General features: G+C 71.8%; 53 protein-coding genes and 1 pseudogene (2 of these 54 only partly in view). 38 read left to right on the top strand and 16 right to left on the bottom strand.

Annotated features, from left to right (window positions below):
• From LV457_RS05235 to LV457_RS05225, 3 genes are all read left to right on the top strand, one after another.
• Window positions 1-68, top strand: partial view of an amidohydrolase gene (locus LV457_RS05235; protein WP_232169491.1) — the end only. The gene continues 1,126 nt to the left of window position 1, outside the view; only the last 68 of its 1,194 coding nucleotides appear in the window; its start codon lies off the left edge, out of view; the stop codon is at window positions 66-68.
• Complete coding sequence (locus tag LV457_RS05230; protein ID WP_232169490.1) at window positions 65-1,225, top strand: M20 family metallopeptidase; 1,161 nt, start codon at window positions 65-67, stop codon at window positions 1,223-1,225. Before LV457_RS05235 ends, LV457_RS05230 begins: the two co-directional genes overlap by 4 nt.
• Window positions 1,226-1,423: 198 nt before the next feature.
• Complete coding sequence (locus LV457_RS05225; protein ID WP_232169489.1) at window positions 1,424-2,311, top strand: type IV toxin-antitoxin system AbiEi family antitoxin domain-containing protein; 888 nt, start codon at window positions 1,424-1,426, stop codon at window positions 2,309-2,311.
• 137 nt (window positions 2,312-2,448) lie between these two features.
• Here LV457_RS05225 and LV457_RS05220 read toward each other — a convergent pair whose 3' ends face one another.
• Window positions 2,449-2,916 (bottom strand): gamma-glutamylcyclotransferase, encoded by a 468-nt coding sequence (locus LV457_RS05220; RefSeq protein ID WP_232169488.1) that lies wholly within the window; start codon window positions 2,914-2,916, stop codon window positions 2,449-2,451.
• A 65-nt stretch (window positions 2,917-2,981) separates the two neighbouring features.
• Here LV457_RS05220 and LV457_RS05215 point away from each other — a divergent pair, with 65 nt between their 5' ends.
• Genes LV457_RS05215 through LV457_RS05205 form a run of 3 tightly spaced genes read left to right on the top strand, consistent with a single transcriptional unit; the run spans window position 2,982 to window position 7,050 of the window.
• A complete protein-coding gene (locus LV457_RS05215) occupies window positions 2,982-4,391 on the top strand; it encodes an NAD(P)H-quinone dehydrogenase (protein WP_232169487.1) in 1,410 nt (469 codons plus the stop codon).
• 50 nt (window positions 4,392-4,441) lie between these two features.
• Window positions 4,442-6,187 (top strand): glycerol-3-phosphate dehydrogenase/oxidase, encoded by a 1,746-nt coding sequence (locus LV457_RS05210; protein WP_232169486.1) that lies wholly within the window; start codon window positions 4,442-4,444, stop codon window positions 6,185-6,187.
• Window positions 6,184-7,050, top strand: a complete 867-nt coding sequence (locus LV457_RS05205) for a pseudouridine synthase (RefSeq protein WP_232169485.1) — start codon at window positions 6,184-6,186, stop codon at window positions 7,048-7,050. The genes LV457_RS05210 and LV457_RS05205 overlap by 4 nt, the downstream gene beginning before the upstream one ends.
• An 84-nt stretch (window positions 7,051-7,134) precedes the next feature.
• On the opposite strand, the gene nei2 is transcribed toward LV457_RS05205, so the two are convergent.
• From nei2 to LV457_RS05190, 3 genes and pseudogenes are all read right to left on the bottom strand, one after another.
• Complete coding sequence (gene nei2 / locus LV457_RS05200; RefSeq protein ID WP_232169483.1) at window positions 7,135-7,896, bottom strand: endonuclease VIII Nei2; 762 nt, start codon at window positions 7,894-7,896, stop codon at window positions 7,135-7,137.
• A gap of 53 nt (window positions 7,897-7,949) precedes the next feature.
• On the bottom strand, window positions 7,950-12,509 hold the full coding sequence (locus LV457_RS05195; RefSeq protein WP_232169482.1) for an ATP-dependent helicase: 4,560 nt from the start codon (window positions 12,507-12,509) through the stop codon (window positions 7,950-7,952).
• A 118-nt stretch (window positions 12,510-12,627) separates the two neighbouring features.
• Window positions 12,628-14,000, bottom strand: a pseudogene (locus LV457_RS05190) (FAD/NAD(P)-binding protein).
• A 269-nt stretch (window positions 14,001-14,269) separates the two neighbouring features.
• Between LV457_RS05190 and LV457_RS05185 the strand changes: the two are divergent.
• From LV457_RS05185 to LV457_RS05175, 3 genes are all read left to right on the top strand, one after another.
• Complete coding sequence (locus tag LV457_RS05185; RefSeq protein WP_232169481.1) at window positions 14,270-14,635, top strand: hypothetical protein; 366 nt, start codon at window positions 14,270-14,272, stop codon at window positions 14,633-14,635.
• Window positions 14,636-14,698: 63 nt separating this feature from the next.
• A complete protein-coding gene (locus LV457_RS05180) occupies window positions 14,699-15,325 on the top strand; it encodes a flavodoxin family protein (protein ID WP_232169480.1) in 627 nt (208 codons plus the stop codon).
• Window positions 15,326-15,347: 22 nt separating this feature from the next.
• The gene (locus tag LV457_RS05175) at window positions 15,348-15,641 is read left to right on the top strand and encodes a LapA family protein (RefSeq protein WP_232169479.1); all 294 of its coding nucleotides are present in this window, start codon (window positions 15,348-15,350) and stop codon (window positions 15,639-15,641) included.
• 59 nt (window positions 15,642-15,700) lie between these two features.
• Here the strand turns inward: LV457_RS05175 and LV457_RS05170 are convergent, their stop codons facing one another.
• From LV457_RS05170 to LV457_RS05160, 3 genes are all read right to left on the bottom strand, one after another.
• Complete coding sequence (locus LV457_RS05170; RefSeq protein ID WP_232169478.1) at window positions 15,701-15,937, bottom strand: CsbD family protein; 237 nt, start codon at window positions 15,935-15,937, stop codon at window positions 15,701-15,703.
• A gap of 140 nt (window positions 15,938-16,077) precedes the next feature.
• Window positions 16,078-16,923 carry an SDR family oxidoreductase gene (locus LV457_RS05165; protein ID WP_232169477.1) on the bottom strand — a complete coding sequence of 282 codons (846 nt, stop codon included), beginning with the start codon at window positions 16,921-16,923 and terminating at the stop codon, window positions 16,078-16,080.
• On the bottom strand, window positions 16,920-17,132 hold the full coding sequence (locus tag LV457_RS05160; protein WP_232169476.1) for a hypothetical protein: 213 nt from the start codon (window positions 17,130-17,132) through the stop codon (window positions 16,920-16,922). Before LV457_RS05160 ends, LV457_RS05165 begins: the two co-directional genes overlap by 4 nt.
• Window positions 17,133-17,283: 151 nt before the next feature.
• On the opposite strand from LV457_RS05160, the gene LV457_RS05155 reads away from it, so the two are divergent.
• The 10 genes from LV457_RS05155 to LV457_RS05110 all read left to right on the top strand — a co-directional run bounded on the left by LV457_RS05155 (window position 17,284) and on the right by LV457_RS05110 (window position 29,051).
• The gene (locus LV457_RS05155; RefSeq protein WP_232169475.1) at window positions 17,284-18,252 is read left to right on the top strand and encodes a glycosyltransferase; all 969 of its coding nucleotides are present in this window, start codon (window positions 17,284-17,286) and stop codon (window positions 18,250-18,252) included.
• Between the two features lie 47 nt (window positions 18,253-18,299).
• On the top strand, window positions 18,300-19,553 hold the full coding sequence (locus LV457_RS05150; RefSeq protein WP_232169966.1) for a glycosyltransferase: 1,254 nt from the start codon (window positions 18,300-18,302) through the stop codon (window positions 19,551-19,553).
• A gap of 307 nt (window positions 19,554-19,860) precedes the next feature.
• Window positions 19,861-21,501 (top strand): carbamoyltransferase C-terminal domain-containing protein, encoded by a 1,641-nt coding sequence (locus LV457_RS05145; RefSeq protein ID WP_232169474.1) that lies wholly within the window; start codon window positions 19,861-19,863, stop codon window positions 21,499-21,501.
• Window positions 21,502-21,532: 31 nt separating this feature from the next.
• A complete protein-coding gene (locus tag LV457_RS05140; RefSeq protein WP_232169472.1) occupies window positions 21,533-23,044 on the top strand; it encodes an HAD-IIIA family hydrolase in 1,512 nt (503 codons plus the stop codon).
• The gene (locus LV457_RS05135) at window positions 23,041-24,066 is read left to right on the top strand and encodes a glycosyltransferase family 9 protein (RefSeq protein ID WP_232169470.1); all 1,026 of its coding nucleotides are present in this window, start codon (window positions 23,041-23,043) and stop codon (window positions 24,064-24,066) included. The genes LV457_RS05140 and LV457_RS05135 overlap by 4 nt, the downstream gene beginning before the upstream one ends.
• The gene (locus LV457_RS05130) at window positions 24,063-24,650 is read left to right on the top strand and encodes an SIS domain-containing protein (RefSeq protein ID WP_232169469.1); all 588 of its coding nucleotides are present in this window, start codon (window positions 24,063-24,065) and stop codon (window positions 24,648-24,650) included. The genes LV457_RS05135 and LV457_RS05130 overlap by 4 nt, the downstream gene beginning before the upstream one ends.
• A complete protein-coding gene (locus tag LV457_RS05125) occupies window positions 24,647-26,032 on the top strand; it encodes a PfkB family carbohydrate kinase (RefSeq protein ID WP_232169468.1) in 1,386 nt (461 codons plus the stop codon). The genes LV457_RS05130 and LV457_RS05125 overlap by 4 nt, the downstream gene beginning before the upstream one ends.
• Before the next feature lie 34 nt (window positions 26,033-26,066).
• Window positions 26,067-26,792, top strand: coding sequence for an SDR family oxidoreductase (locus tag LV457_RS05120; protein WP_232169467.1), 726 nt, complete (start codon window positions 26,067-26,069; stop codon window positions 26,790-26,792).
• Window positions 26,783-27,733, top strand: coding sequence for a glycosyltransferase family 9 protein (locus LV457_RS05115; RefSeq protein ID WP_232169466.1), 951 nt, complete (start codon window positions 26,783-26,785; stop codon window positions 27,731-27,733). The genes LV457_RS05120 and LV457_RS05115 overlap by 10 nt, the downstream gene beginning before the upstream one ends.
• A gap of 16 nt (window positions 27,734-27,749) precedes the next feature.
• Window positions 27,750-29,051, top strand: coding sequence for a UDP-glucose/GDP-mannose dehydrogenase family protein (locus LV457_RS05110; RefSeq protein WP_232169465.1), 1,302 nt, complete (start codon window positions 27,750-27,752; stop codon window positions 29,049-29,051).
• A gap of 3 nt (window positions 29,052-29,054) precedes the next feature.
• On the opposite strand, the gene LV457_RS05105 is transcribed toward LV457_RS05110, so the two are convergent.
• Entirely contained in the window at window positions 29,055-30,074 is a 1,020-nt protein-coding gene (locus LV457_RS05105; RefSeq protein ID WP_232169464.1) for a DNA topoisomerase IB, read from the bottom strand.
• 251 nt (window positions 30,075-30,325) lie between these two features.
• On the opposite strand from LV457_RS05105, the gene LV457_RS05100 reads away from it, so the two are divergent.
• The 3 genes from LV457_RS05100 to LV457_RS05090 are packed head-to-tail and all read left to right on the top strand — an operon-like array spanning window position 30,326 to window position 32,099.
• A complete protein-coding gene (locus LV457_RS05100; RefSeq protein WP_232169463.1) occupies window positions 30,326-30,766 on the top strand; it encodes an anti-sigma factor in 441 nt (146 codons plus the stop codon).
• Window positions 30,763-31,539, top strand: coding sequence for an RNA polymerase sigma factor SigF (locus LV457_RS05095; RefSeq protein ID WP_232169462.1), 777 nt, complete (start codon window positions 30,763-30,765; stop codon window positions 31,537-31,539). The genes LV457_RS05100 and LV457_RS05095 overlap by 4 nt, the downstream gene beginning before the upstream one ends.
• Window positions 31,536-32,099 (top strand): NTP transferase domain-containing protein, encoded by a 564-nt coding sequence (locus LV457_RS05090; RefSeq protein ID WP_232169461.1) that lies wholly within the window; start codon window positions 31,536-31,538, stop codon window positions 32,097-32,099. The genes LV457_RS05095 and LV457_RS05090 overlap by 4 nt, the downstream gene beginning before the upstream one ends.
• Before the next feature lie 4 nt (window positions 32,100-32,103).
• Here the strand turns inward: LV457_RS05090 and LV457_RS05085 are convergent, their stop codons facing one another.
• The 8 genes from LV457_RS05085 to LV457_RS05050 form a co-directional block, all read right to left on the bottom strand.
• The gene (locus tag LV457_RS05085) at window positions 32,104-32,421 is read right to left on the bottom strand and encodes a hypothetical protein (RefSeq protein WP_232169459.1); all 318 of its coding nucleotides are present in this window, start codon (window positions 32,419-32,421) and stop codon (window positions 32,104-32,106) included.
• A 95-nt stretch (window positions 32,422-32,516) separates the two neighbouring features.
• The gene (locus LV457_RS05080; RefSeq protein WP_232169458.1) at window positions 32,517-34,316 is read right to left on the bottom strand and encodes an acetyl/propionyl/methylcrotonyl-CoA carboxylase subunit alpha; all 1,800 of its coding nucleotides are present in this window, start codon (window positions 34,314-34,316) and stop codon (window positions 32,517-32,519) included.
• A 132-nt stretch (window positions 34,317-34,448) separates the two neighbouring features.
• Window positions 34,449-34,865, bottom strand: coding sequence for a SufE family protein (locus LV457_RS05075; RefSeq protein ID WP_232169457.1), 417 nt, complete (start codon window positions 34,863-34,865; stop codon window positions 34,449-34,451).
• Window positions 34,862-35,755 carry a sulfurtransferase gene (locus LV457_RS05070; protein WP_232169456.1) on the bottom strand — a complete coding sequence of 298 codons (894 nt, stop codon included), beginning with the start codon at window positions 35,753-35,755 and terminating at the stop codon, window positions 34,862-34,864. Before LV457_RS05070 ends, LV457_RS05075 begins: the two co-directional genes overlap by 4 nt.
• A 39-nt stretch (window positions 35,756-35,794) precedes the next feature.
• Window positions 35,795-36,028 carry a hypothetical protein gene (locus LV457_RS05065; RefSeq protein ID WP_232169455.1) on the bottom strand — a complete coding sequence of 78 codons (234 nt, stop codon included), beginning with the start codon at window positions 36,026-36,028 and terminating at the stop codon, window positions 35,795-35,797.
• 130 nt (window positions 36,029-36,158) lie between these two features.
• Complete coding sequence (locus LV457_RS05060) at window positions 36,159-36,797, bottom strand: nucleoside triphosphate pyrophosphatase (RefSeq protein ID WP_232169454.1); 639 nt, start codon at window positions 36,795-36,797, stop codon at window positions 36,159-36,161.
• 15 nt (window positions 36,798-36,812) lie between these two features.
• The gene (locus tag LV457_RS05055) at window positions 36,813-37,070 is read right to left on the bottom strand and encodes an acyl-CoA carboxylase subunit epsilon (RefSeq protein ID WP_232169453.1); all 258 of its coding nucleotides are present in this window, start codon (window positions 37,068-37,070) and stop codon (window positions 36,813-36,815) included.
• A complete protein-coding gene (locus LV457_RS05050; RefSeq protein ID WP_232169452.1) occupies window positions 37,067-38,695 on the bottom strand; it encodes an acyl-CoA carboxylase subunit beta in 1,629 nt (542 codons plus the stop codon). The genes LV457_RS05055 and LV457_RS05050 overlap by 4 nt, the downstream gene beginning before the upstream one ends.
• A gap of 137 nt (window positions 38,696-38,832) precedes the next feature.
• Between LV457_RS05050 and LV457_RS05045 the strand changes: the two genes are divergently transcribed.
• The 16 genes from LV457_RS05045 to LV457_RS04970 form a co-directional block, all read left to right on the top strand.
• Window positions 38,833-39,435, top strand: coding sequence for a YdcF family protein (locus LV457_RS05045; protein WP_232169450.1), 603 nt, complete (start codon window positions 38,833-38,835; stop codon window positions 39,433-39,435).
• A 130-nt stretch (window positions 39,436-39,565) separates the two neighbouring features.
• Window positions 39,566-41,056 (top strand): endo-1,3-alpha-glucanase family glycosylhydrolase, encoded by a 1,491-nt coding sequence (locus LV457_RS05040; protein ID WP_232169448.1) that lies wholly within the window; start codon window positions 39,566-39,568, stop codon window positions 41,054-41,056.
• Between the two features lie 36 nt (window positions 41,057-41,092).
• The gene (locus LV457_RS05035) at window positions 41,093-41,482 is read left to right on the top strand and encodes a hypothetical protein (RefSeq protein ID WP_232169447.1); all 390 of its coding nucleotides are present in this window, start codon (window positions 41,093-41,095) and stop codon (window positions 41,480-41,482) included.
• Window positions 41,479-41,853 (top strand): hypothetical protein, encoded by a 375-nt coding sequence (locus tag LV457_RS05030; RefSeq protein ID WP_232169446.1) that lies wholly within the window; start codon window positions 41,479-41,481, stop codon window positions 41,851-41,853. Before LV457_RS05035 ends, LV457_RS05030 begins: the two co-directional genes overlap by 4 nt.
• A 614-nt stretch (window positions 41,854-42,467) precedes the next feature.
• The gene (locus tag LV457_RS05025; protein WP_232169445.1) at window positions 42,468-43,934 is read left to right on the top strand and encodes a sugar transferase; all 1,467 of its coding nucleotides are present in this window, start codon (window positions 42,468-42,470) and stop codon (window positions 43,932-43,934) included.
• Window positions 43,935-44,013: 79 nt separating this feature from the next.
• Window positions 44,014-45,036 carry a GDP-mannose 4,6-dehydratase gene (gene gmd / locus LV457_RS05020; RefSeq protein WP_232169965.1) on the top strand — a complete coding sequence of 341 codons (1,023 nt, stop codon included), beginning with the start codon at window positions 44,014-44,016 and terminating at the stop codon, window positions 45,034-45,036.
• 4 nt (window positions 45,037-45,040) lie between these two features.
• Window positions 45,041-46,012, top strand: coding sequence for a GDP-L-fucose synthase (locus LV457_RS05015; protein ID WP_308192163.1), 972 nt, complete (start codon window positions 45,041-45,043; stop codon window positions 46,010-46,012).
• Between the two features lie 13 nt (window positions 46,013-46,025).
• Window positions 46,026-47,279: a lipase family protein gene (locus LV457_RS05010; protein ID WP_232169444.1), complete on the top strand. Its 1,254-nt coding sequence runs from the start codon at window positions 46,026-46,028 to the stop codon at window positions 47,277-47,279.
• Between the two features lie 71 nt (window positions 47,280-47,350).
• A complete protein-coding gene (locus LV457_RS05005) occupies window positions 47,351-48,589 on the top strand; it encodes a WcaI family glycosyltransferase (protein ID WP_232169443.1) in 1,239 nt (412 codons plus the stop codon).
• Entirely contained in the window at window positions 48,586-49,860 is a 1,275-nt protein-coding gene (locus tag LV457_RS05000) for a hypothetical protein (RefSeq protein ID WP_232169442.1), read from the top strand. The genes LV457_RS05005 and LV457_RS05000 overlap by 4 nt, the downstream gene beginning before the upstream one ends.
• Window positions 49,857-51,017 carry a glycosyltransferase gene (locus tag LV457_RS04995; protein ID WP_232169441.1) on the top strand — a complete coding sequence of 387 codons (1,161 nt, stop codon included), beginning with the start codon at window positions 49,857-49,859 and terminating at the stop codon, window positions 51,015-51,017. Before LV457_RS05000 ends, LV457_RS04995 begins: the two co-directional genes overlap by 4 nt.
• Window positions 51,014-51,781: a hypothetical protein gene (locus LV457_RS04990; RefSeq protein WP_232169440.1), complete on the top strand. Its 768-nt coding sequence runs from the start codon at window positions 51,014-51,016 to the stop codon at window positions 51,779-51,781. Before LV457_RS04995 ends, LV457_RS04990 begins: the two co-directional genes overlap by 4 nt.
• Window positions 51,781-54,822 (top strand): hypothetical protein, encoded by a 3,042-nt coding sequence (locus tag LV457_RS04985; protein ID WP_232169439.1) that lies wholly within the window; start codon window positions 51,781-51,783, stop codon window positions 54,820-54,822. The genes LV457_RS04990 and LV457_RS04985 overlap by 1 nt, the downstream gene beginning before the upstream one ends.
• A gap of 36 nt (window positions 54,823-54,858) precedes the next feature.
• Window positions 54,859-55,683 carry an SGNH/GDSL hydrolase family protein gene (locus LV457_RS04980; protein WP_232169437.1) on the top strand — a complete coding sequence of 275 codons (825 nt, stop codon included), beginning with the start codon at window positions 54,859-54,861 and terminating at the stop codon, window positions 55,681-55,683.
• On the top strand, window positions 55,683-56,999 hold the full coding sequence (locus LV457_RS04975) for a Wzz/FepE/Etk N-terminal domain-containing protein (protein WP_232169436.1): 1,317 nt from the start codon (window positions 55,683-55,685) through the stop codon (window positions 56,997-56,999). The genes LV457_RS04980 and LV457_RS04975 overlap by 1 nt, the downstream gene beginning before the upstream one ends.
• A 43-nt stretch (window positions 57,000-57,042) precedes the next feature.
• Window positions 57,043-57,671: the 5' portion of a division plane positioning ATPase MipZ gene (locus tag LV457_RS04970; RefSeq protein ID WP_232169434.1), read on the top strand. It continues 658 nt past the right edge of the window; the window shows 629 of its 1,287 coding nt (coding positions 1-629); the start codon lies at window positions 57,043-57,045; the stop codon falls past the right edge of the window.

The following is a 57,671-nucleotide window of genomic DNA, read 5'->3' as shown; positions in this document are numbered from 1 at the left end:
AGGACGACGGGCAGCGGGAGCGGGTGTTGGCCCGCCAGACGGCTCGCGCCGAGGCGGGACGCCGATGAGCATCGCCGACCGGTGGCTGGCCGACCACCTCGACGACCTCGTCGGCTGGCGCCGCCACATCCACGCCCATCCCGAACTGGGCCGCCAAGAGTTCGCGACGACGCAGTTCGTCGCCTCGCGGCTGGCCGAAGCCGGGCTCAACCCGAAGGTGTTACCGGCGGGCACCGGCCTGACGTGCGACATCGGACCCGACGACGCGCCGCGGATCGCCCTGCGCGCCGACATGGACGCGCTGCCGATGCCCGACCACAGCGGGACGCCGTTCGCCTCCGAAGTGCCCGGCGTGGCGCACGCCTGCGGACACGACGCCCACACCGCGATGCTGCTGGGTGCGGGGCTGGCGCTGGCGTCGGCGCCGTCGCTGCCGGTGGGCGTGCGGCTGGTGTTCCAGCCCGCCGAGGAGCTGATGCCCGGCGGCGCGATCGACGCCATCGCGGCGGGGGTGCTCAACGGCGTCAGCCGCATCTTCGCGCTGCACTGCGATCCGCGTCTGGAGGTCGGCAAGACCGCCGTCATCCCCGGGCCGATCACGTCGGCGGCCGACCAGCTGGAGATCACGCTGCACTCGCCGGGCGGGCACACCTCGAGGCCGCACCTGACCGCCGACCTGGTGTATGGCATCGGCACCCTGATCACCGGCCTGCCCGGCGTGCTGTCGCGTCGCATCGATCCCCGCAACAGCACGGTGATGGTGTGGGGCGCCGTCAACGCCGGGGTCGCCGCCAACGCGATTCCGCAGGCCGGCACGCTGGCGGGCACCATCCGCACGTCGAGCCGCGAGACCTGGCTGACGCTGGAGACCCTGGTCCGCGAGATCGTCACCGCGCTGCTGGCGCCCCTGGGGATCGGGCATTCGCTGGCCTACCGGCAGGGCGTGCCGCCGGTGGTCAACGAAGAGGTGTCGACGCGCATCCTCAGCCACGCGATCGAGGCGCTCGGCCCCGGCGCGCTCGCCGACACCCGCCAGTCCGGCGGCGGCGAGGACTTCTCCTGGTACCTCGAACAGGTGCCCGGGGCGATGGCGCGCCTCGGCGTGTGGCCGGGCCACGGCCCGCAGCGCGACCTGCACCAGCCGACGTTCGACATCGACGAGCGCGCGCTGACCGTCGGCGTCCGCGTGCTGGCCAACATCGTCAAGCAAGCGGCCCTGGTGTAGCGCCCCGAGCGCGCGCGTTGCGTGCGTGGTGTGCGTTGCGTGGTTTGCGCGAGCGTGCGTGTCTGTACGTCGACGCGCCGCAGATCGCGTGCATTCCGCGCACCCTCGCGGTCCGCCGTTGTGCACAGCCGGCCGTTCATCCCCAAGCGGCCCGGTTGTCGACGGGCGAACGGTCCGCGGTCGCCGACGATCGACCGCATGGATCCCGCTGTCACACAGCTGTTCTGCGACCAGGGCGGCGTCGCGACGAGCGCGCAACTGCTCAGCCGGCTCAGCCGGCGCCGCTTCGCTGCCGCCGTCGAACGCGGCGAGATCGAACGGATCTGGACGGGCGTCTACTGCCTCGGCGAACCGGATGCCACGCTGCGGCTGCGGGGTCTGGACCTCGCCGCCGGCGTGCGCGTGCCCGTGTGCCTGGGCACCGCGGCCGCGCTGTACGGATTCGACACCGAGACCACCGACGACCTGCACGTGCTCAACCCGCCGCGGCGGCAGCTGCGCAACGCCGACGGCCTGGTGGTCCATCGCCGCGACGGCGCGCCGCTGCGGATGGTCGACGGCCGCCTCGCGACGACGCCGGCGTGGACCGCGGTGGAGGTCGCCCGCTCACTGCGCCGTGGCCGGGCGCTGGCCACGCTCGACGCCGCGCTCCGCAGCCAGACCTGCACGCGGCCGGAGCTGTGGCGGGCGGCCATCGAGCAGGCGGGCCGGCGCGGCATCGTGGCGGTGCGCGATCTCCTCCCGCTCGCCGACCCGCGTGCCGAATCGCCGATGGAGAGCGTGGTCCGCTGCGTCATGCACGACGGCGGGCTCGCGGTGCCGGAGCTGCAGTACGAGTTGGTCGACGGCGACGGCAGGCTGCGCAGGCTCGACTTCGCCTGGCCGGATCGGCGCGTGGCTGCGGAGTACGACGGCGAGGAGTGGCACGGCGGGGTCGACGCGATGCGCCGCGATCGCCGGCGGCAGTCGGCGCTGCTCGCTGTCGACTGGGTCGTGGTGTCCGTGGTCGCCGAGGACCTGCGCCGGCCGTGGGAGCTCGTCGGGCGCATCGAGACCGTGCTGCGGCGTCGCGCTGCCGCCGCCTGAGCGTGCGCTCCCGGCACACCTGGTGCGGCGTGTCGCCGTACAGACACGCACGCTCGCGGCGCAACCGAGCACGCTCGCGGCGCAACCGAGCACGCTCGCGGTGCAACCGAGCACGCTCGCGGCGCAACCGAGAGAAGCTACGGTCCGACGTTGCGCGACGGGCGGGTGCGTAGGTCCTGGACGTATTCGGGTGGGGCGCCGGCGATCTCGGCGGCGTCGGCCATCACGCCGATGTAGCGCGCGGACGGCAGCCCGCCCTCCCAGCCGTCGAGCACATACAGCCACGCCAGCACGGGGTCGGTGGTGGTGTCCGACGACAGCCGGTGCACGCGACATCGAATCTTCTTGTGCACGCCGAACTCCGCGCCTTCCCACCGGTCGAGGTTCTGCTCGTCGGCCGGGGTCATGTCGTAGAGCACCACGAACACCTTGGAGTCGGGGTCCTCGACGATGGTGGCCAGGGCGCCTTCCCAGTGCAGATCTTCGCCGCCGAACGTCAACCGCCAGCCGTGCAGCCAGCCGGTGCCCGCCATCGGCGAGTGCGGCGCCCGCTGCAGCATCTGCTCGGGATGCATGTTCGACCCGTAGGCGGCGTAGAGCGGCACGCGAAAAGAGTAGTGCGTCGCCGCCGAAACGGGCGGCCGAGTCCGCGGTTGGCTAGGTTGGGTGCGTGGCAACCCGCATCGTCATCATCGGCGGTGGGCCCGCCGGCTACGAAGCGGCGCTGGTCGCCGCGGCGCACCGGCCGGAGGTCGACGTCACGATCGTCGACGCCGACGGCATCGGCGGCGCGTGCGTGCTGTTCGACTGCGTGCCGTCCAAGACGTTCATCGCCTCCACCGGCGTGCGCACCGAGCTGCGGCGCGCCCCGGACCTGGGCTATGCGCTCGAGTTCTCCGACGCCGAGATCTCCCTGCCGCGCATCAACGAACGCGTCAAGAAGCTGGCCGCCGCGCAGTCGGCCGACATCGCCGAGCGGCTGGAAAGCGAGGGCGTCACGCTGGTCGCGGGCCGCGGCGAGCTGATCGACGACCTGCCCGGCATGGCGCAGCACCGGGTGAAGGTGACCTCGCGGGACGGCGAGGTGAGCGAGCTCACCGCCGACGTGGTGCTCATCGCCACCGGCGCCAGCCCGCGGGTGCTGCCGACGGCGGTGCCCGACGGCGAGCGGATCCTCAACTGGCGCCAGCTCTACGACCTCGACCGGCTGCCCGACCACCTCGTCGTCGTCGGCTCCGGCGTCACCGGCGCCGAATTCGTCAACGCCTACACCGAACTCGGCGTCACGGTGACCGTCGTCGCCAGCCGCGACCAGATCCTGCCCCACGAGGACAGCGACGCGGCCGCCGTGCTCGAGGAGGTGTTCTCCGAGCGCGGCGTGACGCTGGTCAAGAACGCCCGCGCCGACGCCGTCAAACGCACCGCACAGGGCATCGAGGTGCGGATGACCGACGGCCGCTGCGTCGAGGGCAGCCATGCGCTGATCACGGTCGGTTCGGTGCCCAACACCAGCGGCCTGGGATTGGAGCGGGTGGGCATCGACCTCGACCACGGCTACCTGCCCGTCGACCGGGTGTCGCGGACGTCCGCGCCGGGCATCTACGCCGCCGGTGACTGCACCGGCCTGCTTCCGCTGGCCTCGGTCGCCGCGATGCAGGGCCGCATCGCGATGTACCACGCGCTCGGTGAGGGGGTCAGCCCGATCCGGCTGCGCACCGTGGCGTCCGCGACGTTCACGCGACCCGAGATCGCGGCCGTCGGCGTGCCGCAGGCCAAGATCGACGACGGTTCGGTGCCGGCGCGCACGCTCATGCTGCCGCTGAACACCAACGCCCGGTCGAAGATGTCCAGCCTGCGCAAGGGCTTCGTCAAGATCTTCTGCCGGCCGGCGACGGGCGTGGTGATCGGCGGTGTCGTCGTGGCGCCCATCGCGTCGGAGCTGATCTTGCCGATCGCGCTCGCGGTGCAGAACCGCATCTCGGTGGACGACCTGGCGCTCACGCTGTCGGTCTACCCGTCGCTGTCGGGCTCGATCACCGAGGCAGCGCGGCAGCTGATGCAGCACGACGACCTCGACTGAACGACCCCGTAGCCTGGTGGTACCGACGAGTAACAAGAGGAGCGCGCCGCGTGAGCGAGCCGGTACCCGCCCCGGGCAGCGGGCAGACCTTCCTGGGCCCCCCGCAGCGGGCCGATGCGTGGCGGCGGCTGGGGTCCGAGCAGTTCGACGTCGTGGTGATCGGCGGCGGCGTCGTCGGCGCCGGGACCGCGCTCGACGCCGCGACCCGCGGCCTGCGGGTGGCACTGGTCGAGGCGCGGGACCTCGCGTCGGGCACCTCGAGCCGCAGCTCGAAGATGTTCCACGGCGGGCTGCGCTACCTCGAACAGCTGGAGTTCGGCCTGGTGCGCGAGGCGCTGCACGAGCGTGAGCTGTCGCTGACCACGCTGGCGCCCCATCTGGTCAAGCCGCTGCCGTTCCTCTTCCCGCTCACCAAGCGGTGGTGGGAGCGCCCGTACGTCGCCGCGGGCATCTTCCTCTACGACCGGTTGGGCGGCGCGAAGTCGGTGCCCGCACAGAAGCACCTGTTCAAGGCCGGTGCGCTGCGGCTGGCGCCGGGGCTCAAGCGCAGCTCGCTGATCGGCGGCATCCGGTACTACGACACCGTCGTCGACGACGCCCGGCACACCATGACGGTCGCCCGCACGGCCGCGCACTACGGCGCCGTGGTGCGCACGTCGACGCAGGTCGTCTCCCTGCTGCGGGAGGGCGACCGGGTGACCGGCGTGCGGGTGCGCGACTCCGAAGACGGCGCGGTCGCCGACGTCCACGCCCACGTTGTGGTGAACGCCACCGGAGTGTGGACCGACGAGATCCAGGCGTTGTCCAAGCAGCGCGGCCGCTTCCGGGTGCGGGCGTCGAAGGGCGTGCACGTGGTGGTCCCGCGCGACCGCATCGTCAGCGAGGTCGCGATCATCCTGCGCACCGAACGCTCGGTGCTGTTCGTCATTCCGTGGGGGACGCACTGGATCATCGGCACCACCGACACCCAGTGGAACCTCGACCTCGCCCACCCCGCCGCGACGAAGGCCGACATCGACTACATCCTCGACACCGTCAACACCGTGCTCGCCACGCCGCTGACGCACGACGACATCGACGGGGTCTACGCCGGGTTGCGCCCGTTGCTCGCCGGTGAGAGCGACGACACGTCGAAACTGTCGCGCGAACACGCCGTCGCCGTGCCGACGCCGGGGCTGGTGGCGATCGCCGGCGGCAAGTACACGACCTACCGGGTGATGGCCGCCGACGCCGTCGACGCGGCAGCCGAGTTCACGCCGGCCCGCGTGGCGCCGTCGATCACCGAGAAGGTGCCGCTGCTGGGGGCCGACGGCTACTTCGCGCTGATCAACCAGGCCGAGCGGGTCGGCGCCCAGCACGGCCTGCACCCGTACCGGGTGCGGCACCTGCTGGACCGCTACGGCTCGCTGATCGGCGAGGTGCTCTCGCTCGCCGACAAGGAGCCGGACCTGCTGACGCCGATTCCTGCGGCGCCGACCTACCTGAAGGTGGAAGCCGCCTACGCCGCCGCCGCCGAAGGCGCCCTGCACCTGGAGGACATCCTGGCGCGGCGGATGCGCATCTCGATCGAGTACCCGCACCGCGGCGTCGACTGCGCGCGCGAGGTCGCCGAGATCGTCGCGCCGATCCTGGGCTGGCGCGACGAGGACGTCGACCGGGAGGTCGACACATACGCCGCGCGGGTCGACGCCGAGGTGCGCTCCCAGCAGCAGCCCGACGACGCCTCGGCCGATGCCCTGCGTGCCGCCGCGCCGGAAGCGCGGGCGGAGATCCTCGAACCTGTGCCGCTGACATGAGGCGACCCGCGCCGCTGCCCGTGCGTGACGGGCTGGGGCCGGCGCGGGTGCGGTTGCGCGGTGGTGCGGTGCTGGTCGAGCTCGCTGACCGCTTCGGCGCGGCGGCGGCGGAGAAGGTGATCGCCGGCGAGGTGGTGGACGCCGACGGCACGGTGGTCACACCGGGGACGGTGCTTCCGCCCGGCGCACACGTCTTCCTGTACCGCGACCTGCCCGACGAGGTCCCGGTGCCATTCGACGTTCCGATCCTGCACCGCGACGACGACATCGTGGTCGTCGACAAACCGCATTTCCTCGCGACGATGCCGCGCGGCCGCCATGTCGCCCAGTGCGCGCTGGTGCGACTTCGGCGGTCCCTTTGCCTGCCCGAGCTGTCGCCCGCCCACCGGCTCGACCGGCTGACCGCCGGGGTGCTGCTGTTCACGACGCGCCGCGAGCTGCGCGGGCCGTATCAGACGATGTTCGCCCGCGGCGCCGTCGAGAAAACCTATCTCGCGGTGTCGCAAGGACATCCGCGGGTCGACCTGCCGGTGACGCGGCGCAGCCGGATCGTCAAACGCCGGGGTCGGCTGCAGGCCGTCGAGGAAGCCGGCGAACCGAACGCCGAGACCGTCATCGAGGCGCTGGGCGACGGTCGCTACCGGCTGACGCCGCGCACCGGGCGCACGCACCAGCTGCGGGTGCACATGACGGCCGTCGGGCTGCCCATCGTCGGCGATCCGCTGTACCCCGAGGTCGTCGACGTCGCGCCCGACGACTTCTCGACACCGCTGCGGCTGTTGGCGCGGCGGCTGGCGTTCGTCGACCCGATCAGCGGCGCGCGACGCGAGTTCGTGAGCCAACGAACCCTTTCCGTCGAGTGACCGACTCGCGGCGAGTCGCGCGCCGTCCGGGCATGTGGGTGTGGTTGTGGGGCATCGATATTCGCTGCAGGGCGTGGATTCGGCTCAGCGCTGACAGTGCGGACACCAGAAGGTGATGCGTTCACCGGCGGTGTCGGACTCGATGGCGGTGCCACAGCGCCGGCACGGCCGGCCGGCGCGGCCGTACACCCAGACCTGCCGGTCGCGGCGGGTGTCGCCGGTGATGGTCCGGTTCCAGGTGGTGCGGTTGAGCATCAGCATCTTGTGCGCCGTGGTGACGAGCCGGAGCGGGTCCCGCAGTTCCTTGACCGCCGTGGCGGGCCGCAGCCCGGTGACGAACGCCAGCTCGTTGGCGTAGACGTTGCCGACGCCGGCGAGGTTGCGCTGGTCGAGCAGGGCTTCGGCGAGCGGGCGGTTCGGGTCGGCGGTGATGTTCGCCGCCGCGAGTTCGGCGTCCCAGTCGTCGCCGAGCAGGTCCGGCCCCAGGTGCGCAACCGCCGCCAGGTCGCTGTCGCGCGGCAGGATCTCCAGGATGCCGAGGTCGATGCCGGCGGCGTGCATGCCACCCGCCTCCAGGATGATGCGGATGCGGTGGCCGGCGCGGCTGGGTCGGCTGACCGGGGAGACGAACCAGCTGCCGTCCATCATCAGGTGCGAGTGGATGCTGGCGTCGCCCACCCGGATGAACAGGTGCTTACCGCGGCTCCGCACCTCGTCGACCACGCGTCCGGTCAGGTCGACGGTCGCGAACTTCGGCACCCGCACGTCGCAGCGGGTGAGCGGGTGACCGGCCAGCGCGTCGCGCAGCTTTGCGGCGGTCTTGTAGACGGTGTCGCCCTCCGGCATCGGCTACCCGCCGCCCGTCGAACCCGACGCGACGCTACCGATCGGCGGCAGAGTCATCGCCGTAGCCGCAGGCCGCGCGGCGTGCGGGCGAAGCCGGCCTCGACGAGCGCGGCGGGCACCGGGCCGCCCGCCGCCGCCGGTTCGAGCACGGCCGTCCCGTCGACCTTCTCGACGAGCATCGACGGAATGCGGCCGTCGGCGACGAGCCCCGCGAGCGCGGCAGCCGCGGCGTGCTGCGCGTCGACGTCGTCGGTGAAGTTGAGCAGCGTGCGGCCGCCGCGCTCGAGGAACCAGGCGAGCTCGCCGTCGACGAGGACCACCAGCGCGCCCGCCTTGCGGCCGGGCCGCCGACCGCTCTCGCCGTCACCGGCGGCGGGCCAGGGCAGCGTGGCGCCGTAGGGGTTGGCGGGATCGGCCGCCGCCAGCACCGTCGCGGTGTAGTCGCGGCGTTCGCGGTCGACGCCGTCGAGATAGCTGCGCAGCCGGTCGACGGTGGCGGCCTGCGCGAATTGCGCGCCGCCGAGCGACTCGACGAAGTAGCCGCGCTGACAGCGGCCGGCGTCCTCGAACGCCGACAGCACTTTGTACAGCGTCGCGAAGCCGCCGGGCACCTGCTCGGCCATGACGGCGCCCTTGGTCAGCACGCCGTAGCGGTGCAGCAGCAGCTCGGCCGTGAAGTGTGCGCGCACCGTCGACGCCGGCTCGGCGGCCGGCAGCGCAGACCAGCGCCCAGCGACGGTCGGGTCGACGGTGCGGGCCTGCCCGCCGGCGACCCGGTAGCCGGACAGCCGGGGCGCGCGGCGGTGACGGTGAGCCGGCGTCGCGGGCCGCTTGGTGCCCGAGCGGCGGCCCCCGCTGATCAGCGCCCGCACCGGCGAGAAGGTGTCGCCGGTGACCCAACCGGCCCAGATCAGCTCCCACAGCGCCGCCTTGAACTCCTCGCTGCGGCTGCCCTCGCCGGCGAGCTGCCGGAAGAAATAGGCGCCGTGCCCTTCGCCGGGCCGGCCGAGCAGCTCGACGATCGCTTCGTGGACGTCGGTGAACTCCAGGTCGGCGGGCGGGGCCAGCGACAGCGGGGCGGTGTCGGCGGTATGAAAGGCGACCCAGCCGTCACCGCCGGCGAGCGGACCCGCGCCCGCCCAGATGATCTCGCCGGACGCCAGCAGTTCGTCGAGCATGGCCGGCTGATAGTCGCGGACCCGCTGCCGCAGCACGAACGGCTCCACCGCGGAGGCGGGGATCGGCACGCCGGCGAGCTGCTCGATCACCCCGGCGAGCCCGTCGACGCCGCTCACCCGGGAGCCGACCTGCTGCCATGCCGGCAAGAACCGCGCATAAGCGGTGGTGCTCACCGGTTCGATCTGCGCGCGCAGTGCCGCCAGCGATCGGCGGCGCAGGATGCGCAGCACCTCGGCGTCACACCACTGCTCGGCGCCCGCGGTGCGTTCGGCGGCCACCGCGACGAACTCGCCGCGCACCAGCCTGCCGTCGACGGCCATCCGGCCCAGCACATCGGCGGCGACCCGCAGGCCCAACCCGAAGCGGCCGGCCACGTCGGCGGTGGTGAACGGGCCGTGGGTGCGGGCGTAGCGGCCGAGCAGCTCGCCCAGCGGATCGGCGACCGTGTCGGTGAACGACGCCGGCACGCCGACGGGCACCGCGATGCCGACGCCGTCGCGCAGCCGGCCGATGTCCTCGACCGCCGCCCACCAGGTGTGCCCGGCATACGACACCGGCACGGCCCGCCGGTCGGCGCGCAGCCCGTCGAGCCAGCCGCCGACGTCGTCGGCCTCGCTGCGCTCGACGATCTCGGCCTCGGTCAGCGGCCCGAGCAGCCGCAGCAGGTCGGCCACGCCCTCGGCGTCGCGCGCCCGGCGGTCCTCGGCGAGATGCTGCAGCTGCCGGCCGGTGGCGACGATGACATCCGGGTCGAGCAGTTCGCGCAGCTCGACCCGGCCCAGCAGCTCGGCGAGCAGCGTGCTGTCGAGCGCCAGCGCGGCGGCGCGGCGTTCGGCGAGCGGGCTGTCGCCCTCGTACATGAAGGCGCCGACATAGCCGAACAGCTGCGACGCGGCGAACGGCGACGGGGTGACCGTCTCGACCTCCGCCACGCGGATGCGACGCTGCGCGATACCGCTCATCACCGCCGTCAGCGCCGGCACGTCGTAGACGTCCTGCAGACATTCGCGGACCGCTTCGAGCACGATCGGGAAGTCCGGGTACTTGCGGGCCACGTCGAGGAGCTGGGCGGCGCGCTGGCGCTGATGCCACAGTGGCGACCGCTTGCCGGGCTGGCGGCGGGGAAGCAGCAGCGCGCGGGCCGCACACTCGCGGAACCGCGACGCGAACAGCGCCGACCCGCCCACCTCGGCGGTGACGAGCGGCTCGATCTCGTCGGCGTCGAAGACGAACAGGTCGGCGCCGGGCGGAGTGTCCTCGGTATCCGGCAGCCGCACGATGACGCCGTCGTCGGAGGCGGTGGGTTTCTCGTCGATGCCGTACCGCTCGGCGAGCCGCCTGCCGACCGCCAGCGCCAGCGGCCCGTGCACGCGCAGCCCATACGGCGAGTGCAGGATGAGCCGCCAGTCGCCGAGCTCGTCGCGGAAGCGCTCGACGAGCAGCGTGGTGTCCGACGGGACGACGCCGGTGGCCTCGCGCTGCTCGTCGAGCAGCCGCCGCAAGTTCGCGGTGGCGTAGTCGTTGAACCCGATGCCGGCGCAGCGCGCGTCGAACTCTTCGCCGGCCAGGCGGGCGAGTTCGCCGGTGAACGCGCCGATCGCGGCGCCCAGTTCGGCGGGCCGGCCGACGCCGTCGCCGCGCCAGAACGGTAGCCGCGCGGGCTCGCCGGGCGCCGGGATGACGAGCACCCGGTCGTGGGTGATCTCGGTGATGCGCCAGCTCGTCGCGCCGAGCGAGATGACGTCGCCGGGCCGCGACTCGTACACCATCTCCTCGTCGAGCTCGCCGACCCGCGACGGCTTGTCGGTGTCGGCGTTGGTGGCGAGATAGACGGTGAACAGGCCGCGGTCGGGGATGGCGCCGCCGGAGGTGACGGCGAGCCGCTGCGCGCCGGGCCGCGCCGTGAGCGTGCCGGCGTCCCGGTCGTACACCAGCCGCGGCCGCAGCTCGGAGAAGTCCGTCGACGGGTACTTGCCGGACAGCAGGTCGAGCGTGGCTTCGAAGGCGCTGCGCGGCAGCGTCGCGAACGGCGCGCTGCGGCGGACCGCGTCGAACCACCGGTCGGCATCGACGGGCTCCAACGCGCACGTCGCGACGGTGTGCTGCGCCAGCACATCGAGCGGGTTCGCCGGCACCTTCAGCGTCTCGATCTCACCGGCGAGCATGCGCTGCACGCTGACCGCGCAGCCGATCAGGTCGGTGCGGTGCTTGGGAAACAGCACACCCTGCGAGATCTCGCCGACCTGGTGGCCGGCGCGCCCGATCCGCTGCAGGCCGCTCGCCACCGACGGCGGCGCCTCGATCTGGATGACGAGGTCGACGGCGCCCATGTCGATGCCGAGCTCCAGGCTGGAGGTGGCGACCACCGCCCGCAGCCGACCGGTCTTCAATTGGTCCTCGACCTCGGCGCGGGCCTCCTTGCTCACCGAGCCGTGGTGTGCGCGGGCCAGCAGCGGCTCGGCGCCGAAGGTCTGCCCGCTGCCCATGACGGCGGCGGGGGCGCCGCCCGCGACGCCGGGATTGCGTTGCCCGCCGAGGTCGATGCCGTTGCGTTCGGCGTGGATCTCGTTGATGCGGGCGGTGAGCCGTTCGGCGAGCCGCCGCGAGTTCGCGAACACGATGGACGACCGGTGCGCCTCGATGAGGTCGACCACCTGTTCCTCGACCTGCGGCCAGATGCTGCCGTCCTCGAGGTTCGCCATGTCCGGCACCGGAACCTGCACCGCGAGCTCGAAGGTCTTGGCCGCCGGCGGCGCGACGATGGTGGTGGGCGCCTGCCCGGACAGGAACCGCGCCACCTCCTCGGGCGGGCGCACGGTGGCCGACAGCCCGATGCGCTGCGCGGGCCGCTCGAGGAGCTCGTCGAGTCGCTCCAGTGACAGCGCCAGGTGGGCGCCGCGCTTGGTGGCCGCGACTGCGTGCACCTCGTCGACGATGACCGTCCGGACACCGGACAGCGTCTCGCGCGCGGCCGAGGTGAGCATCAAGAACAGCGACTCGGGGGTGGTGATGAGGATGTCCGGCGGCGAGCTGATGAGTTCGCGGCGCTTGCCGGCCGGGGTGTCACCGGAGCGGACGCCGACGGTGACCGCGGGCGGGGTGCGGCCGAGCCGCTCGGCGACGCGGGTGAGGCCGGTCAGCGGGGTGCGCAGGTTGCGCTCGACGTCGACGGCCAGCGCCTTGAGCGGTGACACGTACAGCACCCGGGTGCCGTCATGCTCGTCGCGCAAGCGCTCATGAGCGAGTTGGTCGATGGCCCACAGGAACGCCGCGAGGGTCTTGCCGGAACCGGTCGGCGCGACGACCAACGTGTTGTCGCCGTCGGCGATGGCGCTCCAGGCCTGGGCCTGCGCCGGGGTGGGCGCGGCGAAGGTGCCCGCGAACCACTCCCGGGTCAGCTCGCTGAACCGTGTGAGTGACTCGCCGGACGTCATCTGTCCATGGTGCCCAACGGCACCGACAAGGACGCGCTGAGGCCGCTCGGGCCGGCCGTAGACCGCCACCACCACGCCGCGATCGACGGGCTGGCGCAGCCGCCCCGCTGAGCCGGCGTCAGACCATGTACTCGAGCACCCGCTGCTGCTCCTCGTCGCGCCCGACGAGCTCGAGGACCGTGTCGGCGACCCGCCGGGCCTGCGACCGGATCTCCGGCACGGCGATGGTCTCCCACAGCGTTCCGCGCAGCAGCGGGCCGAGCGCCACCAGGTAGGGCGACAGGCCGCCCGCGGCGATCAGCGCGACGTGACGGCCATCGACGCGAACGCCCATGTCCGTGTCGTCGGGGGTGATCAGGCCGCGCCGCAGCAGGTTCTGTAGCAGCGGCGACCGGGTGCGGGTCAGCCGGTTGGCCGGACCCGTCGCGTTGATCACCAGATCGCCGGTGAAGCGGTCACCGCTTTCCAGTGCCACGGTGATGCGGTCGCCCGCCGGCGCCAGCGACTCCACAGCCGACGCGTGCACCTGCAGCTGGCCGCTGAACTGCGCATTGACCACCGCCGAGTGGATCTCCGGGGCGATGCGGTGCCGGTGCACGTTCCAGCGCGCGGCGTGGTCTCGCGCGAACGCCAGCCGGTCGTCGCGGCTCAGCCCCGCCCAGATGGGCTGGGTGTGGGGGCGCAGCCGGTCGACGATGATCGCGGGGTGGGCATTGCGGCGCTGCAGGACGGCGCAGTGCTGCTCGATCAACGCCACCAGCTCGTCGAGGTCGAGCGCTGTCAGGTCGACGTCGGGCGGTGGGAAGTCCGGATAGTCGACACCGCGGAAATGGGCGTGGGGAAACCATCCGTGCCGCGACACGGCGTGGATACGGCCGGCGAACCGCTGCGCCCGCAGCGCCACGATGGTGTCGACGGCGGACAGCCCGGTGCCGAGGATGACGACGACGCCGTGGTCGCCGGGCAGCCGGTGCTCCCACGGCTCCCACGGATCGGCGATCCAGCCGGGGTGGTCGGTCAGGTCGTCGGCGCCGGGCAGCGGTGCGGGCGGCTCGTTGCCCGTCGCCAGCACGACGCGGTCGGCCTCGACGGCGGATCCGTCCGCGAGCTGCACGGCGCACCGCGTGCCCCGCGGCTCGATGTCGACGGCCTCATCGGTCACCACGTCACAGCGGGCGGGCGCGGCGGCGGCCGCGTCGAGCAGGTGCCGCCGCGTCAGGTCTTCGAGATAGTCGCCGTAGATCCGGCGGGACACGAAGCTCTCGCGGTACTCCGCCTCCGGTCGGTCGGCGAACTCCGGCTGCGAGCGGAGCCACGCGACGAAGTGACCCGGGTCGTCGGCGAACGCCGACATGTTGCGGGCCGCCACGTTGAGCAGGAATTCGTCGCGCTGCGGCGCGTAGGCGACCCCGCGCCCAGGGAGCCTCGGCGGTCGAGCACCGTCAGCCGCAGCGGGCGCTCGCTGAGCCGGGCGATGTTCACCGCTGCCATGGCGCCGCTGAACCCGCCGCCGACCACGACGACGGAGGTCGGCTCGACGTCCTGCGGCGGAACGTTCACGGCAGGATGGTAGTCCACGGCTCAGCGGGCGGCCAGCCGTGCTGTCTCATGAGTTCAATTGTGGCGCAACGGTTTCGGCGGTAGCGTTCGACGCACGGTGAGCGGAAGCCTTGCGCGCCGCGTTTTGCGCGGTACCGCCGGGGTAACCGCGCGACCATGGCTTGCTGTGACCGTGGCCTCCGACCGCCCGGAGGTCCGCGATGACCGACCCGAAGACCGGCAGCCACGCCGGTGAGGGCCGCGCCTACGCCGCGGCCGTGCGGTTCGTCGCGGCGGTCGCCGTGGCAGCGCTCGCGGTGCTGGGTCTGGCGCTGTGGTGGCTGTCGACGTGCCGCACCGATTCGGCGACCGACCCGCTGGCGCACTGCAGTGCGGTACAGCGCAATCTGCTGGCGATCGGGCCGTCGCTGGTGCTGTTCGCGGGCGGCGTGGCCGGCTTCGTCCGGACCTACCGGCTGTGGCGTTCGGGCGCCGGCAATTGGTGGGTCTGGCAGGGCGCGGGCTGGTTCCTGCTGGTCCTGATGCTCGTCGTGCTCACGATGGCGGTGCCGCCGGCGCTGGGGTGACACGTCGGTGACCGCGACGCGGATCACCGTTTTGCGCCCAGACCGCTCGGGTACCTCGCGCACATGACGAGTCACGGGGCGCGGCCCCTGCGCGCCCTCGCGCTGGTGTGCAGCCTCAAGCCCAGCCCGGAACCTTCGAGCAGCGAACTCCTCGCGCGGCAGCTCCTGGATCAACTGGAAGCCCATGGCGTGCGATGCGAATCGCTGCGCTGCGTCGACCACTCGATCCTGCCCGGGACCGAGGGCGACATGGGCACCGGGGACGAGTGGCCACGCATCCGCAACGAGATCCGGCAGGCCGACATCCTGGTGATGGCGACGCCGACGTGGGTCGGTCACATGTCGAGCGTGGCGCAGCGCGTCCTGGAGCGGCTCGACGCCGAGATCGGCGAGACCGACGACGCCGGACGGCCGTCGATGCTGGGTAAGGTGGCCGTCGCGGTGGTGGTGGGCAACGAGGACGGCGCCCACAAGATCGTCGCGGACCTGTTCCAGGCGCTCAACGACATCGGCTTCTCCATCCCCGCCCAGGGCTGCACCTACTGGAACGGCGAAGCGATGCAGGGACCCGACTACAACGATCTCGACGAAGTTCCCGACGCCGTCGCGACCACCACCGCCAACGCCGCGCGCAACGCAGCGCATCTCGCACAACTGTTGCGCGACAACGGCTATCCGGCGTACAACTGACGACCGCAAAAGGAGCGACATCATGCCCGACACCTCGCAAGACCCGATCGACTACTCGCGCACCCACCGGCCCCGCATGGGGGAGTCGTTGAAGGACACCACGTTCATCCCCGGCTACGTGGGCGTCGCGGTCGCCGTGCTGTTGCTCGTCTGCGGGCTGGCCGCTGCCGCCGCCGCCAACGGCACGGTGGCGGTGTCGCTGTTCGCCGGCGCGGTACTGGTCGGCGGTGTTGCCGGCGGTTGGCTGTACCTGCATCGCCGGCGCAACGCCAAGCGCGCCGCGGCCGCGCTGTCGGATCGATCCGACGCTCCCTGACACCCCGAACGTGAAGTGGCCCGGTCCGACATCGGACCGGGCCACTTACGTGCTCGTGACTACTGCTCGGACTTCTGACGCTCCTCGGCGGCCTTCGCGCCACCGCGGGCGGCCTCGGCCTCGGCTTCCTTCTGCGCGGCGTCGCGCTGCGCCTCGGCCTTGTCCTGTTGGGCCTTGCCCTCGCGGGTCAGATCGTCGCGGCCGGCGACCGTGCCGATGGTCTCCTTGGCCTTGCCCTTGACGTCTTCGACGACGCCCTTGATGCCCTCGGCGGGGCCGCTGTTGTCGTCAGCCATGGAACTACCTCCTGGTCGGTGTATCCGGGATTGATGAGGAGCCGCCGTCCGGCACCGAAGTGCCCACCGGATCGGCCGCCCGTCGTCGACAGGTGTGCCCGTCTCGCCCGCACATGAAACGCGCCCGGGTGACGCGACCGTCAGCCGGGCAGTGTCTCGCCGCCGATCGGCGCGAGCACCTCGCCGCTGTAGTACGACGACATCCGCGCCGAGGCGAAGAACACGTACGAGGGCGCGATCTCGTCGGCTTCGGCGGGCCGGCCGTAGGGGACGCTTCGACCGAACTCGTCGCGGGTGGCGGCCGACATGGTCGCCGGGATGAGCGGTGTCCACACCGGGCCGGGCGCCACGCAGTTGACCCGGATTCCCCGTTCGAGCAGCGACTGCGCCAGCGAGTAGGTCAGCGCGAGCACCGCGCCCTTGGTGGCGGAGTAGTCGATCAACTTCTCGTTGCCGCGCAGCCCGTTGATCGAGGCGGTGTTGATGACGGCGCCGCCGCCCTCCAGGTGCGGCACGGCCGCCTTCGTGACGTAGAAGAAGCTGTCGATGTTCACCGCGAACGTCCGGCGCCACTGGTCGTCGGGGATCTCGGTGAAGTCGTCGACCGGGTTCTGGTAGGCGACGTTGTTCACCAGCACGTCGAGTCCGCCGAGCTCGGAGACGGTGCGCTCGACGATCGTGCGGCATTGCGCGGGATCGGCGAGGTCGCCCGGCAGCAGCAGCGCGCGCCGTCCGGCGTCGGTGATGAGCCGCTCGGTGTGCGCGGCGTCGTCGTGCTCGTCGAGGTAGGCGATCGCGACGTCCGCGCCCTCTTTGGCGAAGGCGACCGCCACCGCGCGGCCGATCCCGGAGTCGCCGCCGGTGATCAGCGCCCGCTTCCCGGCGAGCAGGCCGCGGCCCTCGTAGTCGCGCATCTCGTCGCGGGGCGCGTCGGCCATCTCGGCGGTGTGGCCGGGATAGGGGATGGCGTTCTTCCCGTCACTCATGCGTCCTCCGCCCCGGGGCGCTGCGCCCGGTCGTAGTCGTCGTCCTCGGGTCCGGCGTCGGCCACCTGCTCCTGCCAGTCGGCCGGGTCGCTCTCGGCCGGCGGTGGGGTGCCGTCGGCGCCCGGCGGCTCCTCGTCGAGGGCTTGGCGCTGCTCGAGCGCGTCGGCGATCGGGACTTCTTCGTCGAACGGTTCGGGGCCTGTTGTCACGGCCGTGCCGTACCCGGGCGGTTCCCGCGCGAAACGCCGCGCAGCCTGGCAGCGAGCACCCCGTCCGAGGCGGCAGACTGCAGGTACGCCGCGGTACCTGCCGCGGGTGGGCCAGGTTTGGCCCGAACGGGGGAAGGGAAGAACACCTCTCATGCGCGACTCGGCCGCGGGGCGAAGCGTTGTGCTGTGGCACGTCCACGGTTCGTGGACCGAGTCGTTCGTCCAGGGTCGCCACGACTACCTGATCCCACGCAACGCCGCAGGTGACGCCGACGGGCGAGGCCTGTGCGGGCGGCACTGGCCGAATGCGCGCGAGGTACCGGCCGATCGGCTCGCCGACGAACCGGTCGACCTGGTGATCCTGCAGCGGCCCGCCGAACTCGACCTGGCGCAACGATGGCTCGGTCGGCGGCCCGGCATCGACGTGCCGGCCGTCTTCGTCGAGCACAACGCGCCGCGGCCCTCGCCCACCGACAGCGTGCACCCGCTGGCCGAGCGGGCGGACATCCCCCTCGTCCACGTCACCGACTTCAACCGGCTGATGTGGGACAACGGCCGCGCGCCGACGCTGACCATCGACCACGGCATCATCGACCCCGGCGAGCGCTACACCGGCGAACTGCCGGCCGCCGCGGCGCTGATCAACGAACCGGTGCGCCGGGGGCGGGTGGTCGGCACGGACCTGCTGCCCCGCCTCGGCGCCGCCGTGCCCGTCGACGTGTGGGGCATGGGCACCGAAGAACTCGACGATCACGGCGGCACCGTGCGCGGGCACGGCGACCTCGCCCCGCCTGCCCTGCACGACGAGGTGAGTCGCCGCCGCGTGTACGTGCACACCGCCCGCTGGACGTCGCTGGGCCTGTCGCTGCTGGAGGCGATGCACCTGGGGATGCCCGTGGTCGCCGTGGCCTCCACCATGGCGCCGCTCGCGGTGCCCAGCGAGGCCGGCGTCGTCAGCGCCGATCCCGACACGCTGGCCCAAGCGCTCTCCCGCTACGTCGCCGACCCCGAACTGGCGCGAACTGCCGGAAAATCCGCCCGCGCGTTCGTGCTGGCGCATTACGGTTTAGCCCGGTTCCTCGCCGACTGGGATCGGCTGATCGAGGAGATGTGCCGGTGACGCCGCGCCAGCAGGCCCACGCGCGCGCCGGCGGGAAGGACATGCCGTTGAAGATCGCCATGGTGAGCGAGCACGCCAGCCCGCTCGCGGCGCTTGGGGGCGTCGATGCCGGTGGGCAGAACGTGCACGTCGCCGAGCTGTCGGCGGCGCTGGCGCGGCGGGGCCACCGGGTGACGGTCTACACCCGCCGGGACGATCCGGCGCTGCCCGACCAGGTGGACACCGGCGCGGGCTACAGCGTCGTCCACGTGCCGGCCGGACCGCCGACGGTGCTGCCCAAGGACGATCTGCTGGCACACATGCCGGCCTTCGGCGCACACCTCGACACGCTCTGGGCCGCCGAGCGCCCGGACGTCAGCCACGCGCACTTCTGGATGTCGGGCCTGGCGACGCAGTACGCCTCGCAGCGCCGCGGCATCCCGATGGTGCAGACCTTCCATGCCCTCGGCGTCGTGAAGAAGCGCCACCAGGGTGCGCAGGACACCAGCCCGTCCGACCGGCTGCGACTGGAGGCCGAGCTCGCCCGCACCGCGGACTGGGTGGCGGCCACCTGCACCGACGAGGTGTTCGAGCTGGTGCGGCTGGGACGCGCCCGCTCGAAGGTCTCGGTGGTGCCCTGCGGCGTCGACACCAACCGCTTCACCCCCGACGGTCCGCGGGCCGCCCGCTCGCACCGGCCCCGGATCGTCTCGGTCGGAAGGCTGGTGCCGCGCAAGGGTTTCGACATCCTCATCCGCGCCATGGCCACGGTGCCCGACGCCGAGCTGATGATCGTCGGCGGGCCGGCACCCCGGCAACTGTTCTCCGACTCCGAGGCGCGGCGGCTCTGCAAGCTCGCGGCGAATGTCGGTGTGGCCGACCGCGTGAAGCTCACCGGCTCGGTGTCGCGCGCCGACATGCCCGCCCTGCTGCGTTCGGCCGACCTGGTGGCGTGCACGCCCTGGTACGAACCGTTCGGCATCGTGCCGCTGGAGGCCATGGCGTGTGGGGTGCCGGTGCTGGCGGCGGCGGTCGGCGGGCTGCTCGACACCGTGGTCGACGGCGCCACCGGCGTGCTCGTGCCGCCCCGCGACCATCGCGCGGTGGCCAAGGCGGCCGCGTCACTGCTGGGCGACCCGGATCGGTTGGCGCAGTGGGGCGCTGCAGGCCGGCGCCGGGCGGTGTCGCGGTACACCTGGGACCGCATCGCCGCCGACACCCTGCGCGCCTACCAGCGGGTGCTCCCGCTGCGCGCGGACGGCGGGGCCGACGCGGACGCCGACCGGATCACCGGCGCCACCGACGACCGCCAGTCCGGTTGACGCGAATGGTCCGGCCCGACGTCACCGAATGGTCAGCGGTCGACGGGCGCGCGTTCCGGCGTAGTCGCCCGCCGCGGTGCGGTGCACGAATCCGATTGCCAGCCAACGACATTGCGGCCCGGTCGCGGTGCGCACGCCGAGCACGGTCGGCGGCCGCGATCGATCGGTCGCGGCGGGGTCCGGCGGCGCGGCGTTTTGGCGCCGCGACCGTTTAGCAGGTAGACGTGAGGGTAAAGCACTTCTCGCCTCAAGAAATGTGGGCGCGCTTTTCCCTGCCGTCAGCACGGTCTCTTCGAGAGGGTGAACCATGCGCATACTCGGCATCAACGCGGTGTTCCACGATCCCGCCGCCGCACTCGTCATCGACGGTGAAGTGGTCGCCGCAGCCGAGGAGGAGCGCTTCTCCCGCCGCAAGCACGGCAAGCAGGCCGTGGCGTTCTCCACCTGGGAGGTCCCGACGCAGGCCGCGCGCTGGTGCCTGGACTTCGCGGGGCTGACACCCGCCGACCTCGACGCCGTCGGCTATTCCTACGACCCGGCGCTCGCCGACGTTCCCGGCGGGCCGATCCCCGGCCAGGACCGCGACTGGGAGTACCTGCGCACCCTGTACGCCCGCCGCGCCCCGCAGTTCCTGTCCGCCGCGCTGCCCGGATTGGACCCCGGCATCGTGTCGCACGTGCGCCACCACGTCGCCCACGCCGCGTCGGCGTCGCTGGCGTCGCCGGAGCCGGACAGCGCCGTGCTGGTGGTCGACGGCCGCGGCGAGGCGACGTCGATGCTCGCCGGCGAATACCGCGACGGGAAACTGGACATCTTGGCGTCGACTGAACTTCCGCATTCGTTGGGATTGCTCTACGAGGATCTCACCGAGCGGCTGGGCTTCCAACGCTCCAGCGACGAGTACAAGGTGATGGCGATGGCGTCCTACGGCCGGCCCGCGTATGCCGAGCGGCTGCGCGAACTGGTGTACGCCTGCGACGACGGCACCTTCCGTACTGAGCGCGTCGACTGGGACGAGTTCACGCCGCCGCGCGCACCCGGCGCAGAAGACCTCGACCCGGTGCACGCCGACCTCGCCTGCAGCGTGCAGACGGTCGTCGAGGAGGTACTCGGGGACCTGGTGCGCTGGCTGGCCGGCCGCACGTCGTCGCGCACGCTGTGCCTGGCCGGCGGCGTCGCGCTCAACTGTGTGGCGAACACCGAACTGCACCGCGCCGGGGACTTCGAGACCATCTGGGTGCAGCCCGCCGCCGGGGATTCGGGCACCGCGCTGGGCGCGGCGCTGGCGCTCGCCGCCGAGCACCGGGAACCGATCTCGCCGATGCCCTCGGCGTCGCTGGGACGCGGCTGGTCCGACGACGAGATCGCGGAGATCCTCGACACTGCCGACATCGTCTACGAGCGGCCCGACGACATCGCCGTCGCGGTGGCCGAGGCGCTGGCGGCGAACCAGCTCGTCGGCTGGTTCCAGGGCCGCTCCGAGTACGGCCCGCGCGCGCTGGGCAACCGGTCGCTGATCGGCGACCCGCGCCACGCCGCCAACCTCGAACGGCTCAACAACGTCAAGGGGCGTGAGCAGTTCCGGCCCGTGGCGCCGATGGTGCTGGCCGACCGCGCGGCGGAGATCTTCAGCGGCGGCCCGCTGCCCAGCCCGTACATGCTGTTCGTCCACGACGTCGCGCCCGCCTGGCGCGACCGCATCCCCGCCGTCACCCACGTCGACGGCACCGCCCGCATCCAGACCGTCGACGCCAGCCAGCCGGTGCTGCACCGCATGATCAGCACCTTCGCCGACCTCACCGGGGTGCCCGTCGTGGTCAACACCAGCTTCAACACCGCGGGCCGGCCGATGGTCGACAGTCCCCGCGACGCGCTGGAGTGCTTCGGCAGCGCGCCCATCGACGTGCTGGCGCTGGGACCGTTCCTCGTGCGCCGGAGGAGGCGATGAGCGCTTGCGCGAAGAGCAGAGGGCGGCGCTGTTGACCCAGGTCCCGGCGTTCTCGATCGTCATCCCCAGCATCGGTCGGCCCTCGCTTGCCCGGCTGCTGGCGGCGCTCGACGCCGGTGACGGACCGGTGCCCGAGGCGATCGTGGTGGTCGACGACCGGCCCGGCGACGCGGCGCTCCCGCTGCCCGAGACGACGCTGCCGATCACCGTGCGCCGCTCCGGCGGCCGCGGGCCGGCCGCCGCCCGCAACACCGGTTGGCGGGCCACCCGCACGCCGTGGGTCTGCTTCCTCGACGACGATGTGGTGCCGGATGCCGACTGGCGGGCGCGGGTCGCCGACGACCTGGCAGCGGCCGACGCGGAGCCTGCGGTGGCGGGTTCGCAGGGCCGGATCGCGGTGCCGGCGCCGGCCGGGCGCGCCGCCACCGACGACGAACGCCGCACGCTGCGGCTGGAGACCGCCCGGTGGATCACCGCCGACATGGCGTACCGGCGCAGCGCGCTCGTCGCGTGCGGCGGCTTCGACGAGCGCTTTCCGCGCGCCTACCGCGAGGACTCCGACATCGCGCTGCGCGTCACCCGCGCCGGCGGCCGGATCGTCGGCGGGTCGCGGGGCTGCACGCATCCCGTCGCCGCCGCCGCGCCCACCTCGGTGCTCGGCAGCGTGCGGGCGCAGCGCGGCAACGCCGACGACGCGCTGCTGCGCCGCAAGTTCGGCCCCGGCTGGCGAGATGCCATCGGGGAAGGCCGCGGCCGGATCCGGCTGCACGCGGCGACCACCGCGGTGGCGCTGCTGGGCGGGCTCGCCGGGGCGACGGGCCGGCGACGCACCGCGCTCGCCGCGGCCGCGGGCTGGCTGGCGCTGACGGCGGACTTCACCGCCCGGCGGATCGCGGGCGGACCGAAGACCCCGCGGGAGATCGCCGCGATGGCCGCCAGCAGCGCGCTGGTCCCGCCGGTCGCGGTCGGCCACCGGCTGCGCGGCTGGTGGCGGTTCCGGCACGTGCCGGTCGACCCGCCGCTGGCCGTGCTGTTCGACCGGGACGACACGCTGATCCGCGATCGGCCCTATCTCAACGACCCGGCCGGCGTCGAGCCGATGCCCGGTGCGCGGCGCGCGCTGCAGCGGCTGCGCGACGCGGGCCTGCTGCTCGGGGTCGTCACCAACCAGTCGGGCATCGCCAAGGGACTCATCACCGCCGACCAGCTGGCCGCGGTCAACGCCCGCGTCGACGAGCTGCTCGGGCCGTTCGGCTCGTGGCAGGTCTGCGTCCACGACGCCGGCGACGGCTGCGACTGCCGCAAGCCCGCACCGGGCATGGTGCTCGCCGCCGCCGAGGAACTCGGGGTGCCGCCGCAGCGCTGCGTGGTGATCGGCGACATCGGCCGCGACGTCGAGGCGGCGCTGGCGGCGGGCGCCCGCGCCGTCCTGGTGCCCACCGAGCGGACGCTGCCCGAAGAGGTCAGCCTCGCGAGAAAGACGGCGGCCGTGGCGGATTCGCTCGTCGGCGCGGTGGACCTGGTGCTGCGGGAGCGCCGGTGAGCACCGCGCTGGTCGCTCGCCTCGACAGCGTCGGTGACGTCCTGATCACCGGCCCGGCGGTGCGCGCGGTCGCGGCGGCCCACGACCGCACGGTATTCCTGGCGGGTCCGCGCGGAAGTGCGGCCGCGGGGCTGCTGCCCGCCGTCGACCGGGTGATCGAGTGGGCCGCGGCCTGGGTGGATTTCGACGCCCCGCAGCTCACCGCGGACGACGTGAGCCGGCTCGTCGGCCTCATCGCCGAGGAGCGGCCCGACACGGTGCTGATCTTCACCTCGTTCCACCAGTCGCCGCTGCCGCTGGCGTTGATCTGCCGGATGGCGGGCGTGCCGTGGATCGGCGCCACCTGCGAGGACTACCCCGGCACGCTGCTCGACCTGCGTCACCGGGTCGACGAGCTCATCCCCGAACCCGAGCGCGCGCTGTCGCTGGCCGCGGCGGCAGGTTTCGCGCTGCCGCCGGGCGACGACGGCAGGCTGCGGCTGCGCACGCTCGACCCGCTGCCGGCCGACGTCGCCGCCGACATCGGTCCGGGCGGCTACGTCGCGTTCCATCCCGCCGCCGCGGTGCCGGCGCGCCAGCCGTCCGCCGACCGGTGCGCGGGCATGGTTCGGGCGCTGCGGGCCGCGGGCCACCGCGTCGTCGTCACCGGCACGGCCGCCGACCGGACCCGCACCGCGCACGTCGCCGGGGACGCGGCGCTCGACATCGCCGGGCGCACCACGCTCGGCCAGCTCGCCACCGTGTTCGCCGGCGCGGCCGCCGTGGTGGCGCCCAACACCGGGCCGGCTCACCTGGCCGCCGCGGTCGGTGCGCCGGTGGTGTCGCTGTTCGCGCCGGTGGTGCCGGCGGCGAAGTGGGCGCCCTACGGCACGCCCGTCGTGGTCCTGGGCGATCAGCGGGCACCGTGCCGCGACACCCGCGCCCGCGCCTGCCCGGTGCCGGGCCATCCCTGCCTGGACGGCATCACCGACCAGGACGTCGTGGCGGCCGTGGCCGCCGTGAGAGATCGAGGTGCAGCATGACCACCCAACTCGTCGAGGAGCATTTCGCCGCACTCGATGCCGCGCTCGCGCAGACCCGCGCCAGTATCGGCCGGGTCACCGAGTGGGGTGCCCGGCTCGCGGACGTGTTCGCCTCGGACGGCCGGCTGCTGGCGTGCGGCAACGGCGGGAGCGCCGCCGAGGCGCAGCACCTCACCGCCGAACTCGTCGGCCGGTTCAAGGACGAGCGGAAACCGTTGTCCGCCATCGCGTTGCACGCCGACACCTCGGCCGCCACCGCGATCGGCAACGACTACGGCATCGAGGAGATCTTCGCGCGCGGCGTGCGGGCCCACGGCCGGCCGGGCGATGTGCTGGTGGCGATGTCCACCAGCGGCACCAGCGCCAACGTGCTCGCCGCGGCCAAGGCCGCGCAGGAGGCGGGGATGATCACCTGGGCGCTCACCGGCGCGGCGCCCAACCCGCTGGCGGCGCTGTGCGACGACGCGATCTGCATCGACGCTCCCACCACCGCCACCGTGCAGGAGCTGCACCTGGTGCTCCTGCATTCGCTGTGCATCTCGTTCGACGAGGTGTGGCTCAGCCGGGAAGCGGCGCAGCGATGAGCGCGCTGGTGGTCGTCGGCGACCTCATGCTCGACGTCGACATCGACGGCTCGGCGCAGCGGCTGTCGCCGGAAGCGCCGGTGCCCGTCGTCGAGCCGGAGCGGGTGTGGCACCGTCCCGGCGGCGCCGGGCTCGCGGCGGTGCTGGCGGCGCGCGCGCATCCCGATGTCGTGCTCGTCACCGCCACCGGTGACGATCCGAGCGGACGGGCGCTGGCCCGGCTGTTCGCCGCCGAGCACCCGCAGATCCGGGTGATCGGCCTGCCGCTGACCGGGACGACGCTGGCGAAGGTGCGCATCCGCGCCGCCGGCCAATCGGTGGTGCGGGTCGACCACGGGGACGGCTACGCCGCCGACGAGCCGCTGCCCGCGCAGGCGCGTGACGCGCTGCGGGCGGCGGCTGCGATCTGCGTCGCCGACTACGGTCACGGGGTCGCCGCTCACCAGGAGCTGCGCGCGCTGCTCATCGAGTTGGCGGCCGACATCCCGGTGGTGTGGGACCCGCATCCCCGCGGCGGGCCGCCCATCCCCGGCGCAACGCTCGTCACCCCGAACTCGGCCGAGGCGCAGCGGTTCTCGCCGGACACCGCGTCTCCCGGGCACCGCGCCGAGGCGCTGCGCCGGCAGTGGGGAGCGCGGGCGGTCAGCGTCACCCTGGGCTCGCGGGGAGCGGTGGTCGCCGACCCCGACGCGGTGAACCACATCCCGCCGCCGGAGGTGGCCGCCGACGGCCGCGCCGACACCTGCGGCGCGGGGGACCGCTTCGCGGTGGCCGCCGCGCTGGCGCTCGCCGACGGCGACGATCCGCTGCGGGCCGCCACCCGCGCCGTCGACGCGGCGTCGCGGTTCGTGGCGAGCGGGGGAGCGGCGGGCGTGTCGAGCCCCGCCGACCTGCCGGGCTTCGGCGTGCCGCGCCCCGACACCGCGGTCACCGGCATGCCCGCGGTGCTCGAGCTCGCCGAGCGGGTCCGCAAGCGGGGCGGCACGCTGGTGGCGGCCGGCGGCTGCTTCGACCTGCTGCATACCGGGCACATCCGGCTGCTGCGCCGGGCCCGGGCCCTGGGCGACGCGCTGGTGGTGCTGATCAACTCCGACGACTCGGTGCGGGCGCTCAAGGGCGAGGGGCGGCCGGTGGTGTCCGAGGACGACCGGGCGCGGGTGCTGGGTGCGCTCGGCTGCGTCGACGGGGTCGCGATCTTCACCGAGTCGTCGCCCGCCGCGGCGCTGGAGGCGCTGCGGCCCGACATCTGGGTCAAAGGCGGGGACTACTCGGGCGTGACCCTTCCCGAAGCGGAGGTGGTGCAGCGGCACGGCGGCGACGTCGTCGTGCTGCCCACCGTGCCGGGCTACTCGACATCGCAGCTGATCGCCGCCGCCCGTTGATCGGCGCGGCACCGGAAGAATGAGGTAGGGACCCATGAGCACACCGGAACTGCGCCCGCTGGGCAACGTGCTGATCGCGGGCGGCGCGTCCGGTCTGGGGGCGGCGGCCGTGGACGCCGTGCGCCGCCACGGCGGCAACCCGCTGGTCATCGACATCACGAAGCCCGGCTCCCGCGGCGACGGGAAATCCGGCGAGGTGCCCTACGCGTGGGCGGACCTCGCGGACAGCGCGACCGTCGAGTCGGCGGTCACCGAGCTCGCCGAATCGGTGGGCGGGGAGCTGCACGCCGTCTTCACGCCGGCCGGCACCGATCGCTGCGGCAAGCTGGCGGACGTGCCCGCCAAGGAGTGGGAGCGGGTGCTGCACGTCAACCTGCTCGGCACCGCCGCGGTGATCCGCAGCGCCCTGCCGTACCTGAAGGCCACCAACGGCCGCATCGTCACCTGCGCGTCGACGCTGGGCATCAAGGCCGTCAGCGACGCCACCGCGTACTGCGCGTCGAAGTTCGGCGTTGTCGGCTTCACCCGTGCGCTGGCGACCGAACTGGCCGGCGAGGTGGGCGTCACGCTGCTCATCCCCGGCGGCATGCAGACGGCGTTCTTCGACGGCCGCACCGAGCAGTACAAGCCGGGACCGGACGCCAAGCTCAACGATCCCGCGATCGTCGCCGAGACCGTCGTGTTCGCGTTGCGCCAGCCGGCCGGCTCGGAGATCCGGGAGCTGGTGGTCTGCTCGTCGGAAGAGTCGTCGTGGCCGTGACGGCCGGCGCGGCGGTCGACACGGTCTTGGTGCTGCGCGCGCTGGGGCTCGGTGACCTGCTGACCGGCATCCCGGCGTTGCGCGGCCTGCGGGCACACCATCGGGGGGCGCGGATCGTGCTCGCCACCCCCGCGCCGCTCGCCGACCTCGCGCTGCTCAGCGGGGCGGTCGACGAGGTGCTGCCGACGGCCGGGCTCGGCGCACTGCGGTGGGACGGACCTGCGCCGGACCTCGCGGTCAACCTGCACGGCCGCGGCCCCGAGAGCATCGCCGACCTGCTCGCCACGTCACCGAAAGCGGTGGTGACGCATGCCCATCCGCGCTATCCCGAGCTGACGGGGCCGCCGTGGCGGGCCGACCTGCACGAGCTCGACCGGTGGTGCGCGCTCCTGGCCACCGCCGGGATCCGTTGCGACGCACTTGATCTGCGGATCGCCCGGCCCGACCGGCCGCAGCGCCACCGCGGAGTGGTCGTCGTCCATCCCGGTGCGGCGTCGCCGGCCCGGCGCTGGCCGCCCGAGCGGTTCGCCGCCGTCGCCGCCGCCCTCGCCGAGACTGGGCAGCGCGTGGTGATCACCGGCTCGGCCGCGGAAACGCCGCTGGCACACCAGGTCGCGGCCGGCGCCGGGCTCCCCGAGGCGGCCGTGCTCGCCGGCGCCCTGGACGTTCCAGACCTGGTGGCGCTGATCGCCGACGCGCAATTGCTGATCAGCGGCGACACCGGCGTCGCCCACATCGCCACCGCCACCGGCACACCGTCGGTGCTGCTGTTCGGCCCCACTCCGCCGCAGCTGTGGGGTCCCCGCGGTGGACCCCACCGGGTGCTGTGGGCCGGTGAGACGGGCGACCCACACGCCGCGCGAGTGCATCCGGGGTTGCTCGCGATCACGGTCGCAGACGTCGTCGACGCCGCCCGGCAACAGGTCGCGGCCTGCGCATGAGAAAGGACCCACGGGGATGGACAGCGTGAAGCTCGGAGTGGTCGGCGCCGGTTACGTCGGGCTCACCAGCGCGGTGTGCCTCGCGCACAAGGGATTCGACACCGTGTGTGTCGACGCCAACCCGGACAAGGTGGCGGCGCTGCGCCGCGGCGAGCCGGTGCTCGACGAGCCGCAGCTCCCCGAGCGGCTGCGGACGGGCCTCGACTCCGGCGCCCTGCGGTTCGAGGTCGACTACCAGGCGCTGACCGGTTGCGACGTGGTGTTCGTGTGTGTGCCCACACCCACCACCGCCGACGGCAGTGCCGACCTCTCGGCCGTCGAATCGGCGGTGCGGCGGCTCGGCGAGGTGCTCGACGACGGCGCGGTGGTCGCGATGAAATCCACGGTGCCCGTCGGCACCTCGCGGCGGGTGGCGGGCTTCCTCGCCGCGCGCCGCATCCACACCGTGAGCAATCCGGAGTTCCTGCGCGAAGGCCACACGATCTACGACTTCGAGCATCCGGATCGGGTGGTCATCGGTGCCGACGACGACACGGCCGCGCGGACCGTGGCGGCGCTGTACGCCGGTGACACCGACACCGTGCTCTTCATGAGCCCCGAGAGTGCCGAGGTGGCCAAGTACGCCAGCAACGCGTTCCTGGCCGTGAAGCTGTCGTTCGTCAACTCGCTGGCGCAGCTGTGCGCCGGCGTGGCGGCCGACATCGGCGACGTCACCGCCTGCATGGGCGCCGATCCGCGCATCGGGGACAAGTTCCTGGCGCCGGGACCGGGCTGGGGCGGCTCCTGCCTGCCGAAGGACACCGCCGCGCTGGTCAACACCGGCCGCGAGTTCGGCGTCGCGCTGCGCGAGGTCGAGGCCGCCCGGGAGACCAACGCCGCGCAGGCCGGGCGGATCATCGCGACATTGCGGCGCGTGCTCACCCGCCCGCTGACCGAGGTGCGGATCGGGGTGCTGGGCTTGACGTTCAAGGCCGGCACCAGCGACGTCCGGGATTCCCCGGCGCTGGCGGTGTGCACCCGGCTGCGCGGTTGCGGCGCATCGGTGACGGCCTATGACCCGCGGCAGGACTCGGTGGACCGGGCGGCGCTCGCGGCCGCCGGGGTGTCGCTGGCCGCCGACGCCTACGTCGCCGCGAAGGAGGCCGACGCCGTCGTGGTGCTCACCGAATGGCCGGAGTTCGCCGAGCTCGACTGGGAGGTGATCGGCCGCGACGCCCCCGACGCCGTCGTGCTCGACACCCGCAACGTCGTCGGCGCCGCCCGCCTCACCGACAGCGGGCTGCGCTACCTCGGCAACGGCAGCCCCACCGGCTATTGACGATCACTTCAGCTTGTCGACGCGGCGGATGAGCCGGACGGTCGCCCGCTCCAGCGCGTCCTGCCGCTTGTCCTCGTTGCGCATCTGATCGGCCCGCTGCAGCGTCCGGGCGATGGTCAGGCCGTTCTCGTAGCCCCGCACCACCCGCGGGTCGACGTAGGACGACCGGGCCACGGCCGGGGTGTTGCCGAGCTCACCGGACACCGCCTTCATCACCGCGGCGTTGGCCCGCTTGATGGCGGTCTTCGACGTCGGTGGCGGCGCGACGGCGAACGCGGTGGCGGCCAGCACCGTGCCGTGCCAGGTGCGCATGTCCTTCACGCTGTACTCGGGGCCGAGGATCTCGTGGAACCGGGCGTTGATCTCGTCGGCGTGCACCTCGGCCCAGCCGCCGTCGTCGGTGCGGTAGCAGAGCAGCCGGTCGCATGCGGTGTCGGCGCGCCGCAGCTCGCCCACCGCCTTGACCATCAGCGGATCCGCCAACGAAATCGTCCGCTGCACACCGCTTTTCGCCGGATAGTCGAACTCGACGCAGGTCGGGCCCACCCTGACGTGGTCTTTGCGCAGCGTGGCGAGCCCGAAGCTGTTGTTCTCCTGGGCGTATTCCTCGCCGCCGGACCGGAAGTAGCCGTGATCCACCAGGTACTGCGCGATCGCGAGCACCTTGTCGCGCCCGAGCCCGTCGGCGTCCAGGTCCTTGAGCACCTGGGCGCGCCAGTCCGGCAGGAGCTTCGCCATGCGCAGCACCCGCTCGAACTTCTCCTCGGCCCGCTCACGCTGCCATTGCTGGTGGTACCAGTACTGCCGCCGGCCGGCGGCGTCGGTGCCGACGGCCTGGATGTGGCCGTTCTGGTGCGGCGAGATCCACACGTTCTTCCACGCGGGCGGGATGACCAGCGCCTCGATGCGCGCCCTGGTCTTGTCGTCCACCGGCGCGCCGTCCGGACCGTAGTAGGAGAACCCCTTACCGCGCTTGACGCGCCGGATGCCCGGCCCCCGCACGTTGCTCCTGCGCAGTCTCATGCGTTACGCCGTCCACACCGGTGGGTATGACGTGGTGCGATGGTCATCGCATCGGACGGCAACGGGCGCCGACGGCGTCAGTCTCCGACGGCCGGAACAGGATCGCCCGTCCGTGCGCGGCAGGTGGTCGAATCACGCGAGCGGCATACCCCTGCGCCGCGCCGCTTACACGCACCCTGCCGCCGGGCCAAGCGGTGAAAAGCAGGCGATTGCCGTGGTATAGCCTCGGCCCGAGACCGCTGGGAGGTCACATGTCGGAAAACGGGATTGCGCAGATCCATTCCCGTCCCCTGGGACAGGCCGTCGAGTTCCGCGTAGCGGCGCAGCTCGACAACCTGGCGATCGTGCGCACCCTCATCAGCGCCGTGGGGACGTTCCAGGATCTCGATCTCGACGCCGTCGCCGACCTGCGGCTGGCCATCGACGAGGCGTGCACGCGGCTGATCCGGTCATCCACGCCGGACTCGGTGCTGTCGGTGGTGGCCGAACCCCGCGAAGGCAAGCTGGTGGTGTCCGCGTCGACCACGTGCGCCGACGGTGACGTGCTGACCCCGGGCAGCTTCAGCTGGCACGTCATCAGCTCGCTCACCGACAGCCTGGACACCTTCCACGACGGGCACGACGGCGTGCAGCTGGGAGGGCAACTGTTCGGTATCACGATGACGGCGCGTCGGGTGGGCCCCAGCACGTGAGCGACCGCTCGTCCACCCGATCGAACTCCGAATACGCCGACGTCCCCGAGCTCTTCAAGGAGCTGGCGGCGTGCGAAGTGGGTTCGCCGCAATACAACCGGCAGCGTGACCGCATCGTCACCCGCTGCATGCCGCTGGCCGAGCACATCGCCCGGCGGTTCGACGGCCGCGGCGAACCGCGTGACGACATCGCGCAGGTCGCCCGGCTGGGCCTGGTCAACGCCGTCAACCGGTTCGACGTCGAAGCCGGATCGGATTTCGTGTCGTTCGCGGTGCCGACCATCATGGGTGAGGTCCGGCGGCACTTCCGTGACAACAGCTGGTCGGTCAAGGTGCCCCGGCGGCTCAAGGAGCTGCATTTGCAGCTCGGGGCGGCCACCGGGGAGCTGTCGCAGCGGCTGGGTCGCGCACCGACCGCCACCGAGCTGGCCGAAGAACTCGGGCTGGACCGGGAAGAGGTCGTCGAGGGCCTGATCGCCGGCAGTGGCTACAACACGCTGTCGATCGACAGCGGCAGCGACGACGACGAGGACACCCCGTCCATCCTGCAGACCCTCGGTGGCCGCGACGCCAACCTCGACCAGATCGAGAACCGCGAAGCGCTGCGGCCGCTGCTCGAGGCGCTGCCCGAACGCGAGCGCACGGTGCTGGTGCTGCGGTTCTTCGACTCGATGACGCAGAGCCAGATCGCCGAACGCGTCGGGATATCGCAGATGCACGTGTCGCGGCTGCTGTCGCGGACGCTGGCCCGGCTGCGCGACCAGCTGGAATGACCGCCATGGCTGCCGCGGTGGGCGTAGTGCTGGCCGCCGGTGCCGGCACCCGCTTCGGCATGCCCAAAGTGCTTGCGGCGCAGGGGGAGTGGCTGCGCGGGGCGGTCGAGGCCCTGGCACGCGGCGGCTGTTCGGACGTGCTGGTGGTGCTCGGCGCGGCCGTCGTGGACCCGCCCCCACCGGCCCGCGCGGTGCCCGCACCCCGGTGGCAGGAGGGGTTGAGCGCGTCGCTGCGGGCGGGTCTGGCCGCCGCCGCCGACACGGCCGCCGGCTACGCCGTCCTGCACACCGTCGACACCCCCGACGTCGGCTCCGACGTGGTGGCGCGGGTGCTCGACGCGGCCCGGGCCGCGCCCGCCGGGATCGCCCGCGCCCGCTACGGCGAGCGGCCCGGGCATCCGGTGGTGGTGGCCCGCGAACACTGGACGGCGATCGTGTCCGAAGCCCGCGGCGACGCGGGCGCCGGGCCGTTCCTGAGCCGCCGGGACGACGTGCTGCTCGTCGACTGCGAGGACCTCGCGACCGGCGTCGACATCGACCAGAACATCGACCCGGTGTGACGCGTCAGGGCAGCGCCGCGGCAGCGAACCGCTCGACGGCCCGGGCGCCGGCGCGCGCGGCGTCGTCGTAGCCGGGCCGGGCCCGCACGCTGACGGTCCTGTCGGCCGCGTCCAGCACCACCTCGGCGAGCAGTTCGCCGGTCGTCGGCTCGCACACCGCCCAGCTGTAGTGCGTGTCGGCCGACCACTGCGCGGTGCGGCGCGCGACGTATCCGGGGTCGGTCTCGCCGAGCCCCGCCAGCGACGGCCGGTCGTCCATCCGGTCGTCGTCGCGCAGCGCCCGCAGATACCAGGCGCCGGCGTTGATCTCGACCGGTTGCACCGTGACCTTCCCGCGCCGAGATCGACGAAATGGCGCGATCTTCTCGCACTTTCGCGCCCATACGTCGGTTTGGGCGCGGGGGGGGGGGGGGGCGATCAGTCCTTGATCTCGGCCAGCACGGTGCCCTGGGTGACCGCGGCGCCCGGCTGGACGGCGAGCCCGGCGACGGTGCCGTCCTTGTGGGCGGTCACCGGGTTCTCCATCTTCATGGCCTCCAGCACGACGATCAGATCGCCCGCCGACACCTGCTGGCCGTCGGTGACCGCGACCTTCACCACGGTGCCCTGCATCGGCGCCGTCACCGAATCGCCGGAGGCGGCCGCACCGGCCGCGGCGCCGCGCTTGCGGGGCTTGGGCTTCTTGCGGATGACGTTGGTGTCGGCCGGTCCGCCGGCGCCGCCGATCGCCAGATCGCCGGGCAGCGACACCTCCAGGCGCCGGCCCCCGACCTCCACCACCACGGTCTGGCGCGGCAGCGTGTCGGACTCCTCGACGGCCTCACCGCCGGTGAACGGCTCGACGGTGTTGTTCCACTCGGTCTCGATCCAGCGGGTGTGGACGGTGAAGCCGTTGTCGTCGCCGATGAACGCCGGATCGCTGACCACCGCGCGATGGAACGGGAGGACCGTGGCCAGACCCTCCACGACGAACTCGTCGAGCGCTCGCCGCGAGCGCTCCAGCGCCTCGGTGCGCGTGGCGCCGGAGATGATGAGTTTGGCGAGCATCGAGTCGAACTGCCCGCCGATCACCGAGCCGGTCTCCACGCCGGAGTCCAGCCGCACACCGGGACCGGTCGGCGGCACGAACTTCGTGACCGGGCCGGGAGCCGGCAGGAAATTGCGTCCGGCGTCCTCGCCGTTGATGCGGAACTCGATCGAGTGGCCACGGGGCGTCGGGTCCTCGGCGATGTCCAGGGGCTCGCCGTTGGCGATGCGGAACTGCTGGCGCACCAGGTCGATGCCGGAGGTCTCCTCGGTCACCGGGTGCTCCACCTGCAGCCGCGTGTTCACCTCCAGGAAGCTGATCAGCCCGTCCTGGCCGACCAGGTACTCGACGGTGCCGGCGCCGTAGTAGTGGGCCTCCTTGCAGATCCGCTTGGCGGACTCGTGGATCTCCTTGCGCTGCGCGTCGGTGAGGAACGGCGCCGGCGCCTCCTCGACCAACTTCTGGAAACGGCGCTGTAGCGAGCAGTCGCGGGTGCCGGCGACGATGACGTTGCCGTGCTGGTCGGCGATCACCTGCGCCTCCACGTGGCGCGGCTTGTCGAGGTAGCGCTCGACGAAGCACTCGCCGCGGCCGAACGCCGCGGTGGCCTCGCGGACGGCCGACTCGTAGAGCTCGGGGATCTCCTCGATGGTGCGGGCCACCTTCATGCCCTTGCCGCCGCCGCCGAACGCCGCCTTGATGGCGACGGGCACGCCGTACTCGCGGGCGAACGCCACGACCTCGTCCGCGTCCTTCACCGGGTCCGGGGTGCCGGGCACCAGCGGCGCCTGCGCGCGGGCCGCGATGTGGCGGGCGGTGACCTTGTCGCCCAGGTCGCGGATGGACTGCGGGCTCGGACCGATCCAGATCAGGCCCGCGTCGATGACGGCCTGCGCGAAGTCGGCGTTCTCGGAGAGGAACCCGTAGCCCGGATGCACGGCGTTGGCGCCCGATTTCGCGGCGGCGTCGAGCAGCTTGCCGATGTCGAGGTAGGACTCGGCCGACGTCTGCCCGCCCAGCGCGAACGCCTCGTCGGCCAGCCGCACGTGCGGCGCGTCGGCGTCGGGCTCGGCGTACACCGCCACGCTCGCCAGGCCGGCATCGCGGGCGGCCCGGATCACCCGGACGGCGATCTCGCCACGGTTGGCGACGAGGACCTTGGAGATCTTCGAGCTGGCATGTGCGGCCACAGCGCCTCCTGGAATGGCGTATTTAAGAACGTCTTTAAGAACCTATCGCGGGCAGTTTAGGCGGAGCGCCCGGGGCCTCGACGAGCGGTGCCGCTACCCGCCGGTAGCTTTCGCGCACGTTGCGGCCGCCGGTCAGCCGTCGCGCAGCCGCCGCTTGATGCGCGCCAGCATCGCCGACATGCCGCGCAGTCGCAGCGGGCTGATCAACGCCGCCAGCCCGAGTTCGCTGTAGAAGTCGTCGGGCACGGCGAGGATGTCGTCGGCGGACTGGCCGTCGAGGCCGGTGGCGAGGATCGAGGCGAAACCCCGCGTGGTCGGCGCCTCGGCCGGCGCCGAGAAGTACAGGCGGACGTGCGTTCGGTCGGCGGCGTCGACGTGGAGGAACAGCGGCGACTGGCACTCGGGCACCGGCTCCATCGCCGCCTCCCCGAGCTCGGCGGGCAGCGGGGGAAGCTCCTCGGCGAACTCGAGCAGCAGCCGCAGTTTGTCCTGCCCGTCGACCTCACGGAAATCGGACACCACCTCCGCCAGCGGCGCGGGCAGGGTCATCGGTGCGGCGCGTCCCCGGGCTCGGGACCGACGACGATCGGCACCCGCACCGTGTTGCCCCACTCGGTCCACGAGCCGTCGTAGTTGCGCACGTTCGGGATGCCCAGCAGATGGGTGAGCACGAACCAGGTGTGGCTGGAGCGTTCGCCGATCCGGCAGTACACCACCGTCTCGTCCCCGGGGGAGACGAAGCCGTAGATCTCCGCCAGCTCGGCGCGGCTGCGGAACCGGCCGCTCTCGTCGGCCGCCTTCGCCCACGGGATCGACCTCGCGGTGGGGATGTGGCCGCCGCGCAGTGCGCCCTCCTCCGGATAGTCCGGCATGTGGGTGCGCTCGCCGGTGTATTCCTGCGGCGAGCGCACGTCGATCAGCGGGCCCCTGCCGAGGTGGGCGAGCACGTCCTCCCTGAACGCCCGGATCGCCGGGTCGTTGCGCTCGACCACCGGATACCCGCTGCCGGTCTTCGACGGCACGTCCAGCGTGGTGTCGCGGCCCTGGGAGATCCACAGGTCGCGGCCGCCGTCGAGCAGGCGCACGTCGGGGTGGCCGAACAGCGTGAACACCCACAGCGCGTACGCCGCCCACCAGTTGCTCTTGTCGCCGTAGATGACGACGGTGTCGTCGCGGGCAATCCCTTTGCGATCCATCAGCTGCGCGAACTGCTCGCCGGTGATGTAGTCGCGCACCGCGGGATCGTTGAGGTCGGTGTGCCAGTCGATCTTCACGGCGCCGGGGATGTGGCCCACGTCGTAGAGCAGCACGTCCTCGTCGGACTCGACGATCGCCAGGCCGGGCGTTCCGAGGTGAGCCGACAGCCAGTCGGCGGTGACGAGGCGTTCCGGGTGGGCGTAGGACGCCAAGGCGGGGCTGGGATCGGGAGGTACGGGCACATCCCGAGCCTACTGCGGATGCGGGCGCGGGCGACGCCCTCAGCCGACGGGATGTCCGTTCGGCCGGCCCAGCGCCTTGGCGGCGATCAGCAACGAACCGGCTTCGACGAAGCCGAGCAGCACAATGGGCCAGGCCGCGCCGGTCAGCACCGCCAGCGCGACCGGATGGGCGGCCGGATGGTCACGATCGCGAGCGACGCGGCTCTCCGTGAAGAGGATCAGCGAGGTGAGCAACCACCCCACGGCATACCCGAGCAGTAGCGCACCGGTCACAGGACAACTCCTCCGGACTCGTGTCGTCTTCCCTCTGTCCCCCCGTGCCTACCCGTTGCCCGGAGGAGCCAACCGGCGACGCCCGCTGTCGCGTCCGGATCGTGCCCGAAGCGAGACCTGCCGGCAGCGATCAGGGGACGGGGTTGTCGCGCCACAGCCCGGCCAGCGACAACCCGGTGGCCTCGAACAGCCTCCGGACCGTGGGCAGCCCGATGCCCACGACCGACGACGGATCACCGTCCACCCCGTCGACGAACCAGCCGCCACGACCGTCGATGGTGAACCCGCCCGCCACGCCCAGCGGCTCACCGCTGGCGACATAGGCGTCCAGGTCCGCCGGCGACGGCGTACCGAACCGCACCCAGGTGACCGCGGCCGCGGCCGCGCGAGCCACCTCGTCCCCACGGAGCCGGATGACGCAATGACCGGTGTGCAACGCCCCCGAGCGACCCGCCAACTGGCCCCAAGCGCGGTGCGCCGCCTCGGCCGAGCCCGGCTTGCCGCGCAGCTCACCGTCGATGGACAACATCGAATCGCACCCGATGACCACGCAATCGGCGGCGACATCCGGTGTCAGACCGCCCGCCACCGCGTCCGCCTTGGCCGTCGCCAGCGCCGTCGTCACCTGACCCGGCGGCGACCCCGGCGGCTGCGCGGCCATCACCGCGTCCTCATCGACGCCCGACACCACCACCAGCGGTGCGATGCCCGCCTGCCGAAGCACGCCCAGCCTGCCCGCCGACGCCGATCCGAGCACCACCCGGGTCATCGCTGCGACAAGCCGTCAGCGCCGCAGCTTGTTGCGCTCCAGCAGCGTCACCCGCTGCCAGCTGAAAACCGGATACCGCAGCCGGTCGATCGGCTGGCCCCACAGGTTGCGCTCCCCGGTGTTCACCGGCGGCGGCCCGGTGCCCGTCGCGCCGAGCACCGCCACCAGCGCGGCCAGGTCCTCGTCCGTCGGGTTCCCGCGCAGCACCACGATGTCCGTGGCGGCCGGATCCTTCGCTTCGCTCACCGGTGCTGGATCGTTCGCTTCGCTCACAGCGGAATGTTCCCGTGCTTCTTCGGCGGCATCTGCACGATCTTGCGATCGAGCAGCCGCAGCGCCGTCGCCACGTAGCCGCGGGTGTGGGACGGGGGGATGACGGCGTCGACGTATCCGCGCTCGGCGGCGATGTAGGGGTTCACCAGCGTGTCCTCGTAGTCCTGCTGCAGCCGCAGCCGCAGGGCCTCCACGTCCTCGCCGTTCTTCTCGGCGTCCTTGAGCTGCTGGCGGTACACGAAGCCGACCGCGCCCGACGCCCCCATGACCGCGATCTGCGCCGTCGGCCACGCGATGTTCACGTCGGCGCCCAGATGCTTGGACCCCATGACGTCGTAGGCGCCGCCGTAGGCCTTGCGGGTGATGACGGTGATCTTCGCGACCGTGGCCTCGCCGTAGGCGTAGAGCAGCTTGGCGCCGCGCCGGATGATGCCGTTGTACTCCTGGTCGGTGCCCGGCAGGAAGCCCGGGACGTCGACCAGCGTGACGATCGGCACGTTGAAGCAGTCGCAGGTCCGCACGAATCGCGCGGCCTTCTCCGACGCCTTGATGTCGAGGCAGCCCGCGAACTGGGTCGGCTGGTTGGCCACGATGCCCACCGGCAGGCCGTCGATCCGGCCGAAGCCGACGATGATGTTGGGGGCGTAGCCGGCCTGCACCTCGAGGAACTCGTCGTCGTCGAGGATCCGGGTGATCACCTCGTGCATGTCGTAGGGCTGATTCGGCGAGTCCGGGATCAGCGTGTCGAGGTCGAGGTCCTCGGCGGTGAGGTTGTCCTCGATGGGCCCGTCGGGCACCGGCACCGCGAACCGCGGCGGATCCGCGGCGTTGTTGCTGGGCAGGTAGCTCAGCAGCTCGCGGACGTAGTCGAACGCGTCCTGCTCACCCGACGCGACGTAGTGCGCCAGCCCCGACTTCGCCATGTGGGTGTGGGCGCCGCCCAGCTCCTCCATGGTGACGTCCTCGCCGGTGACCGTCTTGATGACGTCGGGTCCGGTGATGAACATCTGGCTGCTCTTGTCGACCATCACCACGAAGTCGGTGAGCGCCGGGGAGTAGACGTGGCCGCCGGCGGCGGGGCCCATGATCAGCGAGATCTGCGGGATCACCCCGGACGCCCGGATGTTGCGGAAGAAGATCTCGCCGTACAGGCCCAGCGAGACGACGCCCTCCTGGATGCGGGCCCCGGCGCCTTCGTTGATGCCGATGAGCGGGCGGCCGGTCTTCACCGCGAGGTCCTGCACCTTGACGATCTTCTCGCCGTACACCTCGCCGAGGCTGCCGCCGAACACCGTGACGTCCTGGCTGAAGATGCAGACGTCGCGGCCGTCGATGGTGCCGTAGCCGGTGACCACGCCGTCACCGAGCGGCCGCTTCTCGGCCAGCCCGAAGTTGGTGCTGCGATGCCGGGCGAGCGCGTCGAGCTCGACGAAAGAACCCTCGTCGAGCAGCGCGTAGATCCGCTCGCGCGCCGTCAGCTTGCCCTGCGCGTGCACCTTCTCGACCGCCGCCTCGCCGACCGGATGCTCCGCCTCCGCCCTGCGCTTCCGGAGCTCTGCGAGCTTGCCGGCGGTGGTGTGGACGTCGATCTCGTGCTCGGCCGAGGGTTCTGTCACGCTCGTCATGGCGGTCATCGTATTCGGGGCCGCGCCCGCGGCTGCGGCCCGGTCGGTCTCCGGCGTCCTTACACTGACGCCGATCGGTGGCGGCGCCTGTCGTCAAGGGCAGCGCGGGGTGATAACGCGGGGTGATGGGGACGAGCGTGACTGGCGCGCCGCGGCCTCGGCGCCGTGGGCGACGCGCGCCGCTTGCGGTCCGGCTGACCGTCGCGACGGCGCTCGTCCTGGGCCTGGTGATGTCGGCGACGGTGGTGGGCGGCACGCTGCTGCTCGGTTCGGCGAAGGACGACCCCGTCGCCGCCGCGGACGCGGTGATCGTCCTCGGCGGCGAACACGACGGGCGCGAGCGCTACGGCCTGACGGTGGCGCGGCAGGTGTCGGCGAAGACGGTGCTGCTCTCCGATCCGTACGTGCCCGACGATCCGGTCATGACACCGCTGTGCGGGCACACGTTCGACGGGATCGCCGTCGTGTGCCGGCGGCCGGAGCCCTCCACCACCCGCGGCGAGGCGATGATGGCGCGCCGCCTCGCCGCGGAACGGCACTGGTCGCGGATCGTGGTCGTCACCTGGCGCTACCACCTGGTGCGCGCCCGCTACATCTTCGCGCAGTGCTACGGCGACAGCGCCGACGTGGCCATGCGGGCGGTGCCCCGGCGATACGACCTGTCGCTGGCCGTGTGGGCCTACATCTACGCCTACCAGTTCGCGGCGCTGGGCAAGGCCGCCGTCGACGGCGACTGCTGACCGCGCCTCGCGTCCGTCGCCGGGGGTGCTGACCTGCGCCGCGAGCGCCCGGACGGAACGGGCCGTTCCGGTACGCTGCCAGCAGTTGGCATCATCCAGGGGGGCCGCCTTGCAGCGCCTGCGTAGGGGAGTGCGGCCTAAGCTGACGGCCGCCTGTGCCGTCGTCGCGCTGGCGGTCGCGGGCCTGGCCATCGCCCAATCCGGATCGCCGTCGCGCCCCGCTGCGCCGTCGGGTCCCGAGGCGTCGGCGCCCGTGCGGGCCACTCCCTACCTGCCGTTCGACATGCCGGCCCTGCCGACCGACCGCAAGGTGTTCGCGCACTACATGCCGAACTTCCCGATCTCGCTCGACAACAAGCCGGCCGACAGCGACTACTACACCACCCAATATCTGCGGCCCGACGGCGAAGGCGGCATCCATGCGGCCTACGGCGGCTACCTGCGCGACCGTCCGCTGCCGCGGGCGCCACTCGACGCCGCCGACTGGCGTGACCGCGACCTGCGGACCGAGATCGATCAGGCGCGCAGCGTGGGCATCGACGGGTTCGCCGTCGACATCATCTTGCCGCGCACCGCGTCCGACGTCCCCGCGCGCATGCTCGCGGCGGCGCGGACGTTCAGCGATTTCACGGTGTTCGTCACCGCGGACATGGCCGGACCGCTGGCGCAACTGACACCGGCACAGTTCGCGGCGGAGTTCGCCGATTATCTCGACGAACCCGGGGCCTTCCGGCTCGGCGACGGACGCCCGGTCCTGGGGGCGTTCTACGCCGAGGCGCAACCCGTCGAATGGTGGCGACAGGCACTCGACCAGCTGCGCACCACCTACCGCATCGACGCGGCCTTCGTGCCCACCTTCCTGCATGCGGACCCGAACCTCGAGGCCTTCGCGCCGATCAGCTTCGGCTTCAGCAACTGGGGCGGCCGCAATCCGGCGTCGCTGCCGACCACGCTCGCCGGCAGCACCTACCCCGTCGACCTCATCCAGCGCAGTCGCCACCTCGGCAAGATCTGGATGCAGGCGGTCGCCTACCAGGACAGCCGGCCGAAAGTCGGGTTCTACGAGGAGCCGCAGAACGGCCGGACGAACCGACTGGCCTGGCAGATCGCCACCGAACAGCATGCGGAGTGGGTGCAGCTGCTCACCTGGAACGACTACGCCGAGAACACCGCGATCGCTCCCTCGGTCAAACACGGCTGGCGGCTGCTCGACCTGAACGCCTACGACATCGCCACCTACAAGTACGGGTTCGAACCACCGGTGGTCCGCGACGCGCTCTACGTCTCCCACCGCACCCAACCGGCCGCGGCCCGTCCGGTCTATCCGCAGACCAAGACGATGGAGCTGGTGCCCGACACCACCCCGGCGCAGGACACCGTCGAGGTGGTGAGCTTCGCCACGGCGCCGTCACAACTGACGGTCAGCGCCGGAGCCCGGCAGCACCGATGCCAGGTGCCGGCCGGGATGGGGATCTGCAGCTTCCCGCTGGCGACGGGCATGGTCTCGGCGGCCATGTGGCGCGACGGGCGGCAGGTGACCGCCGTGCAGTCGCCCTACGAAGTGGTCGACGCCCCCTACGTCCAGGACTTGCAGTACGTGGTGGCGGGCGGGCTGCGGTAAGCCGTCGCGGCCGGACCTCGCCGATAGGGTGCCCCGGTGAGCGAATCGCCGGTCCGCCCGCTGTTCGAAGCGATGGGCGTCGCAGCAGGATGTGTCGCCGGCGGGATCGTCCGGCTGGGGGTGTGCACGGCACTGCCGGATGCCGCCGACGACCCGGCCGCGGTGTTGCTCGCGGTCGCGCTGTCCATGGCGGTCATGACCGCAGCCGTCGACGCCCTCGGCGCCACCGTCGCGACCACCGTCGTGGCGACCTGTGCGGCGACGCAGGTCGGTGTCGCCGTCGTGGTGGTCGCCGCACTGGGGATGCGCACCGCCGACGGAGCGCTGTGTCTGGCGCTCCTTCCCGTCAGCGCCGGCTGCGGAGTCTTCGTCGGCGCGGCGGCGGTCGTGGCGGTCCGCCGCGTCGGGCGAGGCTGCAGGTCGTGACCGTGATCGTGGCCACGGTGCTGGGGGCGCTGGCGGGTGCCTCGATCCACCTGCTGTCGCTGCGGCGCCCGTCGGCCGACGGGCCGGGCGTGGTTCTCGGTGCAGTGGCGTGCGCGGCGGTGGGAGTGCTCGCCGGAAGTGGCGCATGGAGCGTCGACTGGCTCTACGTCGGGGCCGTCGCGGGCTTCGGCGCGGCAACCCCGATGACGTTCGCCAGGTGGTTCCGGCGGCCGTCGGTGCGCACCCTGGGCGATGCGGCGCGGCTGTCGTGCCGGGCCGCCGCCGCGGTGGCGTGCCGCGTGTGGTGCGGAGCGGCGTTTGCGCTGACCGCGTTCGTCGCCACCACCGCCATCCGACTCCTGGTGGTGTGACGTGTCGGCGCGTCGCGGCCGGCGCGCCGCCGATGGCCGGGCGCGGCCGGCGTTCTTTAGCCAGTAGCTCACTGTGCAAGGAAAGCGTGACCAGATGAGCCCTTCGCCCGGAGTTGTGGGTTTGCCGGCGGCGCTTCGGCGGACGGGTTCGCGGCCGCGGCCGGGCAAGGACTCGGCGGGCTCGGCCGCCGGAGCGGTTCGCGGGCGGACGGTCCGGGCCGACGAACGGCGCGGCCCCGGGCGCTGTGGCATGCTGACATCGTCGCTGGTCGCCCGCCGATGAATGCCGGGCGGCTGACGTGCGGTTATCCGGTTCGCAGGGCGGCGCTGTAACGGATCGGCGCGCGCCGGCGATAGATGGACGGACCACCGTTCGGCACGGCGAGTTCTCGACGCGCCAGGGCCGCCGTATCGAGAGAAGCTTCGTGCCGGTGGCCGACAACCACAGGTCAGTTCGCTGAGCAAATGAGGTCACCCTGTTGCGAAAGCTGGCGGACTCCGAGAAGTATGTGACAGAATCTTTGCTCAGGCCAGGCCGCCATGGCGGCCACGCTCCCGATGACACGTTGAGTCAGCGACGGGCATGCCCGGAATCCGAGGGAGGTAACTGGTCCGTGACGTCCATCGCCGCGAAGCCGAGCGTCGGACAGCGCCGGAACAGGTGGCAGCACACCTACGTGCTGGGCCTGCTGGTCACCGACGCCGTCGTGGTCGCGGCTGCGGTCTTCTCGGCCCAGTACGTCCGGTTCGGCCTCTCACCGAACTTCGAGAGTCAGGCCAGCAAGCCGCTCACCGGGTTCTCGGTGCTGTTCACGCTGCTGTGGTTGTCGGCCCTCACCATCTTCCGCACGCGGTCGCATCGCATCGTCGGCGGCGGCATCGAGGAGTACCGCCGGGTTGTCGGCGCGTCCTTCTGGACCTTCGGCGCCATCGCGATCGTCACGCTGCTGTTGCAGCTGGAGATGGCCCGCGGATACCTGGCGGTCGCCTTCCCCGCCGGCACGCTGGGCCTGCTGCTCGGGCGCTACGTGTGGCGGATCCGGCTGTCCCGCGCCCGCGCGCGCGGACACTGCGTCAACGGGGTCCTCGCGATCGGCAACATCGACGCGGTGACCTGGATGGCGACCGAACTGACCCGTAACCCGGCCTGCGGATACCGGGTCGTCGGCTTCGGCATCCCCGGCTACGGGGAACCGTGCGGCGAGACCATCACCATCAACGGCGAGGAAGTCCCGGTCCTGGGCGACGAGGTACGGGCAATCGCCTCGGTGGCCGATTGCAGTGCCGACACCGTCGTCATCACCGACACCGAGCACTTCGGCGTCCGCGGGATCCGGGCACTCACCTGGCAGCTGGAGTCGATGGACGTGGATCTGGTGGTCTCGCCCGGGGTGATGGACATCGCCGAAGCCCGGCTCGTGATGCGCCCGGTGGCCAACTTCCCGCTGATCCACGTGGAGAAGCCGCAGTACCACGGCGCCGCGCGGTTCGCCAAGCGGGCGTTCGACTTCTGCTTCGCGCTCACGGCGCTGATCGTCATGTCCCCGCTGCTGCTGGTGGCGGCAGCGGCGATCAAGCTCACCAGCCGCGGCCCGGTGTTCTACCGCGCCGAGCGCATCGGGCTGGACGGCAAACCGTTCACGATGCTGAAGTTCCGGACGATGGTCGAGGACGCCGACAAGCAGCTGCAGACGCTGGTCGACCGAAACGAGTTCGAGGGCGGCGTGTTGTTCAAGATGCGCGACGACCCCCGGGTCACGCCCGTCGGCAGGTGGTTGCGCCGATGCAGCATGGACGAACTGCCGCAGTTCATCAACGTGCTCAAGCAGGACATGAGCGTGGTGGGGCCGCGGCCGCCGCTGCGCAGCGAGGTCGAGAACTACGACGGCGACGTCCGGCGTCGGCTGCTGGTCAAGCCGGGTATCACGGGCCTGTGGCAGGTGAGTGGCCGGTCGAACCTCTCGTGGGCAGAGTCCGTCCGCCTCGACCTGTCCTACGTCGAGAACTGGTCGATGATCGGTGATCTGCTGATCATTCTGAAGACGGTGGGTGCGGTGTTCGGGCGCGAAGGCGCCTACTGACCCGACCTGCGAGCCGGTGAGAGGCTTGGCAGGACACCGTTGTCGTATTGCGTCGTCATCATCACCAAAGGGGTGCGCTATCAAGAAGGCTCTGATCACGGGTATCACCGGACAGGACGGGTCGTATCTCGCTGAGCTGCTTCTCCACAAGGGCTATGAGGTGCACGGACTCGTGCGCAGGTCCTCGACGTTCAACACCCATCGCATCGACCACCTCTACGTCGATCCGCACGAGCCGGACGCGCGACTGTTCCTGCACTACGGCGACCTGAGCGACGGCGCGCGCCTGGTCACCTTGCTGTCGAAGATCGCACCCGACGAGGTGTACAACCTCGCCGCGCAATCCCACGTCAGAGTCAGCTTCGACGAGCCCGAACACACCGGTGACACCACCGGCATGGGGTCCATCCGGCTGCTCGAAGCGGTCCGGATCGGTCAGGTCGACTGCCGCTTCTACCAGGCGTCGAGTTCGGAGATGTTCGGCGCCTCGCCGCCGCCGCAGGACGAGAACACGCCGTTCTATCCACGCTCGCCGTACGGCGCCGCGAAGGTCTACTCGTACTGGGTCACGCGGAACTACCGCGAGGCCTACGGCATGTTCGCCGTCAACGGCATCCTGTTCAACCACGAGTCGCCCCGACGCGGAGAGACCTTCGTGACCCGCAAGATCACCCGGGCGGTGGCGCGCATCAAGGCCGGCCTGGACGACTACCTGTATCTGGGCAACCTCGACGCGGTCCGCGACTGGGGATACGCCCCGGAGTACGTCGAGGGCATGTGGCTGATGCTGCAGGCGGACGAACCCACCGACTACGTGCTCGCCACCGGCGGCCGCTACACCGTCCGGGAATTCCTGACGGCCGCCTTTAGCCACGCCGGCCTCGACTGGCAGGAGTACGTGCGTTTCGACGACCGGTACCTGCGGCCCACCGAGGTCGACGCGCTCGTGGGCGATGCGTCCAAGGCGGAACGGGACCTGGGCTGGCGTGCCACCGTGGACGCGCTCGAATTGGCGCGCATCATGGTGGACGCCGACATCGCCGCGCTGGCCTGCCAGGGCTCCCCGTGGATCGACACCCCACTCTTCGCGTCGAGGAGCTGACGCCGTGACGAACGCCCATCGGCCGCCCCACCCCCTCGACCCCTCGGCGCCCACCTATGTGGCGGGCCACCGCGGGATGGTCGGCTCGGCGATCCGCCGGGCGCTGCAGGCCCGCGGATTCGACAACCTGCTGCTGCGCACCCACGCCGAACTCGACCTGACGGACCGCGCCGCGACCTTCGACTTCTTCGCCCAGCACCGTCCGCAGCTGGTCGTCCTGGCCGCGGCACGCGTCGGTGGGATCCTCGCGAACAGCTCCGCGCCGGTGCAGTTCCTCTCGGACAACCTGCAGATCCAGGTGAACGTGATGGACGCCGCGCTGCAATACGGCACGCGACGGCTGCTGTTCTTGGGTTCGTCGTGCATCTACCCGAAGTTCGCGCCGCAGCCCATCCCCGAGGACGCGCTGCTCACCGGCACCCTCGAGCCGACCAACGACGCGTACGCGATCGCGAAGATCGCCGGCATCCTGCAGGTGCAGGCGGTGCGGCGGCAGTACGGGCTGCCGTGGATATCGGCGATGCCGACCAACCTCTACGGGCCGGAAGACAACTTCTCCGACACCACCTCGCACGTGCTGCCGGCCCTCATCCGGCGTTACGACACCGCGCGCATCGCCGGGGAGCCGAAGGTCATCAACTGGGGCACCGGAAGTCCTCGCCGGGAGTTCCTGCACGTCGACGACATGGCCGCGGCGTGCCTGCACCTCCTCGAGCACTACGACGGGCCGGGCCAGGTCAACGTCGGCACCGGTGAGGACGTCACCATCCGGGAACTCGCCGAGCTGGTCGCCGAGAAGGTCGGCTACCAGGGCACCACCGAGTGGGACACCAGCAAACCCGACGGCACCCCGCGGAAGTTGCTGGACGTCTCCACGTTGCGCGGCACCGGCTGGGCGCCCGCGATCTCGCTGGCCGACGGAGTGGCCGACACCGTCGGCTGGTTCCGAGGTCACCGCGAGACGGTCAGGACCTGAGCGGCGACCATCGATGAGTCTCACCGCAGTTGTCCACCGCCTGCGGGCGGGGACGGCCCTCCTGCTGCTGGCGGCCGTCGTCGCCGGCTGCTCGCTGCTGGAGCACAGCCGGCCCGCTTCGACGACGTTGTCCGACGAGCAACTCGCGGCGGACCCGCCGATCGTCGTCCCGCCGGCGCCGGTCGCGCCCGAGGTCTGGGGCCGGCGCGGCGACATCGTCGCGCAGCAGCCGTTCACCGACCTCACCGAGGACCTGCGCGACGCGACCGAAGCGCCGATGCGGGCGACGTACCGCTCCGTGTCGGCGGCCACCGGCGCGCAGACGGAGGTCTCCGGCTCGTTCTTCCTCCCCAAAGGTGAACCGCCGCAGGGCGGTTGGCCGGTCGTGGCGCTGGCGCACGGCACCACCGGGTTGGGCACCGACTGCGACCTGTCGTCGCGCCAGGACCTGTTCGGCTACTGGGGTGCCGTCAAGGCGGTGCTCAGCGTCGGATACGCGGTCGCGCTGTCGGACTACGAAGGGTTGGGCCTGCCCGGCCGGCACCCGTACCTGGAGCCGAAGACCGCGGCGTTCAACACCGTCGACGCGGTGCGGGCGATGCGGCGGCTGTATCCGTCGGTCTCCACCAGGTGGCTTGCGTACGGCATCTCCCAGGGCGGTCAAGCGGCCTGGGCCACCGCCGAGTTGAACGGAACCTACGGCGACGGCCTGGAGCTGGTCGGCGCGGTGGCGCTGTCGCCGGCCGCCGACATCGTCGGACTGTCGGAGCTGGCCTACGAGAAGCGCCTGAGCCAGGAGCAGTTGATGGTGACGCCCATGGTGATCGACGGGCTGTCCCGGTACGACCCGTCGATTTCGATCGCGACGTACGTGCGCGGCGCCGCGCTGCAGCGGCTGCCGAAGCTGGTCGGCTGCAACCCCGAGGCGAACCGGCTGCGCGGCGAGACGATCCGCCCCACGGACGTGGGGCCGACCACTACCGTCGAGGCCAACGTCCTGACGGACGCGCTTCGCCGCATCGCGCTGCCGCAGCGGCCGCTGACGGTGCCGATGCTGGTGCTCAACGGGCTGCGCGACCAGACGATCCTGCCCGACTGGGTCACCCTCGCGGTCGCGCGCAGCTGTCGGTTGGGCGGGATCATCGAGCACCGCGAAGATCCGAACGCCGGCCACGCGGACCTGATGCCCGGTCCGGCGGTCGCCGAATGGGTGACCGACCGATTTGCGGGTAAGACTCCACAGTCGACTTGCCCGGGAGCGACATGACGAGCGTCGACGCAGCCGAACGAGATCGAGACCCGTCACCGCTGAACGTGTGCGGAGAAGGTGTGCCGCCGATGAGGATCACCATCACCGGTATCAACTACTACCCCGAGGTCACCGGGATCGCGCCCTACACCACGGGGCTGGCACAAGGGCTGGCCGAGCGGGGCCACCAGGTCCAGGTCATCACCGGGCTGCCGCACTATCCGGAGTGGCGGATCGCCGACGCCTACCGGTCATGGCGCCGGCGGTCGGAGCACATCAACGGCGTCACCGTCGACCGGGTGCGCCACCACGTCCCGGCGCGGCTGACGCCTCGCGGCCGGGTGGTCCTGGAAGCGTCGTTCGCCCAGGCGGTGCTGCGGAGTTCCTGGCGCCGCCCCGATCTCGTGATCACCGTCAGCCCGTCCCTGCTCGCCTCCGCCGCGGTGATCGCCGAGGCGCGGCTGCGGCGGGTGCCGGTCGGGATCATCGTGCAGGACCTCTACTCCAGCGGTGTCGTCGAGACGGGCGCGATGGGGGGACGGACCGCCGGCGCGGCGGCGCGGTTCGAAGCCGGGGTGCTGCGCGCAGCCACCGGTGTCTCGGTGATCCACGAGCGATTCGTCGACGTCATCACCCGGTTGGGGCTCGACCGCGACAAGATCGCGGTCAACCGGAACTGGACCCATATCACCGCGCCGACCGGGCTGGCCGTCGACGAGGTACGTCGCCGGTACGGCTGGCGGCCCGACGAGACGATCGTCGTGCACAGCGGCAACATGGGCGCCAAGCAGGGCCTGGAGAACGTGGTAGCGGCCGGCAAACTCGCCCACGACACCGCCGGTGCGCCGGGCGACGTGCGGTTCGTGCTGATCGGCGACGGCAACCAGCGCCGCGCGCTCGAACGACAGGGCGACGGCGTGCCGACCGTCGACTTCGTCGACCCGCTGCCCGCCGACGAGTTCACCCGCGTGCTGCAGGCGGCCGACGTCCTGCTGGTCAACGAGAAGCCGGGCGTGGGCGAGATGGCCGTGCCGAGCAAGCTGACCTCGTACTTCAGCAGCGGCCGGCCGGTGCTGGCCGCCACCGACGCCAGCAGCGGCGCGGCCCACGAGATCCGCAACTCGGGCGGCGGTGTGCTGGTGCCGCCCGGAGATCCGGCGGCGCTGCTCGACGCGGTCCGGGCGATCGTGGGCGACGAGGACGCCGCGCGCGCCATGGGCGCGTCCGGCCAGGAGTACGCGCGCTCGACACTCGACACCGCCACCGCGATCGACCACTACGAGAAATGGTGCTATTCGCTGCGCGATCAGGGCCCGGGGGCGGCATGAGCGGCATGGCGGCGACGGTCAGGACCACGGCGGGTTCCATCACCGTGTCGACGAGTCGCGCCGACACCTTCTTCGCCGGATACCAGTCGCGCTACCTCATCGGCCCGCTGCGCACGCTGGGCAGCGCCGCCGACATCCGCGAGCGGCTGCGGGCGCTGGCGGCGGGGGGACCGGATTACCGCATCGGGCTGCAGCCGCGGCGATCGACGAGGCGGTGGGCCTTCGATCCGCGCTGCGACGACGCCGTCGTCACCGAGGGTCCCGTCGACCTGGACACCGATAACCCGGCCCGCACCATGGCCGCCGTCATCCCGGACGCCGCCGCGACCGTCCCGCTGCGCATCCACCTCGCGCATCCCTGGCTGTTCATCGGCTTCGACCACGGTCTCGGCGACAGCCGGCTCATGCTGCGGACCGTTGCCGCGCTGACGGCCCCGCAGGCCCACCCCGCTTTGCTGCACACCGGCCCGCTCACCCGGCATCCGCTGGCCCGCGCCGTCCTGCACACCACCGCCCGGCGCCGGGCCGGCATGCTGCGGACGCTGCCGCGGCTGCCCCGCTCGCGCCCGCCCGCAGCCGCCGACGCCGCGCCGCCCGTGCCGTTTCGCGAGCAGAGTGTCACGGTGCACCGACGGGCGTCGCTCGGCACGCACGACCCGGCGGGTGGCCGGATCTCGACCGCCGCGCGCTACACCACGGCATTCCTGCAGAGCCTGCGGCGCCACGGCGTGACGTTCGAGCCGGCGGTGGAGTTCATGGTCGACCTGCGCCGCCACCTTCCGCCCGAGGTGGGCACGCTGGGCAACTTCGTCGGATCGACCGTCGTGGACGTCACCGATCCCGCCGACGCGGCCGCCATGACCGCGGCCCTGGCCGAGGCGACGACCGGGGGCAAGGCGTTGACCCGCTACTGTGCGTCCTCGCTGATCCGCCTGGCCCGCCGGCCCGGCGACCGGCTGCAGCAGGCGTCGGCGAGCACCGACGCCCGCATCTGCGTCACCGACAACACCGTTCGCGACGCGATCGACCAGCTGCCGTTCGACGACGCCCAGCCGCGGGTCTTCGTCAGCATGCTCGCGGTGAACAGCTCTCACCAGATCACGCTGTCGCCGGTGCGGATCGGCTCCGAGCTGCACCTGAACGCGTCGTTCTACCCGTCCCGGTTCGACGAGTCGCTGATCACCGCGGTGCTCGACGACACCGCGGCCGCTTTAGCGGCGGGGACGGCGACCGACGGTATGAGGCCGACGACCGGACGGCAGCAGCGATGAAGATCCTCCATGTGGTGACGCTGATCTCGCCGGACGGCGCCTACGGCGGTCCGGTGCGGGTGGCGGTTAACCAGGCCGAGGTGATGCGCTCGTTCGGCCACGACGTCACCATCGCCGCCGGAGCCAGGGGGTACGACACGCTGCCCGACCGCATTGGCAACGTCCCCGTGCAGTTGTTCCCCGCCCGCACGGCCGTGCCGGGCTTCGGCTACGCCGGTACCTGGGCGCCGACGATGCGGCCGTGGATCGCCGCCAACGCCCACGAGTTCGACATCGCGCACGTCCACCTGGCGCGTGATCTCGTCGTGGTGCCGGCCGCCTTCCAACTGCGGCGGCGGCACATGCCGATGGTGTTCCAAACGCACGGCATGATCCGGCCCGGCGGCCACCCGCTGTCGGCTCCCGTCGACCGGATCTGGACGTCCCGGCTGCTGCGGGATGCGGCGACCGTCCTGGCATTGACCGAACGTGAGGAGAACGACCTGCGTGGCGTCGGCGGCGACAGCGTGAAAGTCCGGCTACTACCCAACGGCGTCCCCATGCCGGAGATACCGCCGGATGCCGACAGCAAACGCGACCGCGTACCGGAGGTGCTGTTCATGGCGCGGCTGCACGAGCGCAAGCGGCCCGAGGTGTTCGCCGAGGTGGCGCTGCAGCTGCTGTCGGCGGGCGTGCGCGCGTGCTTCAGCGTCGTCGGGCCGCCGGAGGGCGCGGAGACGGCGGTGGACGCGGTGGTGGAGCAGGCGCGGGCTCGCGGGTTCGGTGAGGATGCGCTGCGGCGCGAGCCGCCGGTGCCCCCCGAACGGGCGCTGGACCGGATGTCGCGCGCGTCGGTCTACGTGCTGCCGGCGGTGCGGGAGCCGTTCGCCATGACGATCCTGGAGGCGCTCACGCTCGAGGTGCCCGTCGTCATCGGTCGCGACGGTGGTCTTGCGCCTTTCGTGCAGCGGCATCGTTGCGGCGTTGTCGTCGACGGGTCGGTACAATCGTTCGCTGAGGCAATCACCGAGCTATTGTCGGACCTTGCCTCCGCGCGGGCGATGGGCGAGCGGGGGCGTGCAGCCGTCGAAGCCGAGTTGGGTATCGACGGCGTCGGTCGGGAATTGGAACAGGTTTACGGTGCTGTGTTGTCCGGACATAGGGGGTCTTCCGCGTGAACCTGCAACGCGACGGCTCGCGGATCGCCGGCATCGTGCTCGCCGTGGTGTTGACGGCAGTGCTCGCTGTGGCGCTGTGGTGGGGGTTCTTGCGCGATCCCGCCCAGAAGGCCGCAGAGGGGATGCGGGTGGCGCTCGAGGTGTCCAAGGCCGCTGACGGCGCCCCGCCGTCGGCGTTCGACACCGGGCAGCCGGCGACCACCTCGCAGTCGGCCACCGATCCGGGATCCAACTTCGTGGTCCGCGACGGCAAACTGACCTACAAGCCGACCACCAACGACGTGAGCGCGGCGTACTACAGCACGCCGAACATGGGCGCCCCGGTGAACGCACTCGGCGCGCGGTTCGTCTTCTACCCCGGACAGGGCACCAACGGTGCGGTGACGCTGCTGATCTCCCGCGGTGTGCGCGGCGAGTTGCCGTGGCCGGTGCCGCCGATCCCGCTGCACTTCGTGGTCACCGCCGTCAACTGGAACCTCGCCGTCGGCAAGGACGAGCAGACGCCGCTGGAGATCATCGCCGCCGGCGACCACAAGGAGCCGCTCGTCGAGGACGGCCGCACCGCCTACACCGTGTCGGCGGAGATCGACGGGGCCAGGGTGAAGCTGCACCTGCCCGACGGTCAGGAGCGCGTCGTCGAGGATGCCCGCATCAGCCAGTGGCAGGGCAATTACGCCACGTTCGAGGTCTACTCCAACCACGGCCTGACCGACTCCATCGGCGGCTTCGAAGAGCTGTGGGCCGACTCGCGGAGCCGGGACTGATGGCGCCCGCGCGGACCGGACGCCGGAGCCGGGCACTCTCGGGCGTGCTCGACCAATTGTTCTCGAGTACCAGCAACGGCGTGATCATCTTCGCCGTGGCCGTGGCGTCCACTCCGCAGGAGTTCGGCTCGATCACCATCCTGATGACGGCGCTCGTCGCGGTCCTCGGGTGTCTGCGCGGCATGCTCGGGACCCCGCTGCTGCTCAAAGCCGACCAATCCCGCGAACGGATCCGCCGCGAGGGTTCCTACGCCCTGACCGCCGCGCTGATCATCGGCCCGCTGCTGGGGTTGGGGATGATCGTCTTCGGTCGCGGCCTGGGCACGGCGGCGTTGTGCCTGGGCGTCGCCGCGCCGTTCGTCGTCGCCCAGGACGTGCTGCGCTACGTGCTGATCGCCGAGGGCCGGCCGCACGTCGCGGCGATCTGGGACGGCGTGTGGTGCGTGGGCACCGTAGCGGCCTTCGTCGCGACGTGGTTGGTTCCGCAGGTCGTCACCACCACCGTGCTGCTCGCCGGCTGGGGCGCGCTCGGCGTCCTGGCGTTCCTCGGGCTCGCATCGGACGTCCGGATCCTGCCCGGCCTGCGGGGCAGTGCCGCCTGGCTGCGCGCGGGCCTCGGTCACCGGGTGCGCTACGGGCTCGACGCCGGTCTGGAGCAGGTCACCGTCTTCCTGCTGCTGAGCCTGACCACGCTGCTGGCGACCGCCACCGCCACGGCCGCACTGCGCGGCGCCACGGCGCTGCTGGCGCCGATCGGCATGTTCGGCACCGCCGTGCAGTTGGTGCTCATCCCGGAGAGCACCCGGCGATCGGCGCAGCCCAAACAGGTGTGGCAGGCGCTGGTGCGGCTGTCGGTGCTGGTGGCGTTCGCCACCACGGTCGTCGGGCTGCTGCTGTTCCTGCTTCCGTCGAAGGTCGGCTACCTGCTGCTGGGGGAGTCCTGGACGCTCGCGCAGGACGTGTTGCCGCTCATGGTGCTGGAGTACGTGTCGGCGTCGGCGATCGTCGCGCTCGCCATCTACCTGCGGACGTTCAACCGCAGCGGGTCGGCGCTGAGCCTGAAGGTCGCGCTGTCGGTCACCATGCTCGCCGGCGTCGCGATCACCGCCTGGGCGTTCAAGTCCGGAGTCGGCGTCGCGATCGGCATCGCGCTGTCGTCGGTGCTGGTCGCCGGGGTGTCCTACGCCTGGTTCACCCCGTGGCGGCCGCGGCCGCGGGCGGCGTCGGTGGACATCGCCGCGGGCGCCGAACCGATCGAGCCGCTCAACGTCGCGGCGGACTTCGCCGGCCTGAGCGACGACACCACCGTGCTGAACGGGATCGAACGCGCCGCGCCGCCGGTCGGCTCCACCGCCGCGACCAACGGCCACGTCGGTGCCGACGGGCAGCGCACGGCGAAGGGCTCGTGGCCGTTCGTCGCGGTCCGCCCGGCGACGACCCTGCCGCGACGGCTGCACGCGGTGACGGTTCGCCGGTGGGTGCCGCGCAGCCCCAACCCGGCGCTCATCGGGCTGTGGAGTTTCGTGGTCATGGGCGTGCTGGCGCCGCTGTACCTGACGCAGCTGACGCCCATCCCCCGCGACCCGACCTGGATCGGGCCGCTGCTCATCACGATGATCGCGGCGGGCCGGTTCTCCTGGATCATGGGCACCGGAGAACGCCGGCTGTTCGAGATGATGTTCTGGTCCTTCACCTACGCCTTCCTCGGCCTGGCACCGCTCGCGCAGCTCTTCCGCGATTCCTGGCCCGTCACGGTGCCGCGCACCGACAGCACCTACGCGCTTTGGGCGGCGATCATCGTGCTGGTCGGCATGGCCGCCTTCTTGATCGGCGTGGGCCTGGACCGGCAGCTGATCCGGCGGCGACCCGAGTACGATCCCCAGCCCAAACGCCGCGGCGCGGTGCGCGCGGACCTCAAGATGACCATCAACTACAACCGGCTGATGGTGCTCACCGTGCTGACCATCGCGCTCAACCTGTACTACCTGTCCAAGGTGGGCGTCATCCAGTTCATGAAGAGCCGCGACGACGCCCTGCAGGCCCTGACCGCGGCCTGGTCGCCGCTCAGCTTGGCGGTCTTCATCCGCGCCGGCTCCTACATGAGCCTCATCGTCAGCTGCGTGGCGTTGGTGCGGTACCGGCGCGAGGCCCGCATCGCCGCGCGCCGGGGCATGCCGGAATCCAAGGCGCGGATGAACCTCAACCTCATCCTGATCCTGGTGGTGGGGGTGCTGCTGGCCAACAGCCTCAACCCGGTGTCGAATCCCCGCTACCTGTCGGGCACCGCGGTGCTCGCGGTGATCGCGGCGGCGGGGCTGTTCGCGACGAGCCTGCGATTCCGGTTGACCGCCTGGGGCTTCCTGATCGGCCTCCTCGTGATCTTCCCGCAGGCAGACGCCTTCCGGTATTCGGCCGAGGCCAACGTCGAGCTGTCGAACCCCATCGAGTCGCTGCTGACGCCCGACTACGACTCCTTCGCGCAGATCATCAACGGCTACACCGTCGGCATCCGCGACGGCATCGAGGTCGGCAACCAGATCCTCGGCGTCATGCTGTTCTTCATCCCGCGCGCCATCTGGACCGGCAAGGCCTACGACACCGGCATCCTGATCGCCAACGGCCGCGGTTACCCCTTCACCAACCTGTCCGCCCCGTTGTTCATCGAGTTCTTCCTCAACGGGGGTTGGGTGGTGCTGGTGCTCGCGATGTTTGCCTGCGGCTTCTTCCTGCACCGCTGGGACAGCAAGCTGAACCGGGAGCTGGCGCTCTACAGCATGCCGAGCATCCTCGGCTGCATCCTGCCGTTCTACATGCTGATCCTGCTGCGCGGATCGCTGCTGCAGGCGGCGCCGTACCTGTTCTTCACGTTGCTGTGCGCCTTCTACGTGACGCGCCGGTCCCGACGCGAAGACAGCGCCGCGGCCACCGGGGCGGTCCCCGACAGAGCACCGCCGCGGCCCGACGGCGACGGCCGGCCGGTGAACGGTCAGGCCGCCGTCGCGGGCGCCGAAGCGCCGAGTAAGCAGATGACCCATGTGTAGCGGCGACGGGCGTCACGGCGGCGCTGTCGCGACGGTGTGCAGCGCAGCAGCCGGGCGCGGCGCACCCTGGAGCAGGACGGATCGGAGCACGACATGGTGATGGGCAAACTCGGTCGCGCCGCAGCGATCCTGGTGTTGGTGGCGGCCGTGGCCGGGCTCGGTTACTACGGTGTCGAGCGCGCCAACCGCTCGCGCGCGAACGCGGATGACTCGTCGCTGGTCGGCGACCTGGCGGCGCCACCGGACCAGCGGATGGTGCGGCCGGCGACGCTGCTGGTGATCGGCGACTCGTTCGCCGGCGGCAACGGGGACCCGAACATCGTCACCTACCCGACGGTGCTCGGTGAACGGTTCGGCTGGAACGTCCGCGTCGACGCCGTCGGCGGCTCGGGCTTCGTTTCCAAGATGTTCGAGGGCCGCAAGATCCCCAGCGTCGGCGAGCGACTCGCCCAGGACCGGGCCTCGTTCGACGCCGACTACATCGTCATCGACGCCGGACGCAACGACCTCGGGGTGTATCCGTCGGAGGTCATCCCGGAGATCGAGCGCTACGTCGCCGACGTCCACAAGGCGTGGCCGGACGCCAAGATCGTGATGATCAAACCGGCCTACGCCACCACGAAGGTCGCCGAGAACTACCCGATGCTGTCCGAGGCGTTCGACCGCGTCGGCGCCCAGAACAACGCCCTGGTGGTGGATCCGGTCGCCGAGGGCTGGTTCAACGTCGAGAATCTCGACTCGCTGCTGTACTCCGACAAGGTCCACCTGAGCAACGAGGGACACAAGTACTACGCGGACCGGATCGCCGACGCGATCCAGCGCGCCGGCTTGGCGACCCCGCTCGGCGACAGGAGCTCGTGATGCAGGAACTGCGCGATCTGTTCGCCATCACCCGCCGACGGTGGGCGACGCTGCTGATCTTCCTGCTCCTCGGCGGTGTCGCCGCCGCCGGGCTCAACCTGCTGCTGCCGGTGACCTATTCGGCCAGCGCGCAGATCTTCGTCGCCACGCCGGACTGGAACGACTCGACATCGGTCGGCGACCCCAACGCCGGACAGCGGTTGACGTCCTTCGGCGACGAGTTCAGCCAGATGCGGATGGCGAGTTACCAACGGGTGGCGGACACCCCGGGCGTGCTGCAGCCGGTGATCGAGCGGCTGAACCTCGACACCACTCCCTCCGAGCTCGCCGCGCACGTCACCACGCGGTCGATACCGGACACCGTCATCCTGTCCGTCGAGGCACGCGACAGTTCCGGCCCGCGCGCGGCGCAGATCGCCGACGCGGTCGCGCAGCAGCTCAGCGAGTACATCAAGGAGCTGGAGCGGCCGGCGTCGAACTCGGTGTCGCCGATCCAGCCGCTGGTGTTGCGCGCCGCCGACGTGCCCACCTCGCCGATCTCCCCGCGCGTCGTCCCCAACATCCTGGCCGGCTGCGCCGTGGGGCTCATCGTGGGATTGACCTGGGTCGCGTTCCGGGAGACCCGCCAGCAGCGGCGCGAAGCGTCGGCCGAGGACGTCGGCAACCTGCTGGGCGTCCTGACGCTCAACGAGCGCAACGAGGTCGGCGAAGTCATGGACGTCGGCTCCGACGCCCGGTTCCTGCGCGTGTCGCTGACCGCCGCCCTGCACGGCAACGCCAACGGAAAGGCGCTGTTGACCGCACCGCGGTCAACGCCGGTGGTCTTCGAGACGGCCGTGCAGCTCGCAAAGGCGATGGCCGAGGTCGGCACCAGCGTGGTGGTCGTCATGGCCGACTTCACCCAGCAGGTCGAGGGCCGCTCCGGGCCGGGCCTGGGCGACGTCCTCGCCGGCAGGACGGACCTCGGATCGGCGATCGTCCGGGACGACACCGGTCGACTGGGGGTGTTGCCGGCGGGCGCCGCGCCGGCCAACGTCACCGCCGCGCTCGCCGGGCCGGCGATGCGCACCGTCATCGACGACCTGTCCGCGATGTTCGACGCGGTGCTCGTGGTGGGGCCGGCAGTCCTGGAGTCCACCGACGCCGTCGACCTGGCGTCCTGCACGGGCGCGCACGCGCTGGTCTGTCCGCCGCGGGCGTCCCGCGACGACGTGCTCGACGCCCAACGACTGTTGGCGCTGGCCTCCAGCGTCGACATCGGCGGAATCCTGGTGTTCGAGTCCGACGCGCTCGAGCGGATCGAGGTCGAATCGTGAATGTCCAGCCGGCGATGAGTGCCGTGGAAAGGATGGAGCCCTGATGGAGATGCTCAAGCGCGCATGGCTGGTGGTGCGGCGGCGCTGGCCGGCGCTGCTGATCCCGATCGTCGTCGCACTGGTAGGCGTCAGCATCTACAACGCCCAGCAGCGTAAGGACTACACCGCAACCATCGACTTGTTCCTGCGGGCGCCCGACGTGAAGAGCTCCGCCAGTGCCTACCAGGGCGACCTGTTCTCGCGGCAGCGGGCGCAGAGCTACGTCAAGATGTTCGAGAGCGACGACCTCGCGCAGTCGGTGATCGACCGGCTGAACCTCTCGGAGACGCCGTCAGAACTCACCGACCACGTAAGCGCCGCCATCGTCAAGGACACGGTGCTGATCACCGTGTCGGTCGAGGATCCGAACCCACAGCAAGCGGCGAACATCGCCAACGCCTACGGTGACGTCTTCGGGGAATACGTCGCGAAGGTCGAGAACGTCCAGAACGATCCCGGGGTGCCGCCGCTGGTCCTGGTGGTGCGGGCGGCCAACGCCGACGACGCCCAGCGCGGCGGATACAAGCTGTGGATGCTGGCCACCGCCGGTGGCGTCGGCGGACTGGTCATCGGCTTGCTGCTCGTCTGGTTCTTCGAGCGCTACGACAACAAGGTGAGGTCGCGCAAGCAGAT

Origin of the sequence: Mycobacterium sp. MYCO198283 (assembly GCF_021213805.1) — a bacterium.
Lineage (GTDB): Bacteria > Actinomycetota > Actinomycetes > Mycobacteriales > Mycobacteriaceae > Mycobacterium.
This window is presented reverse-complemented; position numbering and strand designations above follow the sequence as displayed.

Coding starts and splice junctions, on each gene's coding strand:
- LV457_RS05075 (WP_232169457.1), bottom strand. CDS start 34,865: ATGACCCTGCCCGCGCCGCTGGCGGAGGTGGTGTCCGATTTCCGTGAG.
- LV457_RS04975 (WP_232169436.1), top strand. CDS start 55,683: ATGCAGGAACTGCGCGATCTGTTCGCCATCACCCGCCGACGGTGGGCG.
- LV457_RS05050 (WP_232169452.1), bottom strand. CDS start 38,695: ATGACGAGCGTGACAGAACCCTCGGCCGAGCACGAGATCGACGTCCAC.
- LV457_RS05110 (WP_232169465.1), top strand. CDS start 27,750: ATGGACAGCGTGAAGCTCGGAGTGGTCGGCGCCGGTTACGTCGGGCTC.
- LV457_RS05005 (WP_232169443.1), top strand. CDS start 47,351: ATGAGGATCACCATCACCGGTATCAACTACTACCCCGAGGTCACCGGG.
- LV457_RS05175 (WP_232169479.1), top strand. CDS start 15,348: ATGCCCGACACCTCGCAAGACCCGATCGACTACTCGCGCACCCACCGG.
- LV457_RS05010 (WP_232169444.1), top strand. CDS start 46,026: ATGAGTCTCACCGCAGTTGTCCACCGCCTGCGGGCGGGGACGGCCCTC.
- LV457_RS05165 (WP_232169477.1), bottom strand. CDS start 16,923: ATGAGTGACGGGAAGAACGCCATCCCCTATCCCGGCCACACCGCCGAG.
- LV457_RS05105 (WP_232169464.1), bottom strand. CDS start 30,074: ATGAGACTGCGCAGGAGCAACGTGCGGGGGCCGGGCATCCGGCGCGTC.
- LV457_RS04995 (WP_232169441.1), top strand. CDS start 49,857: ATGAAGATCCTCCATGTGGTGACGCTGATCTCGCCGGACGGCGCCTAC.
- LV457_RS05125 (WP_232169468.1), top strand. CDS start 24,647: ATGAGCGCGCTGGTGGTCGTCGGCGACCTCATGCTCGACGTCGACATC.
- LV457_RS05185 (WP_232169481.1), top strand. CDS start 14,270: ATGACCGACCCGAAGACCGGCAGCCACGCCGGTGAGGGCCGCGCCTAC.
- LV457_RS05060 (WP_232169454.1), bottom strand. CDS start 36,797: ATGACCCGGGTGGTGCTCGGATCGGCGTCGGCGGGCAGGCTGGGCGTG.
- nei2 (WP_232169483.1), bottom strand. CDS start 7,896: ATGCCGGAGGGCGACACCGTCTACAAGACCGCCGCAAAGCTGCGCGAC.
- LV457_RS05180 (WP_232169480.1), top strand. CDS start 14,699: ATGACGAGTCACGGGGCGCGGCCCCTGCGCGCCCTCGCGCTGGTGTGC.
- LV457_RS05130 (WP_232169469.1), top strand. CDS start 24,063: ATGACCACCCAACTCGTCGAGGAGCATTTCGCCGCACTCGATGCCGCG.
- LV457_RS04985 (WP_232169439.1), top strand. CDS start 51,781: ATGGCGCCCGCGCGGACCGGACGCCGGAGCCGGGCACTCTCGGGCGTG.
- LV457_RS05155 (WP_232169475.1), top strand. CDS start 17,284: ATGCGCGACTCGGCCGCGGGGCGAAGCGTTGTGCTGTGGCACGTCCAC.
- LV457_RS05225 (WP_232169489.1), top strand. CDS start 1,424: ATGGATCCCGCTGTCACACAGCTGTTCTGCGACCAGGGCGGCGTCGCG.
- LV457_RS05145 (WP_232169474.1), top strand. CDS start 19,861: ATGCGCATACTCGGCATCAACGCGGTGTTCCACGATCCCGCCGCCGCA.
- LV457_RS05170 (WP_232169478.1), bottom strand. CDS start 15,937: ATGGCTGACGACAACAGCGGCCCCGCCGAGGGCATCAAGGGCGTCGTC.
- LV457_RS05000 (WP_232169442.1), top strand. CDS start 48,586: ATGAGCGGCATGGCGGCGACGGTCAGGACCACGGCGGGTTCCATCACC.
- LV457_RS05195 (WP_232169482.1), bottom strand. CDS start 12,509: ATGACGTCCGGCGAGTCACTCACACGGTTCAGCGAGCTGACCCGGGAG.
- LV457_RS05100 (WP_232169463.1), top strand. CDS start 30,326: ATGTCGGAAAACGGGATTGCGCAGATCCATTCCCGTCCCCTGGGACAG.
- LV457_RS05205 (WP_232169485.1), top strand. CDS start 6,184: ATGAGGCGACCCGCGCCGCTGCCCGTGCGTGACGGGCTGGGGCCGGCG.
- LV457_RS05120 (WP_232169467.1), top strand. CDS start 26,067: ATGAGCACACCGGAACTGCGCCCGCTGGGCAACGTGCTGATCGCGGGC.
- LV457_RS05090 (WP_232169461.1), top strand. CDS start 31,536: ATGACCGCCATGGCTGCCGCGGTGGGCGTAGTGCTGGCCGCCGGTGCC.
- LV457_RS05230 (WP_232169490.1), top strand. CDS start 65: ATGAGCATCGCCGACCGGTGGCTGGCCGACCACCTCGACGACCTCGTC.